This window comes from Streptomyces sp. NPDC059477 (genome assembly GCF_042749375.1).
GTDB lineage: Bacteria > Actinomycetota > Actinomycetes > Streptomycetales > Streptomycetaceae > Streptomyces.
On the sequence record NZ_JBHYUG010000001.1, the window covers coordinates 138914 to 194983 of the forward strand.

Here is a 56070-nt window from a genome sequence, read left to right on the forward strand (position 1 = left end):
CCTGGCGCGGGGGTCTGTGTGGGCGGGGTCGTGAGTGCGCACACAACACACCCGACCCCCCCCCCAGACCCGGGGCATTGCGTGTCCGGGGGCGCGGGCCTCAGGCGTCGGGGCCGGTGGCGGCGGCGATCGCGTCGGACAGCGGCGTGGTCGGGCGGCCCGCCAGCCGGGAGAGGTCGTCGACGCCCCCGGCCAGCTCACCCTTCTCGATGGACACGTCCACCCCGGCGAGGATGGCGGCGAGCGGCTCGGGCAGCCCGGCGCCGGTCAGGATGCCGGTGAGGGCCTCGGCGGAGACATTGGTGAAGCCGATCTCCCGCCCGGTCCGCCGGCTCAGCTCGGCCGCGTACTCGGCCATGCTCCACGCGCTGTCGCCGAACAGCTCGTACGCCGTGTTCTCGTGCCCCTCGCCGGTCAGTACGGCGACCGCGGCGGCGGCGTAGTCGGCGCGCGCGGCGGAGGCGATCCGGCCGTCACCGGTGGCGGCGACCACGGTGTTGTGCGCCAGCACCGGGGCCAGGTTCTCGGTGTAGTTCTCGTGGTACCAGCCGTTGCGCAGGAAGACGTACGGCACGCCCGAGTCCACGATCAGCCGCTCGGTGGCGCGGTGGTCGTCGGCGAGGGCGGCGGTCAGGCTCGCGGGGGCGCTGGTGTACGCGAGCAGCGCGACCCCGGCCGCCTTGGCGGCGTCCACGACGACCTTGTGCTGGGCGACGCGGTCCTTGTCGAACTCGCTGCCGGAGATCAGCAGCACCTTGTCGCCGGGGGCGAAGAGGTTGTCGAAGGTCCGGGGCGCGTTGTAGTCGGCGACGGCGATCCGTACGCCCCGGGCGGCGAGGTCGGCGGCCTTGGCCTCGTCGCGCACGACGGCGGTGAGCTGCCCGGCCGGCACCCGCTCCAGCAACTGTGCGACGACATGGCGGCCGAGGTGACCGGTGGCTCCGGTGACGACGATGCTCATGGGGGACTCTCCCTGTGGTTCCTGTGCCCCTCTGGGGAGGGGGTGGGGGTGGGTGGGGGTGGGGTGATCGAGGTACGAGCTATGTCACTCACCCTAGGGAGGGCACTAGCGAAAGGAAAGTACCCACTTTGAAGTAAGGTACCGGCATGTCGGTAAGTGAGAGCGAGAGTGTGAGCGTGAGCGGCGACGAGGCGATATGCCCGTACCGCCTGGTCCTGGAACATGTCACCAGCCGCTGGGGCGTCCTCGTCCTGATCGCGCTGCTCGAACGCCCGCACCGCTTCAGCGAGCTGCGCCGGGCGATCGACGGGGTCCGGCGGGTCAGCGAGAAGATGCTGACCCAGACCCTCCAGACCCTGGAACGCGACGGCCTCGTCCACCGGGACGCCAAGCCCGTGATCCCGCCCCGGGTCGACTACTCCCTCACCCCCCTGGGCCATGAGGCCGCCGAACAGGTCCGCGCGCTGGCCCTGTGGACGGAACGCCGGATGGGGGCGGTGGCGGAGGCGCGGGAGCGGTACGACGCGGCGCGGGGCGCTTCGCTGGGCTAGCGCCAGTACTGGCATCCAGCCGTCGGCCAGTACTGGAAAGCAGCCGTCGGCCAGTACCGGCAAGCAGCCGGCACCGGCACGGGGAGCACGGGGAGCACGAGGAGCACGGCGAGCACTGAGAAGCACGGGGGCATGAGAAGGGCCCGGGTACTTCCGCTACCCGGGCCCTTCTCACGCTCGTTCGCCGTCGCCGGCCTTCCCCTCGCGGGCGTCGGCTGGTGTCAGCCGACCACCGTCCAGGTGTCCCCGCCCGCGAGCAGCGCGGCGAGGTCGCCCTTGCCGTTCTGCTCGATGGCGGTGTCGAGTTGCTCGGTCATCTGGTCGTCGTAGACGGGCCGGTCGACGGAGCGCAGGACGCCGATGGGGGTGTGGTGCAGGGTGTCCGGGTCGGCGAGGCGGGACAGGGCGAACGCCGTGGTCGGTGAGGTGGCGTGCGCGTCGTGCACCAGCACCTGTGCCTCGTTCTGCGGGGTGACGTCGATGACCTGGAGGTCGCCGGTCCGCGGGTCCCGTACGACTCCCCGCGCGCCGTCGGCGCCGAAGCGGATCGGCTTGCCGTGCTCCAGGCGGATGACGGCTTCCTCGGCGCGCTGCCGGTCCTTGAGGGCGTCGAAGGCGCCGTCGTTGAAGATGTTGCAGTTCTGGTAGATCTCGACCAGGGCGGTGCCGGGGTGGGCGGCGGCCTCGCGCAGGACCTGGGTGAGGTGCTTGCGGTCGGAGTCGATGGTGCGGGCCACGAAGGACGCTTCCGCGCCGATCGCCAGCGACACCGGGTTGAAGGGCGCGTCGAGCGACCCCATCGGCGTCGACTTGGTGATCTTGCCGACCTCGGAGGTGGGCGAGTACTGGCCCTTGGTCAGCCCGTAGATCCGGTTGTTGAAGAGGAGGATCTTGAGGTTGACGTTGCGGCGCAGGGCGTGGATGAGGTGGTTGCCGCCGATGGACAGGGCGTCGCCGTCGCCGGTGACGACCCAGACGGACAGATCACGGCGGGAGGTGGCGAGGCCGGTGGCGATGGCGGGGGCCCGGCCGTGGATGGAGTGCATCCCGTAGGTGTTCATGTAGTACGGGAAGCGGGAGGAGCAGCCGATGCCGGAGACGAAGACGATGTTCTCCCTGGCGAGGCCCAGTTCGGGCATGAAGCCCTGCACGGCGGCGAGGATCGCGTAGTCACCGCAGCCGGGGCACCAGCGCACTTCCTGATCGGACTTGAAGTCCTTCATGGACTGGCGGGCCTCGGCCTTGGGGACGAGTGAAAGTGCCTCGATCGTGCCCGTGCCTTCCGTGGACGTCTCAGCCATCGATGGCCTCCTTGAGCGCCGTGGCGAGCTGTTCGGCCTTGAACGGCATGCCGTTCACCTGGTTGTAGCTGTGCGCGTCGACCAGGTACTTCGCCCGGATCAGGGTGGCGAGCTGGCCGAGGTTCATCTCGGGGATCACGACCTTGTCGTAGCCCTGGAGGACCGTGCCCAGATTCCGCGGGAAGGGGTTCAGGTGGCGCAGATGGGCCTGCGCGATCGGCAGCCCGGCGGTGCGCAGCCGGCGGACGGCGGCGGTGATGGGGCCGTAGGTGGAGCCCCAGCCGAGCACCAGGGTGCGGGCCCGGTCCGGGTCGTCGACGTCGAGGTCGGGCACGGTGATGCCGTCGATCTTCGCCTGCCGGGTGCGGACCATGAAGTCGTGGTTGGCGGGGTCGTACGAGATGTTCCCGGTGCCGTCCTGCTTCTCGATGCCGCCGATGCGGTGTTCGAGACCCGGCGTGCCGGGGACCGCCCACGGGCGGGCGAGGGTGTGCGGGTCGCGCTTGTACGGCCAGAACACCTCGGTGCCGTCGTCGAGTGTGTGGTTGGTGCCCTGCGCGAACTGCACCGCCAGATCGGGCAGCTCCTCCAGCTCCGGGATTCGCCACGGCTCGGAGCCGTTGGCCAGATAGCCGTCGCTCAGCAGCAGCACCGGGGTGCGGTAGGCCAGGGCGATCCGGGCCGCCTCGATCGCGGCGTCGAAGCAGTCGGCCGGGGTGCGCGGGGCGACGATCGGCACCGGCGCCTCGCCGTTGCGCCCGTACATCGCCTGGAGCAGATCGGCCTGCTCGGTCTTGGTGGGCAGGCCTGTGGAGGGGCCGCCGCGCTGGATGTCGATGACGAGCAGCGGCAGCTCCATCGACACCGCGAGCCCGATGGTCTCCGACTTCAGGGCGAGGCCGGGACCGCTGGTGGTGGTGACGGCGAGCGAGCCGCCGAACGCGGCACCGAGAGCGGCGCCGATACCGGAGATCTCGTCCTCGGCCTGGAAGCTGCGCACCCCGAAGTTCTTGTGCCGGCTCAGTTCGTGCAGCACGTCGGAGGCCGGGGTGATCGGGTACGAGCCCAGGAACAGCGGCAGATCCGCCTGCCGCGAGGCCGCGATCAGACCGTACGCGAGAGCCAGATTGCCGGAGATGTTCCGGTACGTCCCGACCGGGAAGGCGGTGGTGGCCGGGGCGACCTCGTAGGAGACCGCGAAGTCCTCGGTCGTCTCGCCGAAGTTCCAGCCCGCGCGGAACGCGGCGATGTTCGCGGCGGCGATCTCCGGCTTGCGCGCGAACTTCGTCGTCAGGAACTGCTCGGTGCCCTCCGTCGGCCGGTGGTACATCCACGACAGCAGGCCCAGCGCAAACATGTTCTTGCTGCGCTCGGCCTCCTTGCGGGACAGGTCGAAGTCCTTCAGCGCCTCCACGGTGAGCGTGGTCAGCGGCACCGGATGCAGGTGATACCCGTCGAGGGACCCGTCCTCCAGCGGATTGCTGTCGTAGCCGACCTTCTGCATGGCCCGCTTGGTGAACTCGTCCGTGTTGACGATGATCTCCGCGCCGCGCGGCACATCGCCGATGTTCGCCTTCAGCGCCGCCGGGTTCATCGCCACCAGGACGTTCGGCGCGTCACCGGGGGTGAGGATGTCATGGTCGGCGAAGTGGAGCTGGAACGACGACACCCCCGGCAGGGTCCCGGCGGGCGCCCGGATCTCGGCGGGGAAGTTCGGCAGGGTCGACAGGTCGTTGCCGAAGGACGCCGTCTCCGAGGTGAACCGGTCACCGGTGAGCTGCATGCCATCACCCGAGTCCCCCGCGAACCTGATGATCACCCGGTCCAGCCGGCGGACGTCCTTCGCTCCCACCGGTTTGCGCTGCTCTCCTATGACGGCTCCGTCGGCCTGTTCCTTCTCGCTACTGACCTGGCTGGTCACTGAACTGGACCTCCTTCGAGGCTGCTGTCGGGGCACGGCCCTCCCGCGGGCGCACCCTGGAGCAACCCTACGTCCGCCGAGGTCGCCCCTTCGGGGCCATTCGCATGATGAACACCCCTTTGAGACGGCCCACCACCCGGACGAGCGCCGCTCCGCCGCCCTGCCGCGCCTGTTCGGGAAGACGCCGCGGGGGTCGCGGGGGTTCTCCGGGCAGGGGTGTCGCACGGGGCCTTTCGGGTCATCCAGGCCCTCCGGGGCGCACGCCGGTGCTCTCGTCGGAGTGGGTCCCTCCGGGGGTCTGGCGAGCAGAAAGGGCTTTCAGGAGCCATCCGGGAGTCATTCAGGAGTTCAGATACGTGAGCACCGCCAGCACCCGCCGGTGGTCCCCCTCGCTCGGCGACAGGCCCAGCTTCAGGAAGATGTTGCTGACGTGCTTCTCCACGGCCCCGTCACTCACCACCAGCTGTTTGGCGATGGCCGAATTCGTACGGCCCTCGGCCATCAGCCCCAGCACCTCCCGCTCCCGCGGGGTCAGGCCCGCGAGCACGTCCTGCTTCCGGGACCGCCCGAGCAGCTGCGCGACCACCTCGGGGTCCAGCGCCGTACCGCCCCGGGCGACCCGCACCACCGCGTCCACGAACTCGCGGACCTCGGCCACCCGGTCCTTCAGCAGATACCCGACCCCCCGGCTCGACCCGGCGAGCAGCTCCGTCGCGTACCGCTCCTCCACGTACTGCGACAGCACCAGCACCCCGAGCCCCGGATACGACTTCCGCAACCGCACGGCCGCCCGGACCCCCTCGTCCGTGTGCGTCGGCGGCATCCGCACGTCCGCCACCACGACGTCCGGCAGCCCGCCCTCCGCGTCCAGCTCGGTCACGGTCTTGATCAACGCCTCCGCGTCACCGACCCCGGCGACCACGTCGTGCCCCCGGTCGGTGAGCAGCCGCGTCAGGCCTTCCCGCAGCAGCACCGAATCCTCGGCGATGACCACCCGCACCTTGTCCTCCACGATCCCGTCCCCCCACCCCGCCCGCCGTTCCCGGCGAACGGCTCCATCCCACAGCGCGAACAGGTCCAGCATTCCAGCATTCAGACCTGCGTGCGTATGGGTGGGGCGGGAGTGGGAGGGGGGTGGGTCTGCGGGGGAGGGGGCGGGGGTGCGTCTGCGGGGGAGGGTTCCGGCGGCAGCAGGGTCACCCCACCCCCGCCTCACCGCACCGGCGCCTCACCTCAGCCCCGCCCCACCCCAACCCCCGCCTCACCTCACCGACGCGCTCACCTCCGCCACGGCAGCTCCGCGGTCACCCGCGTGGGTCCGCCCGGCGGGGAGTCGACGACCAGGATGCCGTCCACCGCGTCCAGGCGGCCCGCGAGGCCGGCGAGGCCCGAACCGGCCTCCGCGTCCGCGCCGCCCACCCCGTCGTCCGTGACCTGGAGCATCAGCCGGTTCTCCACCCGCCACACATCCACCCACGCCGACCGGGCCCGCGCGTGCTTGCTGATGTTCTGGAGCAGCTCGGAGACCGTGAAGTACGCGATCCCCTCGATCGCCGGAGCCGGCCGCTCCACCAGGTCCACATCCACCCGTACCGGCACCGCGCACCGCGAGGCCACCGACGACAGCGCCGCGTCAAGACCCCGGTCCGTCAGCACCGCCGGGTGGATGCCGCGGGCCAGATCCCGCAGCTCCTGCAACGCCGTCTTCACCTCGCCGTGCGCCTCGTCCACCATCCGCGCCGCCGCCTGCGGGTCCTCGCTCAGCTTCTCCTTCGCCAGCCCCAGATCCATCGCCAGATTGACCAGCCGGGCCTGCGCCCCGTCGTGCAGATCCCGTTCGATGCGCCGCAGGTCCGCCGCGGCCGTGTCGACGACGACCCCGCGGTCCGACTCCAGCTCCACCACCCGCGTGGCCAGCTGCGACGCCCCGAGCAGCCCGTGCACCATCAGCCGGTCCACCGTGGTCAGCGCCCGCACGATCCACGGCGCCGACAGCACGAACAGCAGCCCGACCGCCGCGGTCACCCCGATCTCGAAGGGGTTGTCGAGATACATCCGGTGCGTTTCGTCGCCGTACAGCTGGATCCCGTCCTGCCCGCCGTACATCGGCAGCACCCAGAACCACAGCGGGTACGTCATCAGCGTCCACCCCGTGACCCAGACCGTCACCGCCACGCCGAACGAGAAGACCGCCCACGGCAGATGCAGCACCGAGTACAGCAGCGCCCGCCAGGAGGCGCCGCTCTTGAGCACCGCCCACATCCAGCCCATCGCGCCGCCCTTGCCCACCCGCAGCGGCTCCGGCGCGGCCACCTCCAGCCGCAGCAGCCCGCGCGCCCGCGCCCGCTCCACCGCGCCCAGGCCCCGGCAGCCGGCCAGCGCCGCCGCCAGCACCGGAATGCCGAGGAAGGTCACCAGCAGGCCCGCCCCCAGCGAGAACATCGTGACCGCGTAGGTGAACAGCGCGATGCTCAGCGGCAGGCTCAGCAGCACATAGAGGAACTCCCGCCAGGCCCGCCCCTCGAACGGCGCCCGCAGCCCGACCGGCAGCCATCCGCCCCGGTTTCCGTAACCGGCCCCGTACTCGTGCCCGTACTCCGTCGTGGTCATCGGCGTCGTCCCGTCCCGTTCCCTCGCTACCGATCCTGGGTGTGCTCTCGCATCCGTCCTTGCGCCACCAGCGTCCCTTCGCCGCGGGCTCCGGACCATGGAGGACGTCGGCGTCTTGGGAGGGGGGTTTTCCCTACCCCCCGCCTCATACCTTCCGCCGGCGCCACGGCAGCTCGGCGGTGATCGTCGTGGGGCCGCCCTCGGGGGAGTCGACGACGAACAGGCCGTCCACCGCGCCCAGCCGGTCCGACAGACCCCGCATGCCCGTGCCGCCGTCCAGGCTCGCGCCGCCGCGGCCGTCGTCCGCGACCTGGATGAGCAGCCGCTCCTCCGTCCGCCACACATCCACCGCCGCGGACTTCGCCCGGCTGTGCTTGCTCACGTTCTGGAGCAGCTCGGAGACCGTGAAGTACGCGATGCCCTCGATGGCCTCGGCCGGTCGCTCCACCAGGTCGACGGTCACCTTCACCGGCACCGTGCACCGCGAGGCCACCGAGGACAGCGCCGCGTCGAGCCCCCGGTCGGTGAGCACCGCCGGATGGATGCCGCGGGCCAGATCCCGCAGCTCCTGAAGGGCCAGCTTCACCTCGCCGTGCGCCTCCTCGACCATCACCGCGGCCGTGTCCGGGTCCTCCAGCAGCTTCTCCTTGGCCAGCCCCAGCCCCATGGCGAGATTGACCAGCCGGGCCTGCGCCCCGTCGTGCAGATCCCGTTCGATGCGCCGCAGGTCCGCCGCGGCCGTGTCGACCACGACCCCGCGGTCCGACTCCAGCTCCGCGATCCGCCGCTCCAGCTCGTCCGACGGCGAGAGCAGCCCGCGCACCATCGCCCGGTCCACATTGGCCAGGCCCCGCGCGATGAACGGCAGCACCGGCCACAGCACGAACAGCGACACCAGCGTGATCGTGAAGGTGAGGATGCCCCAGGGCAGCCGGATGAAGTCGTACAGGACCGTCCGCCAGCCCACCGGGTCCTTGACCATCATCCATATCCGCGCGAAGAGCCCGTCGTCCCGAGCGCCGCGCCACGGCAGCGGGCTCGGCTCGTCCACCCGCACCCCGAGCAGCGCCCGCGCCCGCGCGCGCTCCAGCCGGCCCAGCCGCCGCGCGCCCATCAGCCCCAGCGCGAGCAGCGGGAAGCCGATCACGGTGACGGTCAGAAAGGCGCCGGTGACCAGCACCGTCGTCGTGTAGACGAAGCCGATCAGCGCCATCGGCAGATTGACCAGGAGATGCGCGATCTCCTTCCAGGTGTGCTGGTCGTAGCCCAGGCGGGGCGGCGGCAGGCGGTCGTCACGGGCGGCGGTCTCGTCACCGTCGCCCGGCCGGGCATCCCGGTCGGCCTGGCCGGTGCCCGCGGACGGGATTCGTTCGGTCATGACAGCCAGCGTGCCCGGCCGCGGTCGCCCGCGCCATGAGGTGGACCGCCCGGTTCCCCTGAGGAAAACCCCACCCCCGTGCCCCGACCCCTGACAGGCTGCTTACCGCGCCTTTAGCAGGGCCTAGACTCCCGTGCGTACAGATCGTCGAACAGTGGCGTACACGGCGTCGTGATCGAGGCCGGGACGGTCGTCCCGGTGCCGGGACCGACGTTCGTCTCAGGTATCGGGACCGACGGTCGTCCCGGTGCCGGGACTGTCGGGACCATCGGGACTACAGGGCGAGGCCAGGGAGCGAGGGACGGACGTGAGGCAACCGACCGTCGAACCGGTGGAGGTCATCGCGACCGAGGCCGTCGCGGCGGACTACTTCCAGTCGTACTCGGTCGTCGGGGTGCTGGCCGTGATCGGCGTGCTCTTCGTCGCCGTGGCCTTCGGCGCCGGGCGGCTGCTGCGCCCCGTCGTCCCGACGCCCGAGAAGCTGCTGACGTACGAGTGCGGCGTCGACCCCGTGGGCGAGGGCTGGGCCCACACCCAGGTCCGCTACTACGTCTACGCCTTCCTCTACGTCATCTTCGCCGTCGACTCGATCTTCCTCTTCCCCTGGGCGACCGTCTTCGCCGACCCCGGCTACGGCGCGACCACGCTGGTCGAGATGTTCATCTTCCTCGGCTTCCTCGCCGTGGGACTGCTCTACGCCTACAAGAAGGGGGTTCTGGAATGGACGTGACCCCGCCGGACGCGGAGCGGCACGAACCGGTGCCGGTTCCGGTGTCGGTTCCGGCCTCGGCACCGGTGCCGCTGCCGGAGCCCAGTCGCCTCGGCGCCCTCGCCCGCCTCGCCCCCGAGCCCATGAAGGTCGTCCTGAACTGGGGCCGCCGCTACTCGCTCTGGGTCTTCAACTTCGGTCTGGCCTGCTGCGCCATCGAGTTCATCGCCGCGTCCATGGCCCGCCACGACTTCATCCGGCTCGGCGTCATCCCCTTCGCGCCGGGCCCCCGCCAGGCCGACCTGATGGTCGTCTCCGGCACGGTCACCGACAAGATGGCCCCCGCCATCAAACGCCTGTACGAGCAGATGCCCGAGCCGAAGTACGTCATCTCCTTCGGCGCCTGCTCCAACTGCGGCGGCCCGTACTGGGACTCCTACTCCGTCACCAAGGGCGTCGACCAGATCATCCCCGTGGACGTCTATGTCCCGGGCTGCCCGCCCCGCCCCGAGGCCCTCCTCCAGGGCATCCTCAAACTCCAGGAGAAGATCGCCCGCGAGTCGCTGGGCGAGCGCTACGGCACCACCGGCTCCGGCCCGTCCGCCGCCGCCCTCCAGAGCGGTCTGGTCCGGCCACCGGCCGCCGAGGGGGACACCCGATGACCGCCGTCGGCTGGCTGCCGGCCACCGCCGAGGAGCTCTTCGGCGCGGCGGCCACGGCCGAGGAGTCCTACTCCCTCCTCACCGTCGACGTACCCCCCACCACCTGGACCGACGCCCTGCGCACCGCCCGCGACACGCTCGGCTGCACCTACTTCGACTGGCTCAGCGCCGTCGACGAACCCGGCACCGGCTTCCGCGTCGCCGCCCATGTCGTGGCGCTGGCGCCGGTCCGGCGGCTGCTCCTGCGCACCACCGTCCCGCACGACGCCCCGGCCCTCGCCTCCGCCGTCGGCGTCTACGCGGGTGCCGCCTGGCACGAGCGCGAGACCCACGAGATGTTCGGCGTCGACTTCGCCGGCCACCCGGGCCTCGACCACCTCCTCCTCCCCGACACCTTCGAGGGCCATCCGCTGCGCAAGGACTTCGTCCTCGCCGCCCGCGTCGCCAAGGCCTGGCCCGGCGCCAAGGAACCCGGCGAGTCGGAACACGGCGGCCCCAAACGCCGCCAGATGCTCCCCCCGGGCGTCCCCGACCCCAACGAATGGGGCCCCCAGAAGGGCCAGCTCCCCCCTGCCCCGACCCGCCCGGCCCGAGGCGCGGGACGTGCGGCGGGGGCGGGCGGGAGAGCGGCGGGCGCGGGCGCGCGGGCCGCGGGTGCCGGGGAACGGGCCGCGGGTGCCGGGGAACGGGCCGCGGGTGCCGGTGAGCGTCCCGTACGGCGCTCCCGTACGGCGTCGGAGGGCTCCGCCAGCCAGACGCCGCCTCCCGGCACCGCAGGCACGCCGGATACGCCGGATACGCCGGGCACTCCGGACACCTCGAACACGCCGGACCAGTCGCCGGGCGCGCCCCCCTCCGGCGCCCCACGCCGGGCCCGTAGCGCTGCCGAAGGCTCGGCCTCCCAACAGCCGTCCGGCCCACGCCGGTCACGCGGCGCGTCCGACGGCTCGGCGTCCCAACGGACGGGGGCGACGGAGTCGGCTGGTACGCCGGACAAGCCCTCGGATGAGCCCTCGAACGGGCCCTCTGCCTCGCCGGACCCCGCCCCCGGCCGCCCCACCACCTCCCCGCGCAGCCCGGACGCGCCCTGGCACCACGCCCGCCCGGCCTTCGAGGAACCGGCCGGGGAGACACCGGCGGACACGGACGCGGACACCGACGACACGGATACGTCCACGGACGCGCCCACCGAAACTCCGCAACCCCCCACCACTCCCACCGACCCCGCTACTCCCCCCGCCCCCGAAGACCCGGAAGGAGGCCGGCAGTGAACGACGCCCTGGACGTCGCCCTGCGACTCCTGATCGTCTTCGTCGTGTTCCTCACCTTCCCCCTGCTCGTCGGCCAGACCGAGCACAAGGTCATGGCCCATATGCAGGGCCGGCTCGGCCCCATGTACGCCGGCGGCTTCCACGGCTGGGCCCAGCTCGTGGCCGACGGCGTGAAGTTCGCGCAGAAGGAAGACATCGTCCCCAGCGGCGCGGACCGCCGTATCTTCCAGCTCGCCCCGGCCGTGGCCCTCCTCCCGTACCTCCTCGTCCTGCTCGCCATCCCGATCGGCCCCGGCGAGGGCGCGGTCGGTGAGGTGATCGACGCGGGCGTGTTCTTCGTGCTCGCCGTCATGGGCGTCGGCGTGCTCGGGTCGCTGATGGCCGGATGGGCCTCCGCCAACAAGTTCTCCCTCCTCGGCGGCCTGCGCACCGCCGCCCAGCTCCTCGCCTACGAACTCCCCATGCTGCTCGCCGCCGCCTCCGTCGCCATGGCGGCCGGCACGGTCTCGCTGCCCGGCATCCTCGACGCCTTCGAGTGGTGGTGGCTGCCCTGGCAGATCGTCGGCGCGATCGTCTTCTTCGTGGCGGGCCTCGCCGAGTTGCAGCGCCCGCCGTTCGACATGCCGGTCGCCGACTCCGAGATCATCTTCGGCGCGTACACCGAGTACACCGGCCTGCGTTTCGCCCTCTTCCTCCTCGCCGAGTACGCCGGGATCGTCGTCCTGTGCGGCCTGACCACCGTCCTCTTCCTGGGCGGCTGGCACGGCCCCTGGGGCGCCGACGGCCTCGGCTGGGTCTGGACCCTGCTGAAGGCGGCCGTCCTCGCGTTCCTCGTGATCTGGCTGCGCGTCACCTACCCCCGGCTGCGCGAGGACCAGCTCCAGAAGTTCTCCTGGACCCTCCTCGTCCCCCTCTCCCTCGCCCAGATCGCCCTCACCGGCGTCGTCAAGGTGGTGATCCAGTAGCCATGGCCGAGTCCACCCCGGAGTCCACCCCGTCCCCCCGGTCCCGCTTCCCCGGCAGCGGCCTCGCCAAGGGCCTGGCCGTCACCCTGCGCACGATGACCCGCAGGTCCGTCACCCAGCAGTACCCCGACGTCCAGCCCGATCTCCCGCCCCGCAGCCGGGGCGTCATCGGTCTCTTCGAGGAGAACTGCACGGTCTGCATGCTCTGCGCCCGTGAGTGCCCGGACTGGTGCATCTACATCGACTCCCACAAGGAGACGATCCCGGCGGCGGCCCCCGGTGGCCGCGAGCGCAGCCGCAACGTCCTCGACCGCTTCGCCATCGACTTCTCCCTGTGCATGTACTGCGGTATCTGCATCGAGGTCTGTCCTTTCGACGCCCTCTTCTGGTCACCGGAGTTCGAGTACGCCGAGACCGACATCCTCGACCTCACCCACGAGCGCGACAAACTCCGCGAGTGGATGTGGACGGTCCCGGCCCCACCGGCCCTCGACCCGGGCGCGGAGGAACCGAAGGAGATCGCCGCAGCCCACAAGACCGCCGAGAAACTCGCGGCCACGCAGGCCCCGCAGCCGGCCCCCGGGACCGAGCGGACGACCGGCGGCGCCGAGGGAGACGACTCATGACCCTCGCCGCCACCGCCGCAGCCGCCGCGACGGCAGCGCACACCACGCTGACCACGGCCGCCGCTTCCGCCACCGCCTCCGGCGCGACCGCCGACACCCGCGGCTTCCTCTCCCCGACCGGCGTCGAGATCGCCTTCCTCCTCGTCGGCCTCGTCACCTTCGGCGCCGCGATCGTCACCGTCACCACCCGGCAACTGGTCCACGCCGCCCTCTGGCTCGTCGTCGCCCTCGGCGGCCTCGCCGTCGAATACCTCCTCCTCACCGCCGAGTTCATCGCCTGGGTCCAGGTGCTGATCTACGTCGGTTCCGTCGTCGTCCTCCTGCTGTTCGGTCTGATGCTCACCAAGGCCCCCATCGGCCGCAGCCCCGACGCCGACTCCGGCAACCGCTGGGTCGCCCTCGGTGTGGCCGTCGTCGCCGCGGCCCTGCTGATCTGGGTGGTCGTGGACGCCTTCCGGGCCACCTGGATCAACCTCGAAGGCGCCGCCGCCGGCTCCACCCGCGTCACCGGCGAGAGCCTCTTCCAGAACTGGGTCCTCCCCTTCGAGGCCCTCTCCGTCCTCCTCCTGTCCGCCCTGGTCGGCGCGATCGTCCTGTCCCGCAAGGCAAAGCCGAACGCGTCACCGGCGAAGAAAACGACACCGGGCACCACGCCCACGGGCACCAACGCCGGTCCCCCCGGCACCGGTCCCGCTCCCGGCCCCGGCACAGGCCCCGACCTCGGCACCGCTCCCGGCACTGAGTCGGCCCCCGGCACCGGACCCGATCTCGCCATGGGCTCTGGCCCCGGCACCGAACCCGACCTCAGCACCGGCACCGCGCCCGGCATCGAGCCCGGTACCGCCCCCGGCACCAGCACCACGCCCACGGGCACCAACGCCGGTCCCCCCGGCACCGGTCCCGCCCCCGGCACCGCCCCCGACCTCAGCACCGGCACCGCCCCCGGTATCGAGCCCGGTACCGCCCCCGGCACCGGCACCGCCCCCAGCATCGAGCCCGCCCCCACCCCCGCCCCGCAGGCGCCCACGGACCAGGAAGGCGCCCGCTGATGCATCTCGCCTATCCCGTCGTGCTGTCGGCCCTCCTCTTCTGCACCGGCCTGTACGGCGTCCTCGCCCGCCGCAACGCGATCCTGGTGCTGATGTCCGTCGAGCTGATGCTCAACGCCGTCAACCTCAACCTCGTCGCCTTCGACGTCTGGCTCAGCAAGGCCGCCGAAGAAACCCTGCACTCCGGCCAGGCCCTGACCCTGTTCACCATCGCCATCGCCGCCGCCGAGATCGGCATCGGCCTGGCGATCGTCCTCGCCGTCCACCGCAACCGCGGCACCTCCGACATCGACAAGCTCCGCGACACCGCCGAGGGCCCCGACGACGACGCCCCCGACGACGACGCCCCCGACGACGCCGGCCCCGACGGCGACCTCCCCCCGACCGACCGGGCCGCCGAGAAGGCCGAGGCCACCGCGTGACGACCACCACCCTCGCCGTTCTCGTCCCCCTCCTGCCCTTCCTGGGAGCCGCCGCCGGCCTCTCCGTCGGCCGCACGAGCCCCGGCTTCGTCCGCCCGCTGGCGGTCCTGCCCGCCCTCGCCTCCCTCGTCCTCACCGTCCTGGTCGCCGTGCGCCAGGGCGGCGACGCCCCGATCGACGCGGCCACCGAGCTGACGCCCACCGGCTCCGTGCCGGTCTACCTCGCCCTGCACATCGACGGCTTCGCCGCGCTCGTCGCCGTACTGGTCGCCTTCATCGCGTGCTGCGTGCAGATCTACTCGATGGGCTATCTGCGCGACGACCCCCGCTACCCGTCCTACGCCGCCCTCGTCTCGCTGTTCACCTCCGCGATGCTCCTGGTCGTCTACTCCGGCGATCTGATGGTGCTGCTCGTCGGCTGGGAAGTCATGGGCATCTGCTCCTACTTCCTGGTCGGCCACTACTGGGAGACCCCCGAGGCCCGCGCCGCCTCCCTCAAGGCCTTCCTTGTCACCAAGCTCGGCGACGTCCCCTTCCTCATCGGTCTGTTCGCCCTCGCCACCGACGCGGGCTCCTTCCGGATCACCGAGATCCTGCGCACCGTCGCAGACGGCGGCCTGGACCACCCGACCCCGATCGCCCTCCTGCTGCTCGCCGGAGTCGCGGGCAAGTCGGCCCAGTTCCCGCTGCACACCTGGCTCCCGGACGCGATGGCGGGCCCCACGCCCGTCTCCGCGCTGATCCACGCCGCGACGATGGTCGCCGCCGGTGTCTACTTCGTCGCCCGGCTCCTCCCCGTCTTCCAGGCGTCCGCCGCCGCGATGGTCGTCCTCGCCGTGATGGCCGCCGTCACCATGGCCGGCTCGGGCCTCGCCGCGATCGCCCAGGACGACATCAAACGCGTCCTCGCCTACTCGACCATCGGCCAGCTCGGCTACATGACCGGCGCCCTCGCCGTCGGCGACCGTGGTGCCGCCGTCTTCCACCTCCTGTCCCACGGCGCCTTCAAGGCGCTGCTGTTCCTCGCCGCCGGCGTGATCATCCACGCCGCCGGCACCAACTCGCTCGCCGCCATGTCCCGCATGCGCGACCTGCGCGAACGCGTCCCCGACGCCTATTGGACGATGACCGTGGCCCTGCTCGCGCTGGCCGCGATCCCGCCGTTCAGCGGCTTCTTCTCCAAGGAGTCCGTGCTCGGCGCCGCCGAGCAGGTCATCGTCGGCCACGGCGCCCCCGCCCCCGGTGCCGCGGGCTGGATCGTCCTGGTCGCCGGACTCGTCACCGCCGTGCTCACCGCCGCCTACGCGATGCGCCTGTGGCTGCTCGCCTTCCGCGGTCACGGCGAGGAAGCCCCCGACCACGGCCGTCAGCCGCTGACCATGACCCTCGTGCTCTGGGTCCTCGCGGCCCCCTCCCTCGCCTTCGGCGGGTTCGCCTACCGCGGACTCCAGGGCTGGTTCGACGGCGGCGACCTCGCCCCGACCCTGCTGACCTCGGTCCTGGGCACCGGCGCCGCCCTAGTCGGCGGCATCGCCACCTACGCCGCCTGGCGCCACACCCGCGCCCGCGCCGACCTCGCCCCCCTGGGCGCCGTCGCCGCCCACCCCGAGGCCGACGCCGGAGCGGTCGAGGCCGAGGTCATCGCCACCCACACACCCGCCTACGGGGACATCGCCGACGCGCCCGACCCGGCGGACCCCGGACGGCTGCTGCTCGGCCCGCTGCACCGCCCCGCCGCCGCGGGCTTCCACCTCGACGCCCTGTACGCGGCGCTGTTCGTCCGCCCGGTGCAGGCCGCGGCGAGTCTCGTCCGGTTCCTCGACCGCGAGGTCGTCGACACCTACGTCCAGGGAGCCGGGGCGCTACCGCGCTGGCTGGGGGCCGCCGTGCGCCGCGCCCAGACCGGCAATGTGCAGACCTATGTGAGCGCGCTGCTCGCCGGCACCGTCGTTCTCGCGGTCGCCGCCGTCCTCGTCGCCACGGGAGCGTGAGCAGGCGTGATCGATATCAACGAGTCCGTGATGCAGTTCCTTCTGGCGTTCATCGTCGTCGGGCCGCTTCTCGGCGCCGCCGCGGCTCTGCTGCCGGCCCCGCCCGGACTGAAGGGGAAGTCGCCCGAACAGGCCGTGCTGCGCCATGGTGTGACCGTGACCGGCGCGGTCCTCGCCGCCGCGATCGTCCTGGTCCTCGGCTTCGACCACGACCAGCCGTCGAAGATGCAGGCCAGCACGGACATCAGCTGGATCCCCGCGCTCGATGTGCGCATCCACCTCGGCATCGACGGCATTTCCCTCCCCCTTCTGGTGATGACCGCGCTGCTGACCTTCCTCTGCGCGCTCTACTCCTACTTCAAGATGCCTTCGGGCCCGACCCCGAAGGCGTTCGTCGCCCTGCTGCTCGTCCTGGAGTCCGGCACCCTCGCCACCTTCGCCGTCCTCGATCTGCTGCTGTTCTTCCTCGCCTTCGAGATGGTCCTGATCCCGATGTACTTCCTCATCGCCCGCTGGGGCGGTGAGGGCCGGGCCCGTGCCTCGATGAGGTTCATCCTCTACACGCTGCTCGGCTCCGTGGTCATGCTGCTCGGCCTGCTGCTGATCGGAATCAACGCGGGCACCTTCGACATGATGGCACTCGCCACTGACAACGGCCGGTCGCTGACCACATCCGTGCAGGTCATCGCCGTATTGGCGATCGGTCTCGGGCTCGCGGTGAAGACCCCGATGTGGCCGCTGCACAGCTGGCTGCCGGACGCCCACACCGCCGCCCCGACCGTCGGCTCGGTCCTGCTCGCCGGCGTCCTGCTGAAGATGGGTACGTACGGGTTCGTCCGGATTCTGCTGCCGGTGGCGCCCGACGGCATGCGGACCTTCGCGCCCTACCTCGCCGCCTTCGCCGTCGTCGGGATCATCTACGGGTCCCTGGCCTGTCTGGCCCTCGCCAAACAGGGGGCGAAGGGCGATCTGAAGCGGCTCATCGCCTACTCCTCCGTCGGCCACATGGGCTTCGTGCTGCTCGGCATCGCCTCGATGACCCCGACCGGCGTGAACGGCGCCCTCTTCGCCAACATCGCCCACGGCCTGATCACCGGCCTGCTGTTCTTCCTGGTCGGCGCGCTGAAGGACCGTACCGGCAGCACCGACCTCGACGCGCTCGCCGAACAGACCGGCGCCGCGCTGTACGGCAGGGCCCCGCGCTTCGGCGGACTGCTCGCGTTCGCGGCGGTCGCCTCGCTCGGGCTGCCCGGTCTCGCCGGGTTCTGGGGCGAGATGCTCGCCCTGTTCGGCGCGTTCGATCCGGCGGCCGGACTCAGCCGCCCCGCATTCCTGACCTTCATGTCCATCGCCGCGTTCGGCACCCTGCTCACCGCCGCGTACATGCTGATCGTGGTCCGTCGCGTCTGCATGGGCGCCGTCCCGCAGGACGCCCCCCGGCTCGCCGACGTACAGACGTACGAATATGCGGCCTGGGCCCCGCTCGTCGCCCTCACCGTCGTCGCCGGACTCTGGCCGAAGACCCTCCTGGGCCTGACCGACCCGGCCGTGCAGCAGCTCCTCTCAGGAGGCACCCGATGAGCGCCCTCGCCCAGCCCGGGGCCGCGTCCCTGGTCCAGTCCGTCGACTGGCTCGCCATCGCCCCGCCCACCATCGCCGCCGTGGTCGGCCTCGCCGTCCTCGTCGCCGACCTCTTCGTGGGCGAGCGCAGGAAGGCGCTGCTCGGCTGGGTGTCCGTCGCGGGCCTCGCCGCCGCGGCCCTGATGCTGCTGCCGCTCCTGGACGGCGACCGCTCCACGTTCTGCCTCACCGGCGACCCGGACGTGTGCAGCTACACCGCGGACCGCTTCACCCTCGTCATCCAGTTCCTGGTCCTCGGCGGCGCCCTGCTGACCGCTCTGCTGTCGGTCACCGCCCTCAAGGACGCGCGCGAGGGCCTCCCCGACGGCGAGTACTGGTTCCTGCTGCTGTGCTCCGCCGCCGGCGCCGCCCTGCTGCCCGCCTCCCGCGACCTGGCCACCCTGATCGTCGCCCTGGAGGTCGCCTCCCTGCCCGCCTTCGCGCTGGTGGGCCTCAAGTACGGCGACCGCAGGTCCTCGGAAGCCGCCCTGAAGTTCTTCCTCTCCTCGGTCACCGCCACCGCCGTCACCCTCCTGGGCGTCAGCTTCCTGTACGCCTCCACCGGCACCCTCTACCTCACGGAGATCGCCGCGCGGATCCAGGACGTGGACGGGCAGTTGGGCACCCTCGTCCAGACCGGCGTGGTCCTGACCCTCGTCGGCTTCGCCTTCAAGACGGCCGCCGTGCCCTTCCACTTCTGGGTGCCCGACACCTACGTGGGCGCCCCGCTCCCGATCGCCGCCTATCTGTCGGTCGTCGGCAAGGCGGTCGGCTTCTCCGGCCTGATCCTGGTCACGGTCATCGCCCTGCCGTCGTACGCCGACGTCTGGGGCCCCGCCCTGGCCGCGCTCGCCGCCCTCACCATGACCGTCGGCAACGTCGGCGCCCTCCGGCAGCGCGGCACGCGCGCGTACAGCGCGGTACGCCTGCTCGCCTGGTCCTCCGTCGGTCAGGCCGGCTACCTCCTCGTCCCGATCGCCGCCGCCGCGTACTCCGGCGACCCCGAACGCTCCGTCGGCTCCACCCTCGCCTACGCCCTCATGTACGCCGCCGTGAACCTGGGCGCCTTCGCCGTGGCCGCCCTCGTGGCCCGTACGAAGCCCCGCAACCGCCTCACCGACTACCGGGGCCTGTACGCCACGAACCCCCTCACGGCCCTCCTCCTGGCGTTCTTCCTGCTCTGCCTGGCCGGACTGCCCCCCGGCATCATCGGCCTGTTCGCCAAGGTCACGGTGTTCTCCGCCGCCGTGGACGCGGGCCTCGGCTGGCTCGCCGTCGTCATGGCCGCCAACGTCGTGATCGCCCTGTACTACTACCTCCAGTGGACGGCCCTGCTCTTCCGCGCCCCCGAGGGCGAGCCCACCGCGTACCGCGCCCCCCCGCCCGTCACCGCCGCCATCGCCCTGACGGCCGTCATCGGCATCGCCCTGTCGGGCGCCCCCCAGCTGGTCCTGCGCTTCGCGGACACGACCCTCTTCTGACCCGGCCGTCCGGCAGGGCACGCCCCTGCGGCGGGCCCCCACCGTCCCCCTCACCTCCCCCGTGACCCGGACGGCCCACCCGGCGCGCGCGAACAAAAGGGAACTAGCGGCCCTCGCCTGGCGTTGACCAGAGCGGGAGGGTCCACTGGACGTGACACCACGGCACACCAGTGGCCATCGGACATCAGACAGCAAAGGGTTCCCCTGCCGCACCACTTGGAGGGCGTACCGTGCACCGCCGGCACAACGGGCTCAGGACCGCAGTACTCCTCGGGGGACTGTCCGCACTCATCATCGTCATCGGCGGCCTCTTCGGCCGCACGGGCCTGATCATCGCAGTCCTGATCGCCCTGGGGACGAACGCGTACGCGTACTGGAACAGCGACAAGCTGGCGCTGCGCGCGATGCGGGCCCGCCCGGTGAGCGAGTTCGAGGCCCCGGCGCTGTACCGCATGGTGCGTGAGCTGTCCACGCAGGCCCGCCAGCCCATGCCGCGTCTGTACATCTCCCCGACGGAGGCGCCGAACGCCTTCGCGACCGGCCGCAACCCGCGCAACGCGGCGGTGTGCTGCACGGAAGGCATCCTGCGCCTGCTGGACGAGCGCGAGCTGCGCGGTGTGATCGGCCATGAGCTGAGCCATGTCTACAACCGGGACATCCTGATCTCGTCGGTCGCCGGAGCCCTCGCCTCCGTGATCATGTTCCTGGTCAACTTCGCCTGGCTCATCCCCATCGGCCGCTCCGATGACGACGACGGCCCCGGCCTGCTCGGCATGCTGCTGATCATGATCCTGGGCCCGCTCGCGGCCACGGTCATCCAACTGGCCATCAGCCGGTCCCGCGAGTACGAGGCCGACGCCTCCGGCGCCCAGCTCACCGGCGACCCGCTGGCCCTCGCCAGCGCCCTGCGCAAGCTGGAGGCGGGCACCAAGCAGCTTCCGCTGCCCCCCGAGCCCCGGATCGAGACCGCGAGCCACATGATGATCGCGAACCCGTTCCGCCCCGGCCAGGGCCTGTCCAAGATGTTCTCCACGCACCCGCCGATGGCGGAGCGCATCGCCCGTCTGGAGCAGCTGGCGGGCCGCCAGCGGTGACCCGCGCGGGGGGCCTCACCAGCCGGCGAACCGCCGGTCCGTCGAGACGACCTCCTGCCCCAGCGGCATCAGGGAGAGCGGGATCATCTTGAGGTTGGCCCAGCCGAAGGGGATCCCGATGATCGACAGGAAGAGCGGGATGCTGGTGATGATGTGCCCGAGGGCGAGCCACCAGCCCGCGAAGATGATCCAGATGACATTGCCGATCAGCGAGCCCACCCCGGCCCCTGGTTTGACCTGGGTCGTCCGGCCGAACGGCCACAGCACATACCCGGCGATCCGCAGCGAGGCGACGCCGAACGGAATGGTGATGATCAGGATGAAACAGATGATCGCCGCCAGCGTGTAGGCCAGCGCCAGCCAGATCCCGCTGAAGATCAGCCAGAGGATGTTGAGGATCAGATTGATGATTTTCACAGTCACTGCCCCTTTGCGGATTCCGCTCGGGCCCGGTCCCACCTGCCAGTATCCAGCGTGCGCGCGGACAAGGGAAAACGCAGCGACTCCGCGCGGGGCCACGGCGACCCACGGGACGCGCAACCACGCGACGTGACCGACCCTGTACGGACGACGGGCGGGACATCGCGCCGATCCGGGGCGTGACCGGGGACGGGGGCGCCGATGGCGGGACCGACGACGCCGCCAAGTACGCGCTGCTGTCGTACCCCGGCACGGGAGACGTACGAACTGCTGGGCTGCGCGCCCCAGGGCGCTCTGCGCACGGCGGTGGCACGCGCGCGTGCCGAGGGTTCGGCACCGCTCGGGTCCCTGCCCCTGGAGATCCTCGACCGCCAAGGAACCGCCGTCGGCGAGTGGTACCTGGAGGAGGTCCGCGTCTCGGGCGCCCGCCCATGCGCCCGGGACCTGTCCCTGCTCGACGTCACGGTCGAAGGCTGGACCCCCGAGGACAACCCCCGTGACCACCCGCGGTACCCACCCCTGTCCCCGGGCTACCGGACCCTGTCCGCATCGGGCGAGCCGTACGGAACCTGCCGGGACCTGGCCCACGTACGACCGGCAACACCCCAGCCGCCCGAACCAGCACCCGTACGCCTGGCGCCCTGCGCGCCGCCCTGGACGCGGGAGAGCGGACGCCGGGCGAGGCCAAGCTGATCCGCGTGGACACGTCGGGCCGCCCGGTACAGCCGGCGGCGGAGGGACGGCTGCTGTCCTGGACACCGTCGGCGCACGGCCCCGGCCTCGTCGACCTCACCCTCGCGCCCTGGTCGGAGCGGCCCCCGCTCGCGGCCGAGCAGGTCTGGCGGCTGTGGAGCGAGGGACGTCCGGTGCCCGGCCACTGGGCCCGGTGCGACGCGGCGGGCCGCGAGTTCTGGCTGAGCACCGCGCTGGACAACCACCCGCACGGCTGCCCGGACCGCCCCGCTGACACCACCTACCACCTCGACGGCCGCCACATCACCGACCACCCGGGGTTCTTCTGCGCCCTCCGCGAGGCGGTCAACGGTCCCGGCGGCTACTTCGGCTGGGGTCCCGATGCCCTGACCGACTGCCTCCGGGGCCGCTGGGGCGCGGCCCCGGGCTTCACCCTCGTCTGGCACCGGACCGCAGTCACCCGGAGTTATCCACAGCGAGGTTGTCCACATTCTCGCGGTTGTCCACAGGTCTCCCCGATTGTCGGTGCCGCACGGCACCATGAAGTCATGACCGAGAACGAGCAGTTGCTGAGGCTGGTGCGGGACAAGGCCCACAACGACCACCCGTGGGGCCGGACTTCCCTCCCCGCACCGGTGGACCCGGCCACGGTGGCCCGCGCCGAGGCCACCCTGGGCTTCCGGCTGCCCCCACTGCTCACGGAGCTGTACGTACGGATAGGCGACGGCGGATTCGGCCCGGAGTACGGCCTGCTGCCCCTGCTCGACAGCTCTCCCTCCGAGGAGTCGTCCTCGGTCGCCGAATACCTCACCCGGCGTGGCTGGAAGGGGGACGACGCCGACTGGCTCTGGCCCGAGGCCGTCCTGCCGATATCCCACTGGGGCTGCGGGATGTTCGCCTGCGTGGACTGCCTCGCCCCACAGGCTCCCGTCCTGCTCTTCGAACCGAACACGGACGACGCGGAGCACGCCTGGTACCGGGACGCCCCGAGCCTCGACGCCTGGCTGCGCACATGGATAGACGGCACAGGCTGGTACGAGGAGACGAACGAAGGCATGGACCTGACGCCCTGGGAGTCCTTCCACACAAGGACACCGGAAAGACCCACGAGCTAGCTCTTCCCGCCCGCCTGCCCGCCCCCTGTCTCACGCCCAGTGTCCTGCTCTCCCCGTGGCCGCCCGCCCACGTCGCCCTACCGCGCGGCCACCCACCGCCCGCGCACCCCGTACGCCACCACGCCCACCACCAGCACCCCCACTCCCGCCACCACGGACCCCACCGGCAGGGCGAACGCCAGCACCGCGCACCCGAGGAGGCCCGCCGCCGGTACCAGGCGATGCCTCGGTGCCGGATCGAGGGTCCAGGCCGACGCGTTGGCGATCGCGTAGTACGCCAGCACACCGAAGGAGGAGAAACCGATGGCACCGCGCACGTCGACCGTCGCCGCGAGGACCGCGACCACCGCGCCGACGGCCAGCTCCGCCCGGTGCGGAACCTGGAAGCGGGGATGTACGGCGGCCAGGGCGCCGGGGAGATGGCGGTCGCGGGCCATGGCCAGCGTGGTCCGGGAGACGCCCAGGATCAGGGCGAGCAGGGAGCCCAGCGCGGCCACGGCGGCGCCGACCCGCACCACCGGTGCCAGCTCCGGCATCCCGGCCGCACGCACGGCGTCCGCGAGCGGCGCGCTCGCCCGGGCGAGACCGTCCGGGCCCAGCACGGAGAGGACGGCGACCGCGACGCACACATACACCGCGAGCGTGATGCCGAGGGCCAGTGGGATCGCGCGGGGGATGGTCCGCGCGGGGTCGCGCACCTCCTCGCCGAGGGTCGCGATCCGCGCGTACCCGGCGAACGCGAAGAACAGCAGCCCGGCCGCCTGAAGCACCCCGCCGACGCCACCGGACGCCCCGATGTCCAGCCGCCCCGCATCGGACCCGCCCGACCCCAGACACACGACCACCACGAGAGCGAGGACCGCCAGCACGACCGCCACGATCGCCCGGGTCAGCCAGGCGGACTTCTGGACGCCGCCGTAGTTCACCGCGGTGAGCGCGACCACGGCCGCCACCGCCACGGCATGCGCCTGCCCCGGCCACACATACGCGCCCACGGTGAGCGCCATCGCGGCACAGGAGGCCGTCTTGCCGACCACGAACGCCCAGCCGGCCAGATAACCCCAGAAGGGACCGAGCCGTTCGCGACCGTACACATAGGTACCGCCCGACTGCGGATACCGGGCGGCCAGCCGCGCCGACGAGGCGGCGTTGCAGTACGCGACCGCGGCGGCGACCGCGAGCCCGAGCAGCAGACCCGTCCCCGCCGTGCGCGCGGCGGGGGCCAGCGCGGCGAAGACCCCGGCGCCGATCATCGAGCCGAGCCCGATGACCACGGCGTCACCGACGCCGAGAGTGCGCCGCAGTTCCGGCCCGGAGGACTGTGTCATGCGCCGCACCCTACTGATCGCTGCAACCGCCACCTACCGGGACGACGTCCTCTTCACCAACGTGACGCGAACAGATGACCGACGCGCGCGACGGGCACGACCGGGCGGCAACCGCATGACGTACGACGGCGCCCCGCGCGGCCCGCGTGCCGCTCGGCGGGACGAAGATCACAGGGTGTGAACGGCACGGGCACGGTACGGAAGGGCAGGTTCACGGCATGGGCATCATCAGCTGGATCATTCTGGGACTGTTGGCCGGAGCCATCGCCAAGTTCCTGCTGCCGGGTCGTGACCCCGGTGGCTTCATCGGGACGACCCTCATCGGCATCGTGGGCGCGTTCCTCGGCGGCTGGATCTCCGCCCGCTGGCTGGACCACCCGATCAGCAAGGACTTCTACGACGGTGCCACCTGGGCCTCGGCGATAGGCGGCTCGCTGGTCCTGCTGATCATCTACCGCCTGCTGTTCGGCAACTCGCGCAGGTGACCGACCGCGGGCCGGGCAGGGGAAAGGGCGGGCGCCGTGCGGGCGCCCGCCCGTTAGGCCCGCGGCGGGGTGGCCGGCCGTGGTCCCCCCCCGGCGCGCGGCGGGCCCGGGCCGCCGCGGGCCCGCCCCGCCCCCCCCCCTTCCCGTACGTCCGGGCCCGCGTTCCCCTTCGTACCCGCCGGTGAAGGCGATGTGCACCTGACGGCAGGGGCCCGGCCCGTGGGGCACTAGGCTCGTCCCATGTCACGAATCGACGGCCGCACCCCCCGACAGCTCCGCCCGGTCAGCATCGAACGCGGCTGGAGCAAGCATGCCGAGGGCTCCGTCCTCGTCTCCTTCGGCGACACCCGGGTCCTCTGCACCGCCTCCGTCACCGAGGGCGTCCCGCGCTGGCGCAAGGGCAGCGGCGAGGGCTGGGTCACCGCCGAGTACGCGATGCTGCCCCGAGCCACCAACACCCGCGGCGACCGGGAGTCCGTCCGGGGCCGGATCGGCGGCCGTACGCACGAGATCTCCCGGCTGATCGGCCGCTCCCTGCGCGCGGTCGTCGACTACAAGGCGCTCGGCGAGAACACCGTCGTCCTGGACTGCGACGTCCTCCAGGCCGACGGCGGCACCCGCACCGCGGCCATCACCGGCGCGTACGTGGCGCTGGCCGACGCCGTCAGCTGGGCGCGCGAGAAGAAACTGATCCGCGCCAGCCGCCAGCCGCTGACCGGCACCGTCGCCGCCGTCTCGGTCGGCATCGTCGACGGCGTCCCGCTGCTCGACCTCTGCTACGAGGAGGATGTGCGCGCCGAGACCGACATGAACGTCGTCTGCACCGGCGACGGGCGGTTCGTGGAGGTCCAGGGCACCGCGGAGGCCGAGCCGTTCGCCCGCGAGGAACTCGACGCCCTGCTCGACCTCGCCGTGGCCGGCTCCGCCGAACTGGCCGCCGCGCAGCGCGCCGCGCTCGACATCGCGACGGGGCAGTAGGCGGTACGCGGCGAGCCGGAAGCGGGACCGGGCCCGAGCCGGACGTCGCTCAGGGCCTGAGCCCGACACTGTTCGGGGCCCGAGCCGGACACCAACCGCGCCCGCACAGGGCGTCGATCTCGTCCGAGCCGGACACCAACGGCTCCCGAGCCGGACGCCAACGGCTCCCGAGCCGGACGCCAACGGCTCCCGAGCCGGACGCCAACGGCTCCCGAGCCGGACGCCAACGGCTCCCGAGCCGGACGCCAACCGCGTCCGAGCCGGACGCCAACCGAGTCCGAGCCGGACGCCAACCGAGTCCGAGCCGGACGCCAACCGCGTCCGAACCGGGCGTCAACCGCGCCCGAACCGGGCGTCAACCGCGCCCGAACCGGGCGTCAACCGGGCACAAAGCCCGGAAGTAACACCGGGAAGCAATCCGGGCACCGAACCGGAACGCGAGCCCGAAAGTAAAGGGCGTACCAAATCAGCCGGTGGGCGGTGGCAACCGTTGCCGCCCGCGCGGGCGTCACTACGGGTACGGGCGCATGGCTCATACCTGTGCGCCCGGCCAGCAGTTCAGGGCACAGGGGGCGGCAGTGGGCCGTGTCCGGGCCCGCATCCGAGGGAGGGACCGTTCCATGGCCGCGAGCCGCCGTCGCCGCACCGCAGCCGTCGCCGCCACCCTGGCGGCCGTCGCGCTCACCGCCGGGCTGACCACGGGCTGCGAGGCCGTCAGCAAGGCGCTGGACTGCGTCCAGACCGCCGACGCGATCGCCGACAGCGTCACCGATCTCCAGCAGGCCGTCGACGCCGCGGCGAACGACCCGACCCAGCTCAACGAGTCCCTCCAGTCCATCGAGGACAACCTCGCGGAGATCGGCGACAAGACAGACAACACGGACGTCAACAAGGCGGTCGACGACCTCCAGCAGGCCGTGGACAACGTCCACACCTCGGTGGAGAACGGCGACGCCACCCCGGACATCAGCCCGGTGACGGACGCGGCGGGCGAACTGACGAAGGTGTGCACGCCGTAGCACCACGGACGCCCGGGTCGGGCCTCCTGCCCCCACGGGCCGGGGCACGCCCCCCGTACGAGCCGGCCGGGGCGCACTTCCGCCCCGGCCGACGAGGGACCCACCGCCCCGGCCGGTCCGGAGCGCGCGCCCCGACCCTGGCCCACCACCATCCCCATCCCCCCGCGATACTGACCCCATGACCCGTCTGATCCTCGCCACCCGCAACGCCGGGAAGATCATCGAACTGAAGGCCATCCTCGTCGACGCAGGGCTCCCGCATGAGCTGGTCGGGGCGGAGGCGTATCCGGGGATTCCGGATGTGAAGGAGACCGGTGTCACCTTCGCCGAGAACGCGTTGCTGAAGGCGCACGCGCTGGCGCGGGAGACCGGACTGCCGGCCGTCGCCGATGACTCGGGGCTGTGCGTGGACGTGCTGAACGGGGCGCCGGGGATCTTCTCCGCCCGCTGGGCCGGGCGGCACGGCGACGACCGGGCCAATCTGGAGCTGCTGCTCGCCCAGCTCGCCGACATCGGGGAGGAGCACCGGGGCGCCCACTTCGCCTGCGCCGCCGCCCTCGCCCTGCCGGACGGCACCGAACGGGTGGTGGAAGGACAGCTGCGGGGGACTCTGAGACACGTACCCGCCGGGACCAACGGGTTCGGGTACGACCCGGTCCTCCAGCCCGACGGGTACACCCGGACCTGCGCCGAGCTGAGCCCCGAGGAGAAGAACGCCATCAGCCACCGGGGCAAGGCGTTCCGCGCGCTGGTCCCCGTCGTACGGGAACTCGTCGGAGGCTGAGGGCGAGGGCGAGAGGGCGAGCGGATGAGCGTACGGGAATGAACTGGTGCGGCCGGAGGGACTCGAACCCTCACGGGAGTTACCCCACTGGGACCTAAACCCAGCGTGACTGCCAATTCCACCACGGCCGCCCGGTGCTGCCCGGCCATGCTACTGGCCGGGCAGGGGCGTCAGATGCCCAGATCCTTGATGATCTTCGCCACGTGGCCGGTCGCCCGGACGTTGTACAGCGCCCGCTCGACCTTGCCCTCCTCGTCCACGACCACCGTGGAGCGGATGACGCCCAGGTAGGTCTTGCCGTAGTTCTTCTTCTCGCCGTACGCGCCGTACGCCTCGATCACCGTCTTGTCCGGGTCGCCGGCCAGCGTGATCGTGAGGTGCTCCTTCTCGCGGAACTTGGCGAGCTTCTCCGGGGCGTCCGGGGAGATGCCGATCACGTCGTACCCGGCGCCGGTCAGCAGCTCCAGGTTGTCGGTGAAGTCGCAGGCCTGCTTGGTGCAGCCGGGTGTCAGCGCGGCGGGGTAGAAGTACACGATGACCTTGCGGCCCTTGTGGTCGGCCAGGGACACGTCCTTGCCGTCGGCGTCGGGCAGGGTGAAGGCGGGGGCCACGTCCCCGGGCTGGAGTCGCTCACTCATGGATCGAGCGTAACCGGGGGTGCTGACAGTGCGCCGCGCCGGGAAGCTGACAGACTGTCCGCAACAGCGCGACAGCCAGCGCGACAGCAGAGTTCGGACAACTTCGGAGGCCGTACGGTGGCGGACACGTCGGACACCAGAACCCCGGCGCAGATCGAGGCGGACATCAGGGCCCGCCGCGAGGTGCTGGCCGAGACCCTCGACGAAATCGGCGTACGGGTGCACCCCAGGACGATCGTGGGGGACGCCAAGGCCCAGGTTGCCGCCAACGTCGACCGGACCCTCGGTAAGGCGTACGTCCAGGTCAACAAGGCCGTGAGCGAGGTCAGAGGGCGCTTTGTGAACGAGGAGGGCGCGCCTCGGCTGGAGCGGATCGTGCCGGTCGCCCTCGTCGCCGTCGGCGTGGTGGGCCTGCTGGCCCTGTCCGCCCGACGCCGCAAGGGCTGAGCCGGTCCCCACGGGCCGACCTCACGGGCCGACCCCACGCGTACGGATGTGCTGAGGACAGGTAGGTTCGAGCCGTGAGCGCCAACACGAACGACTCCAGTACCCACCCGGACAAGCTGCCCATCCGCATGCTGCACGACCGTGTCCTGGTCCGGCAGGACGCCGGCGAGGGCGAGCGGCGGTCCGGTGGCGGCATCCTGATCCCCGCCACCGCCGCCGTGGGCCGCCGGCTGGCCTGGGCCGACGTGGTCGCCGTCGGGCAGAACGTACGGACCGTGGAGCCGGGCGACCGGGTGCTGTACGACCCCGAGGACCGCGCCGAGGTCGAGGTGCGGGGCATCGCCTACGTCCTGATGCGTGAGCGCGATCTGCACGCCGTCGCCGCCGACCGCTTCGAGGGCTCGGAGGATTCGACGGGGCTGTACCTGTGAAGTGAGGGTTCCTGGGGCTGGTGACCATCGTCACCAGCCTTTTTGGCTGCCCTTTGCTATGTTTATAAGGCACCCGACGAGACGCGCCGTACCGGGCTGAAGCAAAGACGACGCACCCCGTTCAGTGACACTCGTCTCGGAGGTGCTCGTCATGGCGTGGATTCTGCTGCTCATCGCCGGTCTGCTCGAAGTCGGCTGGTCGATCGGCATGAAGTACACCGAAGGATTCACCCGGCTGTGGCCCAGCGTGTTCACCGGCGCCGGAATCGTCGCCAGCATGTTCCTGCTCGCCCAGGCCGCCAAGACCCTGCCGATCGGCACCGCCTACGGCGTCTGGGTCGGTATCGGCGCGGCCGGTGCGGCGATTCTCGGCATGGCCATCCTGGGTGAGCCGGTCACCGCCGCCCGGATCTTCTTCATCTCGCTGCTGCTGGTCGCCGTCGTGGGCCTGAAGGCGACCTCCGGCCACTGACCGGAAGCCGTCGACACGATCGACCCCGTCGACCCCGTCGACCCCGTCGACCCCGTCGACCCCGTCGACCCTGGGGGCCGTCCGCCGTACCGGCGAGCGGCCCCCAGGTCACGTCCGCGTCACTCTCAGGGAGTCGTCGGCGAGCCGCTCGTCCCCGTCGTCAGACCGCCGCCCTCCGTCCCGCCGTCGGCGCCACCGTCCGTGCCGCCGCCCGGGGACTCGCCGGTGGTGGCGCCGGTCGTGTCGCCCCCCGTCGTCCCCCCGTCGGCCGTACCGCCCCCGGTGCTCTCGCCGGTCGTGCCGCCGGTCGTCGTGGTGCCCGTGTCGCCGCCGGTGGCCGTGCCACCCTCCGCCGGGTCGGTGGACGGACCGTTGTCCGGCGTCTGCGTGCCGCCGTCGCCGTTGCCCGCCTCCTCGCTGGGCGCGCCGGTGACGTCGCCCGGGTTCCCGGCGTCCGGCTGCCCGGTGCTGGGCGGCACCGACGGGTCCACCCATTCGTCGGCGCCGTCCTGCACCTGGAGGTCGAAGTCCGTCACCGGGGTGCCCTCCAGGGCGTCCTTCGTGTACTGCGCGAAGATCTCGGCCGGCGGACCGCCACCGTTGATCCGGGCCAGGCCCAGCGCGCCGTACAGCGGCTCCTGCTTGGCCGTCTCCGGGTTCTGGCCCATCACCGCGATCACCGTCGCCAGGTCGGGGGTGTAGCCCGCGAACCAGGCGGCCTTGTCCTCCTCCGCCGTGCCCGTCTTGCCCGCGACCGGGCGGCCGGCGGCCTGCGCGGCGGTGGCGGTGCCGTTGTCGACGACGCTCTGGAGGACCGACGTCGTGGTGTCGGCGGCCTCGCGGCTCACCGCCTGGGTGGTCTTGCGGTCGGGCAGCGGGATCTCCTGCGCGCCCTCCTTGGTGATCTTCTTCACCAAGGTGTACGTGCCGTGCTCACCGTGGTTGGCGAGGGTGGCGTAGGCCTCCGCCATGTCGAGGACGCTGGCGTTGGCCACGCCCAGCGCGATCGAGGGGCCCGGTTCCAGCGACGGGGTGTCCGGCGGCAGCCCGAGGTCGACCGCCGTCTCCACCACGTTCTCCGGCCCGACGTCCACCGCGAGCTGCGCGTACACCGAGTTCACCGACTTGTCGGTGGCCTCGCGCACGGTGATGTTGCCGTAGTTGACGTCGTCCTCGTTCTCCGGGGCGTACAGGCCGCCGCTCCAGCCCTCCACGGGGCGCTCGCTGGTGCCGTCGTAGACCGCGTTCGGGGTGATCGTGCGCCCGCTCTGGGTGCTGGAGTCGTGGTCGACGGCCGCGGTGAACACGAACGGCTTGAAGATGGAGCCGACCTGGTAGTCCCGTCGGGTGGCGCCGTTGGTGTACTGCTCCACGTAGTCGATGCCGCCGTACATCGCGACGACCTCGCCCGTCTTCGGGTCGACGGAGGCGCCGCCCGCGCGGACGAAGTTGTCCACCTCGCGGCCCTCCTTGTCCAGCTCGGACATCAGCTGGTCGTCCACGGCCTTGACCAGGGCGTCCTGCTTGGGCTTCTGGAGCGTGGTGGTGATCCGGTAGCCGCCGACCTCCAGCTGCTCCGCGGTGAGGATGTCGTGCTCGGTCAGATACTGCTTGACCGCCTCCACGAGGTAACCGCGCTGCCCGGACATACCGGTAGACAGCGTCGCCTCGCGCGGCACCGGGAACTTCAGCGTCGCCCGCTTCTCCTCGGTCAGCCAGCCCTCGGTGACCATGCCGTCCAGCACGTAGTTCCAGCGCGCCTCGGCGGCGCCCCGGTTCTCCGGGTGGGCGATCACGTCGAACTCGCTCGGCGCGTTCAGCAGCGACGCCAGATACGCGCCCTGCGCGGCGTCCAGGTCGGCGGCGTCGATGCCGAAGTACGCCTGGGCCGCGGACTGCATGCCATAGGCGTTGCGGCCGAAGAAGCTGGTGTTGAGATAGCCCTCCAGGATCTGGTCCTTGCTCTTCTCCTGGTCCAGCTTGATCGAGATGAAGAACTCCTTCACCTTGCGCGTGACGGTCTGCTCCTGCGCCAGGTAGTAGTTCTTCACGTACTGCTGGGTGATCGTGGACCCGGACTGCTTGCCCTCACCCATCGCGGTCTTGTAGGCGGCCCGCACCATCGCCTTCGGGTCGATGGCCGACTCGGTGTAGAACTCGCGGTCCTCGGCCGCCAGCACCGCGTGCTGGGCGTCCTTGGAGATCCCGGACAGCGGCACGTTCTCCCGGTTGACCTCGCCGTCGCGGGCCAGCTGGCTGCCGTCGGCGTACAGATACACATTGCTCTGCTTGGTCGCCAGCGCGTTCGCCGGCGGGATCTTCACCAGCGAGTAGCCGAGGAAGAACAGCCCGCCGAGCAGCAGCAGGCCGATCACGCAGGTGGCCAGTGTCATCCGCCAGGTCGGGATCAGCCGCCGCCAGCCCGTGCGTTTCGGCCGGCCCTTCTTTCCTCCCTCTGGCGGTGGCTGCGGTGCCGAGCCCTCGGTCGGCTGCTGCGGCTGCGGCTGGTCGCTCATCTCGTGCACGGACTCCTGTTTCGCGGCGTACGGTCCCCGTACGCCCTCTGTAACGCTTCACGCCCCCCTGTGAAGACTCTCGCACCCGCCGAACCGTTCCCGGTTCACGGCACACGACCGGACCGAAAAAGCAGTGGCATGCGTCACCGCGCGCTCACTAGGCTCCTGCGCTTGGGTTTCTTTCGCGGGTCCGCGAGGTGCGGGGAGGGTGGTGGGAGTGGGCGCAGGACGGTTGTACCTGGCCGTCGCTGCGGGGGGAGTGCGACGGTACGCCACGTACCGGGTGGCCACCGCCGCCGGGGTGTTCACCAACACCGTCTTCGGGATCATCCTCGTCCACACCTATCTGGCCCTGTGGGACCAGCGTCCGCAGCTCGGCGGCTACGACCAGGCGGAGGCCGTCACCTATGTGTGGCTCGGTCAGGCCCTGCTGTCGAGCCTGGCGATCGGGGGCGGCGGCTTCGAGGACGAGCTGATGGACCGTATCCGCACCGGCGATGTGGCCATCGACCTCTACCGGCCCGCCGACCTCCAACTGTTCTGGCTCGCCGGCGACTTGGGGCGGGCGGTGTTCCAGCTGGTGGCGCGCGGGGTGCTGCCGTTCCTCTTCGGCGCGCTGGTGTTCGAGGCCGCGCTGCCCTCGGACGCGGGGACCTGGGCCGCTTTCGCGGTCGCGGTGGCACTGGGCATGCTGGTCAGCTTCGGGATCCGCTATCTGGTCGCGCTGACCGCGTTCTGGCTGATGGACGGCTCGGGAGTGGCGCAGTTGTCCTGGCTGCTCTGCTTCTTCTGCTCGGGCATGCTGCTTCCGCTGAACGTCTTCCCGGGCGCGCTCGGCGAGATCGTCCGGGCCCTGCCCTGGTCGTCACTCCTCCAGGCCCCGGCGGACGTGCTGCTGGGCCAGGGGGACATCTGGCAGACGTTCGCCTTCCAGGCCACCTGGGCGGTGGTGCTGCTGGCGGTGGGCCGGCTGGTGCAGTCGGCGGCGACGCGGCGGGTGGTGGTGCAGGGTGGCTGACGCCGACGCCGGGACGGAGGCGCGGGAGGGCGCCGCGCGGGAGTCCTCGTACAGCCATGGCCATGGCCATGGCAATGACCATGGCTTTGGTCATGGCTACGGGTACGTCGGGCGGCTGCGGGAAGGGCTGCGCGCGTACCGCCTGATCGTCGCGATGTGGATCCGCTCCACGATGGCCTACCGCACCTCCTTCGCGCTGACCACGCTCGGCAGCTTCCTGGCGACCGGGCTGGACTTCGTGGCGATCCTGCTGATGTTCTCCCGGGTGGATGCCCTCGGCGGCTTCGCGCTGCCGGAGATCGCCTTCCTCTACGGCCTGTCCAGCGTCTCCTTCGGCCTGGCGGACCTGGCGATCGGCTCCATGGACCGGCTCGGGCGCCGGGTGCGGGACGGCACCCTGGACACCCTGCTGGTGCGCCCGGCGCCGGTCCTCGCGCAGGTCGCCGCCGACCGCTTCGCACTGCGCCGGGTGGGCCGGGTGGCGCAGGGCACCCTGGTGCTGGGCTACGCGCTCACCCACCTGGACCTCGACTGGACACTGGCCAAGCTGCTGCTGATGCCGGTGATGATCCTCAGCGGCGGGCTGATCTTCTGCGCGGTGTTCGTCGGCGGCGCCGCCTTCCAGTTCGTGGCCCAGGACGCCTCCGAGGTGCAGAACGCGTTCACCTATGGCGGCACCACCCTGCTCCAGTATCCGCCGGCCGTCTTCGGCCAGGAACTGGTGCGCGGGGTGACCTTCGTACTGCCGCTGGCCTTCGTCAACTGGGTGCCCGCGAGCTACATCCTGGGCCGGCCCTACCCGCTGGACCTGCCGGAATGGGTGGCGTTCACCTCGCCGCTGGTGGCCGCGGGGTGCTGTGCGCTGGCCGGGCTGGCGTGGCGGGCGGGGCTGAGGACCTATCGCAGTACGGGCAGTTGACGACGTGAGGGAGACGGCCATGGCCATGACGGACACGGAGCCGGGGACGGAGACCGGCGGCTTCATCGAACTCGACCGGGTGGAGAAGGTCTTCGACGTCCGCAAGCGGACCGGCTTCCTCAAGCGGGAGCGGCGGGAGGTACGGGCGGTCGACGCGCTCTCGTTCCGGGTGGCGCGCGGCGAGATGGTCGGCTACATCGGGCCGAACGGCGCCGGGAAGTCCACCACCATCAAGATGCTGACCGGCATCCTCACCCCGAGCGGCGGACGGCTGCGGGTGGCCGGTATCGACCCCTCGCGCGAACGCGGTCGGCTCGCCCATCGCATCGGGGTCGTCTTCGGCCAGCGCACGACCTTGTGGTGGGACCTCCCGCTGATCGACTCCTACCGGCTGATGCACCGCATGTACCGCATCCCCGACGCCCGTTACCGCGCCAACCTCGACCGCTGCGTCGAACTCCTCGAACTGGGCGAGCTGCTGGACGTCCCCGTCCGCCAGCTCTCGCTCGGCCAGCGGATGCGCGGCGACATCGCCGCGGCGCTGCTGCACGACCCCGAGGTGCTCTACCTCGACGAGCCGACGATCGGACTGGACGTCATCTCCAAGGCCAAGGTCCGCGGCTTCCTGCGCGACCTCAACACCGAGCGGGGCACGACGGTCCTGCTCACCACCCACGATCTCCAGGACATCGAGCAACTGTGCTCCCGGGTGATGGTCATCGACCACGGGCGCCTCATGTACGACGGTCCGCTCACCGGCCTGCACGAGGCGGGCGAGAGCGAGCGGACCCTCGTCGTGGACCTGGAGCGCGAACTGCCCCCCATCGACGTGCCGCCCGCCCGGGTCGTGCGCGTCGAGGGGCCCCGGCAGTGGCTGGCCTTCCCGGCGGCGCAGTCGGCGGCGCCGCTGGTGGCGCGGGTAGCGGCGGAGTATCCGCTGGTGGATCTGTCGGTACGGGAGCCGGACATCGAGGCCGTGATCGCGCGGATGTACGCGGGGCGGGCGAGCGTGTAGCCGGTGTGCTCCCCTCGGGGCGCCGGGAGTGGTGCCGCAAGCCGCGTAGTGCCCGGCGCGCGGAACTCGTAGGCTGCTGGTATGACCGACGATGCCCCGGAGCTGCGCGCCTCCGACGCCGATCGAGAGCGAGTCGCCGAGGTCCTGCGGGACGCCCTCGCGGAGGGCCGGCTGGACATGACGGAGTTCGAGGAACGGCTGGATCAGACGTACCGGGCGCGGACGTACGGCGAGCTGGCCCCGATCACCCGTGATCTGCCCGGCGCGGGGGTGGCCGCGCCGCCCGCCGTGTCCCTGGTCAAGGGGCCGGAGGGGAGCGGGGGTTGGGCGGGGCGGCTGACCGGCGCCGACGGGACGTCCGCGTGGGGTGTGGCCGTGCTGGCGGGGTTTCAGCGCAAGGGGCACTGGACGATGCCCAAGCGGTTCACCAGCGTGGCCTTCTGGGGCGGCGGGGAGATCGACCTGCGTGAGGCGAACTTCGCGGAGCGCGAGGTGGTGATCAACTGCGTCGCGATCATGGGCGGGGTGAACATCATCGTGCCGCCGGGGGTCGAGGTCGTGGTGCGCGGCATCGGCGTCATGGGGGGATTCGACCACCGTGAGGACGGGGTGCCGGGGGATCCCGGGGCCCCTCGGGTGATCGTCACCGGGTTCGCCTTCTGGGGCGGGGTGGGGGTCGAGCGGAAGGTCACGCGGGCCGAGCGGCAGCGGTTGAAGGCGGAGCGGCGGCAGGAGCGGGTGGAACGCCGGGCGGCGCGGCGTGAGCTTCAGCAGGATCATCGGGACGAGGCGTACGAGGCGCATCGGCGGATGCTGGACGGGCACCGGGAGCGGCGGGAGCGGGGGGAGTAGGCGGGGGGTTGGTGTGGGCGTCGGGTTGGGGGCTCACCGGGGGTGGGGTGGTTTGGCTCACCCGGCGCTGAAGCTGAGGCCGGGGCGTGTCGCGAACCGGCGCTTGCCGGGTGCCGCTGCGCCCACCCGTGCCGCCCCAGCGGCACGACTGCCCGCAGCTGGGGCGGCGGTTTGCTGCTAGGGCCGCGTCATAGCTCTGCCGGAGCCGACCCGCTCAGGGACGTCAGGTCGAAGGAGTCCGCCATCCGGGCGTAGCCCCTGTCGCTCGGGTGGAGGTGGTCGCCCGAGTCGTAGTCGGGGCGGAAGCGCCGGGGGTCGTACGGGTCGCGTACCGCCCGGTCGAAGTCGGTGACCGCGTCGAAGACCCGCCCCGCGCGGATCTCGGCGTTGATCTGCCGCCGTACCTCCTCGCGCGCGTCCGTGTACCCCCCGTGGCCGTGGAACGGCATGAGCGTGGCGCCGATGACCCTGACGCCCCGGGCGTGGGCCTGGTCCACGAGGGTGCGCAGGCCGGTGAGGATGCGGTCGGGGTCGGCGGTGCCGGGATGCCGGAGGATGTCGTTGACACCGAGGTCGATGACGACGACCTCGACGTCCGTGCGGCCCAGGACGTCACGGGCGAACCGGCCCAGCCCGCTGGGGTTGTCGGCGGGGCGCCCCAGGCCGTCGGAGAGGAGCCGGTTCCCGCTGATGCCCTGGTTGACGACGCTGTGCCGCGGCACATCCGCCGTACCCGCGGCGACGGCCTCGCGGATACGGTCGGACAGCACATCGGGCCAGCGCCGGTTCGCGCCGACCGTGGACATCGCCCCGTCGGTCAGCGAGTCGCCGAACACCACGACCGTGCCGTCGGACTCGTCGCTGAGCACGTCCAGCGCGGTCAGATACCGCCACGCCTCCACCTGCTCGGTGTACGCCGCGCCGGTCGTGCCCGCCGCGTGGTCGCCGACGGCGGCGTACGAGATCTGGCGGGCGCGCGGGTGATGGGTGACCGGCCCGGCGCCGGTGGGGGAGTACGTGGTGACCAGGACGTCACTGTCGTGCGGGACACGCAGCTCCACCGGGTCGCTGATCAGCTGCTGCCCGGCCGGTACGACGGCCCGCCCCGCGCCCCCGAAGGTCACCCGGCGCATGCTCTCGGGCACCGCCGCGGCCTCGCCCGAGCCCGCCGCCAGGGCGATCGTCGCGTGGGTGATCGTGAGCGGCTGCTGTCCGTAGAGGTTGGAGAGGGTGATCCGCGCCTGGGTGCCGCCCGCGCTGGTGTGCACCACATTGCGCAGCGACCGGCCCGCGAGGCCACCCCTGCCGGTGCCGGGCGCGGTGCCGGGCTCGGCCGCCGCCGGGGACGCGGACCAGGAACTCACCCAGGTGCCCGCGGAGACGGGCGCGGCCGACCGCGGGGCCGACCGTCCGGCGTGCGGGCGCTCGGTGTGCCCCTCGTCGGCGGCGACCCCGAGGTATATCCCGCCCGACACCGCGACGGCCAGGGCGAGCAGCGCGGCGAGCAGGGCGTGGTCGTGGCGCCTGGACATGGGGTGATGGGTCTCCTCGGGCGGCGGAGCCCCGGACCGGCTCCGGTGTGATCACCTCATGATGGGTCATGAGATGAAGGCGTGTGCGTCTCCGACCGGACAGACGCCGGGAACTCCTGTTCCGTTCCGGGAGTCGGTCAGGCAGGGACAATGGTGCTGTGGAGGATCGTGAACGGGTGGAGCGGATGGATCGTACGAAAATCGACGAAGAGCCGGGGAATCGGGAAGATCTCCTGAAAAAGGAGATAGCGGGCGGTGGGTCCGGAAGGGACAGCGCCCGCGCCGGCACCCCCGGCACCCGCCCCGGCGTGCGCGCGATGACCACCTTCAGCGCCGCCGACGAGGAGAAGCAGCGCGGCGTACGGCGGATGAAGCTCACCGCGGCCGGGCTGCTGCTGCTGGTCGCCGTGATCTACGTGCTGGCGAAGTGGGCCGGCAACGCGGGCGCGGGCCCCTGGACGGGCTATGTGGCCGCCGCCGCGGAGGCGGGCATGGTCGGCGCGCTCGCCGACTGGTTCGCGGTCACCGCGCTGTTCCGCCACCCGCTCGGCATCCCCATCCCGCACACCGCGATCATCCCCCGGAAGAAGGACCAGCTCGGCGCCGCGCTCGGCGGCTTCGTCGGGGAGAACTTCCTGTCCGAGACGGTCGTCCGGCAGCGGCTGCGCGCCGTCGGCATCGGCAGCAGGCTGGGCACCTGGCTCAGCCAGCCGGCCAACGCCGACCGGGTGACCGCCGAGCTGGCGACCGCGCTGCGCGGCGCGCTGACCGTGCTGCGCGACTCCGATGTGCAGGCGGTGGTGGGGGAGGCGATCACCCGGCGGGCCGAGGCCCAGGAGATCGCGCCCGGCATGGGCAAGATGCTGGAGAAGGTCGTCGCCGACGGCGGCCACAACCGGGTCGTGGACCTGGTGGTGACCCGGGCGCACGACTGGCTGGTGGAGCACGGCGACTCCGTGATGGACGCGGTGCAGGGCGGGGCCCCCGGCTGGACCCCGCGGTTCGTGGACCGCAAGATCGGCGACCGGGTCTACAGGGAGCTGCTGCGGTTCTGCGCCGAGATGCGGGACATGCCGTCCCATCCCGCGCGCGGCGCACTCGACCGGTTCCTCGCCGACTTCGCCTCCGACCTCCAGTCCGACACCGAGACCCGTACGAAGGTGGAGCGGCTCAAGAGCGAGGTGCTGGGCCGTGGCGAGGTCCAGGATCTGATCGCGTCCGCCTGGACGGCCGTACGCACCATGATCGTTTCTGCGGCCGATGACGAGCGCAGTGAACTGCGGCTGCGGGTGCGTGCCTCGCTGCTGTCGCTGGGCGCCCGGATGGCCACCGAGCCCAACCTCCAGGAGAAGGTCGACAGCTGGGTGGAGGACGCGGCGGTGCATGTCGTGACCACCTACCGGGGTGAGATCACCTCCCTGATCACCGACACGGTGGCGAGCTGGGACCCCGAGCACACCACCCGCAAGATCGAGGCCCATATCGGCCGTGACCTCCAGTTCATCCGGATCAACGGCACCATCGTCGGCTCGCTGGCCGGGCTGCTGATCTACACGGTCTCGCGCATGCTGGGGGCATAGCCCCCGGGCCGCGGGTGTCCGCTCCCGCTCCGGTTCCCGACCCCCGGGGAACGGCCCCCGGGGAAGGGGTCGCCTCGGACGGAGAGGGAGCCACTCCATGAGCGCAGCACAGCCCTCGTCGCCCGATGCCGTGCCCGCCGAGACCGGGACCGTCACCACGGCCGTCCCGGCCCGTCTCGACCGGCTGCCGTGGTCGCGCTGGCACTGGATGATCGTCATCGGCCTGGGCACCGTCTGGATCCTGGACGGGCTGGAAGTGACCATCGTCGGCAATGTGGCCGGCCGGCTCGCCGAGCAGGGCAGCGGGCTGGACATCACCTCCGCCCAGGTGACCGGCACCGCCGCCGCGCTCTATGTGGCCGGCGCCTGCTCGGGCGCGCTGTTCTTCGGCTGGCTCACCGACCGCCACGGCCGCCGGAAACTGTTCATGGTCACTCTGGTGGTCTATCTGAGCGCCACCGCGCTGACCGCGCTGTCCTTCGAGTCCTGGTGGTTCTTCCTCTTCCGGTTTCTGACCGGCTTCGGCATCGGCGGCGAGTACGCGGCCATCAACTCCGCCATCGACGAACTGATCCCGTCCCTCTACCGGGGCCGGGTGGACCTGATCATCAACGGCAGCTACTGGCTCGGCGCGATCGGTGGCGCGCTGCTGTCGATCGTGATGCTGGACACCGCGATCTTCCCGAAGGACCTCGGCTGGCGGCTCAGCTTCGCCCTCGGGGTGGTCCTGGGCCTGGTGATCCTGCTGGTCAGACGGCATGTCCCGGAGAGTCCACGATGGCAGTTCATCCATGGCAAGAGCACGGAGGCCGAGGCGCTCGTCTCGTCCGTGGAGCGCGAGATCGAGCGGGAGAGAGGCGAGCCGCTGCCGCCGCCGGCCGGTGAGATCACCATCCACCAGCGCAAGAGCATCGGTTTCGGCCTGGTCGCCAGGACGGTCTTCCACAGCTATCCCCGGCGGGCCGTCCTCGGCCTGTCGCTCTTCATCGGCCAGGCGTTCCTCTACAACGCGATCACCTTCGGCTTCGGCACCATCCTGATCACGTTCTTCGACGTGCCGACCGGCGGCACCGGCTACTATTTCGCCGTCATCGCCGCGGGCAACTTCCTCGGCCCGCTGCTGCTCGGCAGGCTCTTCGACACCGTCGGCCGCCGGATCATGATCTCCTCCACCTACATCGTCTCCGGCCTGCTGCTGTTCGGTACGGCCTGGCTCTTCGACCGCGGCTCGCTGTCGGCGGTGACGATGACGGCCTGCTGGTGCGTGGTGCTGTTCTTCGCCTCGGCGGGCGCGTCCAGCGCGTATCTCACGGTCTCCGAGATCTTCCCCATGGAGACCCGCGCCATGGCCATCGCCTTCTTCTACGCCCTCGGCACCGCCGCGGGCGGCATCAGCGGACCGCTTCTGTTCGCCGACCTCACCGCGTCCGGCGTGGTCGGCGACACCGCGCTCGCCTTCCGGATCGGCGCGGGCCTGATGTGCGCGGCGGGCCTGGTGGCGGCGTTCCTGGCGGTGAACGCGGAGCGCAGGTCGCTGGAGGACATCGCGACGCCGCTGTCGGTGGTGCCGGCGCCGATGGCGGGGCCGAAGGACGCGGTGCCGTGAGGGGTGGGTGGGTGGTGGTTGGTCAGGAGGCGTGATTGTCCGGACGCGGGGTGGGCCGGGTGCGCGGCTGTCCAGATGCGCGGTTGTCCGGATGCACGGTTGTCCGGATGCGGACGAAGGGGCTGGTCTTGATGAGCGTGCGCAGGGTCGTGCCGAATGTCCGGGTGGAGTCCGAGGAGGCGATGCGGGCCCACCGTGACTTCTACGGCCTGCTCGGCCTGGCGGAGGTCATGAACATGGGCTGGGTGACGACCCTGGCGTCCCCCACCTGGCCCACCGCCCAGATCAGTTTCTTCACGGAGGAACGCACCGCGCCCGTCGTCCCCGACCTGAGCGTGGAGGTCGAGGACATCGACGCGGTGTACGCACAGGTGCGGGCGGCGGGCGCGGAGGTCGTACGGGGGATACGGGACGAGGAGTGGGGCGTGCGGCGCTTCTTCGTGCGGGCGCCCAATGGGTGGGTGGTGAATGTGCTCAGCCATCGGGCGGAGGGCGCGGCCGGGGCGGAGGGCTGAGCGCCCCCTGGTCCCGTCGGGGGCGTCAGCGCAGGTGGGTGCGGAAGAAGGACGCCAGTGTGGTGAAGCTCAGGGGTGGCTCGGTGCCGGTACGGGTCGTGCCGCAGCCGCGTGAGGTCTGCACGGTCCGCTCGGGGTAGGGCTCGGACAGCGCGCCGGAGAACGGGAAGAAGTGGTCCTGGCCGTGCAGGGTGAAGAAGCCGACCTTGCCGCAGGACGCCTTCAGCGCGGAGAAGAGCAGCTGGCTCTGGGCGAGCGGGATGAGCGTGTCGGCGTCGCCGTGGCCGAGGAGGAACGCCGGGGGACGGCGGCTGGACGCCAGATGGGTGATCGGGTTGGCCTGCTCCAGCACCTCGGGGGCGCAGGACGCCAGCCCGGCCGGGCAGCCGAGGTAGCCGGCCGCCGCCGGGTCGAGGGCCGGGTTGCCGATCAGCGCGGTGAGGTCATGGGGCCCGGAGAGGTCCACCACGGCGTCGACGCAGCTGGAGGGTCCCGTCGTACCGATGGAGCCTTCGAGCGCGGGGACGCCGCAGCTGGTGCCGACCAGGGCGGCGATCTGGCCGCCCGCCGATCCGCCCCACAGGCCGACCTCGCCGCTCAGCCGGTAGCCGGAGGCGTGGGCGCGCAGATAGCGGATGGCGGCCTTGACCTCGTGGATCTGCTGGGGGAAGCGAGCGCCGGGGACGAGGGTGTAGTTGACGGACGCGACGGCGAAACCCTGTTTCACCAGCGAGTCCCACCCCGGAATCCGCTGCAACTCGCTCTTGTCCCCGCCGAACCAGCCGCCCCCGTGGACATACACGACCAGCGGCAGCTTCTTGCGGGCGCCGTCGGGGACGTAGAGGTCGAGGGTCTGGCCCGGGGCGGCGGCGTAGGGCAGGTCGGCGTGGGTGGTGTAGGTGGCGGGGCCCGTGGGGCCGGCGGGGGCGGTGCGCTCGGCGCCGCTCGCGTCCGTCGCGGTGACGAGCGCGCCGAGGCAGGCGGCTGCGGCGGCGACCAGGGCGACCAGCTGTCGGGTACGGCGTCCGGGCCTCGGGCGGGACGGGAGAGCGACGGCGTGCATGGGTGACTCCTCAGCCTGGGGGGAGGGCAGCCTCGGGGGATTCGGGAGATTCCGGGATTCCCCTCGCGGGAGTCGAAGGTAAAGTGGAGAAGATATCTCCACAAGGGTGTGCGCAGGGATTCGTCCGGTCGTCGTCCGCTCGTTGCCCCTTCGGGCAGATGCCCGCCAGGCGCGATCCGGCGCCCGGCACCGGCCGTCCGGCGCCGGCTACGCGCCCGTGGTCGACCCCGGTCGCACGATCATCAGCACCGTCACCGTGGCCCACAGCAGATTGAAGATCCCGGTGAACATGGCCAGCCGTACGGTCGTCCCGCGCGTCCCCTGCCCCTCCACCAGCGCTTCCTGCCGGGGCAGGACAAGGGCCAGCAGGACGGCGGCGGCCAGCCCCGTCAGCACGATCGACGTGATCAGCCAGGCGTCCCCGAGCACTCCCATGGCCAGGCCCGTGGCCAGCCCGAAGACCGGGACGACGATGCCGAGGGCGCCGTACGCCCGGCAGATCCGGTGCAGCAGCGCCACCGTCCCGGTCGCCCCGGGGTCGTCCGGCGCCTCCAGGGCGCGGCGCGCGGCGGGCGGGAACATGCTGGCCGCGACGGTGACGGGCCCGATGGCGATGATCGCGGCGAGGACGTGGACGGAGAGCAGGAACTTGGTCACGGGCACCGAGGCTAGGCAGCTCCGGGACGGGGGAGAAGTGGCGAGGGTGCCATGCGTCAACGGATTCTCGCCAGACTCCTGCTCCCTGCCCCTACCCTCGGGCCATGCACACCGTGGCGGTACTCGCACTGGACGGGGTCGTCCCCTTCGACCTCTCGGCACCGATCGACGTGTTCGGCTGGGCGCGGCTGCCGGACGGGCGGGAGGCGTACCGGGTGCGGGTCTGCTCGGTGCGCGAGGAGGTGCGGGCGGGCCCGTTCACGATCCGGGCGCCGTACGGGCTCGAACTGCTCGCCGAGGCCGACACGATCGTGCTGCCGGGCGTCGAGGACCCGCCGGAGGTGCTGCCGCCCGGCGTCACCGAGGCGCTGTGCGCGGCGGCGGCGAACGGCACGCGCATCGCGTCGGTGTGCGTGGGGGCGTTCCTGTTCGCGGCGACGGGACTGCTGGACGGGCTGCGGGCGACGACCCACTGGTTCGCGGCGCCGGACCTCGCGGCGCGCTATCCGAGGGTGACCGTCGACCCCCAGGTGCTGTACGTCGACAACGGCCAGTTCCTGACGTCGGCGGGCGCGGCGGCGGCCCTGGACATGTGCCTGCACCTGGTGCGCAGGGACCATGGCTCGGCGGTGGCCGCGCAGGCGGCGCGGATGGCGGTGATGCCGCTGGAACGGGAGGGCGGGCAGGCCCAGTTCATCGTGCACGACCTGCCCCCGGCCCCGGCGGGCGCCACGATGGAACCGCTGCTGCGCTGGATGGAGGAGCACTGCGACCGTGACCTCGCCCTGGAGGAGATCGCGGCGCGGGCGGGCATGAGCACCCGCACCCTCAACCGCCGGTTCCGGGAACAGACCGGGACGACGCCGGTGCGGTGGCTGCACCGGGCGCGGGTGCGGCGGGCGCAGCATCTGCTGGAGACGACGTCGTACTCCGTGGAGCGGATCGCCGGGCAGGCGGGGTTCGGGTCACCGACGGCGTTCCGGGAGCGGTTCCGCCGGGTGGTGGGGACGAGCCCGCAGGCGTACCGGAGGGCGTTCCGGGCGGGGTGAGGGCGACCGGGGACGGGGTGGTGCAGGCGCGTGGGTCGGCGACCCGCCGGGGTGAGTGGGCGGGGCCCGGCCCGGTTTCAGGCGCGTGGGTCGGTGACCGCCGGGGGTGAGTGGCCCCGGGCCCGGCCCGGTTTCAGGCGCGTCGGTCGGCGACCGCCCAGGAGGCGAGGGCGACGGCTCCGGCGACACCGAACACGGCGGGCCAGGCGCCGACCTTCTTGGCGAGCGGGTGGGACGCCCCGAACGCGACGACGTACCCGGCGGTCAGCCCGCCCGCGGCCGTCCCGCCGGCCCGCGCCCGCCACTGGGCGGCGGCTGCGGCGCCCGCGACGGCCAGCACGACCCCGCCCAGCTCGCGCTTCTTGGTCCAGCGGGCGACCCCGTACCCGCCGACGAGTCCGCTCGCGGCGACGAGCGCGCTGGGGACCTTGGCCATCGGTGCCTCCTGAGGACGAGGGTGTGTGGCTTCGAGGCTAACGCGCGGGTGGCGGCGGCCCCTCGGGCGCCCCCGCGCTCACCCCGACGGACCTTGACCTGCCCAGTCCCTGCGCACGATCACCGGCACGACGGACGCCGACCGAGCCCCGAGCGGGGGCATGTCTCCGGTCCCGTATGTCACAGCGGCGAGGCCTGTCTCGTCACAGCGGCGGAGGCCGGAGACATCCGGAGACACCAGAGAGACCAGAGACATCCGGAGACCTTCCAGGACCTGGGAGCTGATGTGAATCTCGCGCTGTGGAACTGTGGATCGCCGCCGGACTGCTCGCCACCGTCGCTCTGACCGGCGGTGCCGGCAAGTCGTTCGTGCCCAGGGAGAAGCCGGCCGCTGGAGCCTGCTGATGATCGGCGCGATGATCAGCCACGGCCGACGCGGGGAGTCGGCGTTCGTATTCCTGAATGTCGGCTACTTCGCCCTGGCGGTGTTCATCGCGTGGGGCCGCATGGGACCGGAACCCTTCACCGGCTGGAGGAGCCCGGAGGAGCCCGGAGGAGAGCAGCATCGTCGGCTTCGGCTAGAGAAAGTCCGACCAGACGGCGACCGTGGGCAGCGGATCCCACGGCCCCCCGTCGTCCAGCCCCCCGAACTCCCGCTCGACGTAGTCCACCAGGTGATCGCTGTGACAGCGGATCCCGGTGCCCCACATCGACAGCACGGGATGCTCGTACGATCCGGCCCCGGCCGGCAGGAAACGGTGACCGTAGAGGGGGACCATGACGGGGGCCTGGGCCAGTTTGCGCCGGGCCATGTCGACGGCGGCCCGCGCACCGCGAGGGCGTGCCCCGAACGCCCCCGTGTGCCAGCCGCCCAGCTCCACCTCCCGCAGTACCTCCCGTACCGGCCACTCCAGCCGGTACCGCAGATCCTCGGGGTCGCCGTCGCGCCAGTCGGGCCAGGGCAGCTCCCAGGCGGCACCGCGCTTCAGCGGCGCGGCGAGCGGCAGCCCCTCGGCGAGGAAAGCCCGGTGATCGTCGGCGAACTCGAAACCGTAGGCGCTCTCGATCCTCCGGAACTCGGCCTCGCTCAGTCCGGCCGCGATCTCGCACCCGGGAATCGCCGCGAGCCGCCGAGCGGCTTCCTTCCCCAGCCGGGCACCATCCGTATCAGCGTCAGCCATTCGGGCAACGTACACAGGGAACGGCGGGACGACCTCTTGAATCGGCCAGCGCGCCGGAACGCGGGAACCCCGCCCGGTATGAGACCGGACGGGGTTCCACGAGTTCGGAGAGACTCAGCCGACGTCGGCGTTGCGGGCGAACGCCACCAGTCCGGCGAACGCTCCGGCCGAGAGCATCAGGACCGGACCGTCAGCGCGCTTGCTGTCCCGGACGGGGACGACGCCGGTGGCGGAGGCGTTCGACGGGGCCCATTCGACGCAGGAACCGCCGTTGCCGCTGTACGAGGATTTGACCCAACGGAGAGAGCGAGAGTCGGTCGTCACGGGGTGCCCTTTCGTGCCTGAGTGATCATGTCTACAGACGCCGCTTGGGAGAGCGCGTGTGCCTGCATCTGATGGTAGGCCCTCAACAGGGGAACCACGGCTGTGGTTTCGCGGTCCATGTAACCGTGCGTCTGCGACTCGACGTAGGAGATCACGGAGCGATCAGACAGGGTCAGTAGATTGACCAGTCTGTTGAACGGCCGGGCCTCGCCAATGGCATAGGGCGCGATTTGGAGCACGGTGTTCGACTCCTCCGCGAACTCGACCAAGTGCGCCAACTGCCGATCCATCACCTCAAGCCCCCCGATAGGCCGACGGATACAGCTCTCGTCCAGCACCGCGAACAACAGCGGGGTCAGAGGCCGAGCCAAGGCGGCTTGCCGCTCTATCAGGAACGTGACCCGTTCCTCGGCCTGCTCGGCCGTGATGGAGCCTCGCTTTACGTTGCTCGCCTCAAGGGCCGTCGCGTACTCCTGTGTCTGGAGCAATCCAGGGATCAACCCGGAATCGAACAGCCGAATCTCTGTGGCCCTCGCCTCGTGCTTCACATACTCCGGGAAGCCTTCCAGATGCGCGCCGTGCCGGATCTCGTCCGCCGCGCGCTCGAACGTGTCCGTGGTCCCTTCGAGGCCGAAGGCGATATCCGTACTCCGCGAAAAGCGCCGGGTCGGAGGCTTGCGACCAGTTTCCACCGCTGAAATGTGCTGACTGGAATATCCCGTCAGGGCGGCAAGCTCCTCCTGGGTCCAGCCGCGCGCCTCTCGTGAGCTGCGTAAACGGGCGCCGTACGCAGCTTCGGGGCTGCTCTCTGGGTTCAACTCCTTGCGATTCAAAGCGCGATGACCAACCCTTCCTTCTCCCCTGCCAACTTGATTGGTCCGCCACTCTAGCCCACGCTGACTCCACCCGGTAGTGGAACCGCTACGGAGAGGAGTGGTCCGCGTGGACATCAGCGACGTGGGCGAAGTGGGCACCCTGCCAAGGGTGTTGGGCTCGTGGGTTCGGAGCGCGATGGCGGGGGGTGCGGTGTGGTCTCGCTGATCAAACAAGCCCGGCCCCGGCCTCGGGTGTGTGGTGCCACCGCGTTGATGCCGGTCGGTCTGATCGCGGAGATGTTCGCGTCGGTCCACGATTCCAGCACCCCGTGCAACGTGCGGCCGGTGCTGCGCTGCCTGCTCCAGGAGCATTCCGGGGGCCGTCACCACGACCTGGCGTGGGAGCTGGAAGACGCGACCGCGGGCGAGGTGTGGGCCCAGTGGGCGGACGGCCGGCGCCCCGACACGTTCCAGGTCGTCCCCGACTGCAACACCCTGTCCGGGCCGACCCCGAAGGACGAGGCGTGCATCCTGTACGCCGGGCATCCGGGGTGCCACACCTGGCAGTACACCGACCCCGAACACGAAGCCATCGAGAACAGCCCCGAGTTCCAGCGGGCCCTCTCCACCCTCCTCAAGGCCACCCGGTGAACGCCGGGACCCCGCCCGCTCCGGGCGCCTCCCGCATGACCATCGAGACGTATCGGGTCCGGCCGGACGGCGAGCGCGTGGACCGTACCCGGACACGCGTCTACCGGCCCGGACCCGGCCCCCTCACCCTCGCCGACACCCTCCGCTGGCCCCCCTGCCACTGCCCCCACTGCCGCACCGGCGACGGACCACCCGGCACCCGGTAGCCGTCCGTCAGCCGTCCAGCAGCGCCGCGAAGTAGCCCAGCTCCCGGTCCTCCGGGGTCCCGACGAGCAGCGCGCGGTCGAGCAGGATGTTGTTGTGCTCGCAGCTCGTCTCGGGGAGCATCACGCAGGCGTGGCACGCGGCGAGGTTGGTGCCGCCCGCTCCGGACGCCTCGGACTCGACACAGAGCGGGTCGGAGGAGCACCACTCGGCGCGACGCACGGCGGAGCGGATCGAACGGTCGAGGCGGTCCGGTTCGCCCTGGGCGACGAGACCGCCGAGACTGCCCGCCGAGTCGCTCGTCGCCGTGTAGACGAGCACCCCGGCCATGTCCTCGGCCGCGTACAGCCGCTCTCGCAGGGCCGCCGACGGGTAACCGGCCTCCAGGCTCCACTCGGTGATCAGGACGTGGGCCAGCGTGTGCAGCAGCACCATGCGTGGGGTGGCCGGGGAGGGGACGACCACGCTCGGGTCGCCGGCCCGCTGCTCCAGCACCCGTTGGTGGGCGGTGCGCATCCGCTCGATCCGGGCCGCCACGACTGTCGCCCTTTCCCAGGCGTCGAGTCGGTCCTCGTCCAGCCGCAGGAAGACCCCCTCGCCGCGCACCTCCATGGCCGGGAGCCACCGCAGCGGGGATTCGGAGAGCGGCATCTCCTTCGACCCGGTGGTCGAGTCGGGATCGGAGAGCCGGGTGAACGCCTTCAGGGCGCGTACCTCACGGAGCTTCTTGACCAGCATCGGGCCGGTGATCCCGAGCGGAGCGAGCACGCTACCGTCGCCCAGCGGGGTCTCGCAGACGAACTGCTCGTCGTGGGAGTGCTCGCGCTCGTCGTTGCCCGAGCGCAGACGCTCGTACTCCTTCTCCCGCAAGGCGCGGTAACGGTGGTCGAAGGTGGCGTCGGCACCGTCGGCCGGGTCCTCCTCGCGCTCCGCGTCGAGCAGGGCCATCACCTCGTCGAGCGGTACGGGGCATTGTCCCTGGAAGGCGCCCTGGAGATAGATCTCGATGTGCTCCCGCCGGTCGTACGAGCGGAGCGCGTCCCAGTGCTCCGCCAGCGGATCCGCGCGGCCGTCGCTCCACGGGGGGATGGAGAGCGCCGACTTCAGCACCGGCTGCCACACCGCCGACGAACCGCGCTGGAGCGTACGCAGGGCGGATCCGCAACCCTGGGTGGCGGACGTGCCGAGCCACGGGCGGGAGCCTCGGCACGTGAGGCCCAGATCCCTGAGCGCGGTCCTGCGGAACGAGCCCTCCATCGAGACCTCGGGGGCCCGCCCGCAGGAGCAGGAGACGAGGATCGAGCGGAGCGAGGACGTGCGTCCGGACGTGCGCAGCCGGAGCGTCCCCCCGCACCTGCCCGCCGTGCCGGCACCGCGCTCCGCGGAGCGGTGCACCCACTCCCAGTACGGGAACTCGTCGAGGTGTCCGGCCTCGCAGGCGACGACGAAACGTGAGGGGACGAGTTCGACCTCGCACACGCCGCAGACGCTCTTGCCGACGGGCGGGTTGAAGTCCCGGTGCCGCCGCAGTTCGGTGCACTCGGGGCAGGAGTGCATGAGGGGGAAGCGCCGGACGCGCAGCCCGTCCCTGCTGCTGTCGTCGGACGCGGGAGGAAGTCGGAAGTGGGCGACGCCGAGCACCCGGGCCAGCCGGCGTTCGTGGATCCGCGGGGACTCGTCCTTGCTCCAGTTCTCCCCGGCCCCTTCCAGCCCGGAGACGACGAAGGACTCGTGGTCGACGGCGATCAGCGATCCCATGCCGTACGTGGTGATCGCCTGGGCCCGGCGGACGGTGCCGCGGCGCGGGAGATTCTGGGCGGGTGCGGCGCCCTTCGCGCCGGTCCGCCGACGGGGGGCGGGGGGCGGGGTCATCGGGTTCCCTCCATGAACAGGGCGGACTCGGCGTCGACGTCGCGCAGGCTCCAGAGCGTGGACCACGCCTCGGCGCGCTCCGACTCGTCGTCGTACGCCCTCAGCAGCGACGGGGCACGACTGCCCCGGCGGGGTTCGAAGACCAGGCCGTTGTGGATGTCCGCCGCTTCGAGCCACCAGGCGACGAACTCGTCGAAGGCGAGGGACACGGCGTCGGTCTCCTCCGGGGTGACCTCGCGGACCCGGTCCAGGAGCAGCGGCTTGATGGAGTCGCGGAGGAGATCCTCGTAGGACTCGACCGCGCCGGCGTCTTCGTTCTCGCGGGCCGCCGGGATCATGATGCGGGCGAGGGCGACGATCACCGCGTGCAGGCCCCGTTCGCGGGCGCGGGCGGAGAACGGGGTGACGGATGTGGACTCGACCTCGCGATAGAGGGCCGAGTGGTAGTGCTGGAAGCTCTCGTAGTGGGAACGATCCCTGGCCCGGCTTGAGTTGAGCATGACCACGACCAGTCCGGGGTGGGCGCGGCCGACGCGGCTGGTGGCCTGGATGTACTCGGCGGTCGTCTGCGGCTGCCCCATCACGGCCATGAGACCGAGACGGTCCACGTCCACCCCCACGGCGATCATGTTGGTCGCGAGCAGGACGTCCACGGTGTCCTCGTCCGGAAGCCGCTTCTCGATGCCCTTGAGCCGGGTGGGGATCTCGCTGGCGTCGATCCGGCTGGTCAGCTCGGAGTAGTTGACGACGGAGCGCCCCGCCACGCCCTCGCGCTCGGCGAGCAGCTCCAGATAGGCCACCACGTCGTCGTGCACCTGGAGTTCGGCCGCCGAGAGCAGCCGGAGGCTGTTGAAGTACCCGACGAGACTCCAGTACGCGTCGCGCACCTCGTCCTTGGTGTCCGCCTGCGCGGCGCGGTGCAGCAGGGTGGCGTACGTGCGGATCAGCAGGGTGGACTGGCTGGTGCCGGGGGCCAGGAGACCGACGTAGCGGCGGGTCGCCTTCTCCTCGCGCGGTGTCTCCACGGCGAACCACGAGTCGCGGGCGTCCAGACCGGCGGGCGGGAACTGCCGCACCTCGCGGGCGAAGAGATGACGGCCCTGGTCGGCCGCGCGACGGATGGTCGCCGTGGAGGCGATCACCTTGGGGCGGCCGGCGAGGGCGTCGACCGCCGTCTCGTAGAGGCCGGTGAGCGTGCCCAGCGGGCCGGAGATCAGATGCAGCTCGTCCTGGACGATCAGTTCCGGGGGAGGGGTGGCGTCGGTCGGGTCGTCGCGGTTGAAGAGCGCGGCCGTCGCCGGGCGCCACGGCATCGAGGCGAACTTGTCGACGGTGGCGATCACCAGCGTCGGTCGCGCGGCGTAGATCGCCTCGTCGATCAGGTGGACGGGCAGGCCCTCGGCGAAGGCGCAGTCCTCGCCGGGGCACCGGACGCGCATCCGCACGGCGTTCATGTCGACCTGGTAGTCGCGGGCGTCGAGGCGGGTCCCGCACCAGGGACAGGCGTGCAGTTGGACGGGGTTCTCGGTGGCGAGGCGCTTGTCGAGGCTCCTGCGCAGCTCGTCCAGCTTCAGGCCGGCGTCGGCGAGCGTGTTCGGGGTGGCCGAACGCCCCACCCACATGCCGACGGAGAACTCCTCCCGTCCCAGCTCCGGTGTGCCGCGCCGCATGTTCTCCATGGCGCAGAGCAGGATCGCCGCGCGCTCGAACTGCTGAAGGGTGAGCAGCCGAAGCGTGTAGCGCATGAGGACGGTGACCCCGCCGCCGTCGGCACCCCTGCGGATGCGGCGCAGGAACGACGTGAGGGCGATCAGCCCGAGATACGCCTCCGTCTTGCCGCCACCGGTGGGGAACCACAGCAGGTCCGAGACCCGCCGGTCCTGGTGCTCCGGGTCGTCGATGCCGGCCAGACAGAGCAGCACGAACGCGATCTGGAATGGCCGCCAGCGCCCGGCGCCCGGATCGAGGGATCCGACGCGTCCGCCCTTCACCCAGGCACTGCGGGCCCGCTGGTCGGCCATCGCGCGGTTGGCCAGTCGGAACGCCCTCATCAGATCGGAGCGGGTCCCCAGCAGCCCGATCCCCTCACGGATCCTGTCGAGCGCCTCGCGGCAGGCCGCCACCTGTTCCCGCGCGGGCTTCTCGTGGGTGTCGCCCGTCAGGGCCTCCGCCTCGGCCTCCTTGCGGTCGATCCAGCGCTCGTAGCCCGTGGCCAGCTCCGCCAGGGCGGCCAGGATCTCGGCGTCGGACCGCTCCGCCAGCCCCAGCATGGACAGCGCCGAGCTGTCGATGTCCGGGTTGGAGTCGGTGAGCAACACCTCCACGGTGGGCACGAAGGTACTGCGCACCTCGGGGACGGCGGCCCGGACGGTGTCGGTCACGCCGATCGGCGGTGGGCTCCAGTCCCACGCGGCGGCGCAGCCGTGACCGACGGCGAAGGTCGGGGCGTGCCGGTGCAACAGCCGGCTCGTGCCGATCTCCGGATCGTGGGCCGCGGCGGGGGCGGGGCGCTCCACGAACACGGTGGAGCCGTCGGCGGCGCGTACCGTCAGACCGCACTGGAACAGGGAGAACGCGTCCTGGAGATCCCACTCGCCGACCCGCTGCGTGTTGATCAGCGTCACCGTGATCGTGACCGTGCCGGTGGTCGGATGGGGGCGCCGGACGGTCACGCGCAGTGTGGCTTCCGGGGAGAGTTGGATCGGTTCGGCCGACGCCGTCACGACGATCGACCGGTCCGGGAGGTCGAGTTCCCGGCGCCGCCACCGTTCCCGCTGGTCGGCCGTGGTGCGGGCCTCGGCGCGACGGGCCTCGGTCGGGCTGCCGTCGGCGTCGATGGGCTCGTAGACGGCGGCCCGCGCCGAGACCACGATCGTGTCGCACACGGCCGGGTCGACCGCGAAGGTCAGACCCATCGAGGAAGGACGACGGTCCGTCGCGGCGCCGGTGTCCTGCGCGGTGCCGGAATCCTCGACGTCGTCGCGGGTGAGCAGCGGGGTGGCGTCCAGACCGTCCAGTTGGGCGTGCTCCTCGCCCTTCCGCCGCCGCGCGGCCCGGTCCGCCGCGCGCGGGTACAGGACGCCGGTGAGATAGCGGTCGATCGGCGCGTCCTGGGTGAGCACCTCGTCCCGGTCGGCCGGATCGGCGTCCACCGCGGGGCCCAGCAGCTCCCGACCGAGCCCCACCAGGAGATCCTCGTCCCGGACCCGGTAGTGCTCGGCGTGTCGTCCCGCCCCGTGCGTCATGCGCGCTGCTCCTTGTCGTCGTCGGCCCGTCGGTACCGCCCGATCCCGGTGATCCGGGGGGCGATCCACACACCTCGGTCACCGAGGCCCGCGTTGGCACCGGCGGCGGTGCTGCCCGTCACCGTCTCCAGCGTGTCGATCCGCAGGCCGTGGATCTCGTCGGGCCACCAGGGGTCCCACGTCCGGTTCACCTTCTGCACCTGGAACAGCTCCTCCCGGAACCGCTCCGACGCCTCACCGATCTCCCGCCCCTCGTGGACCAGGGCGTACGGCGGGCTCTGCCGCTCGCCCAACGGCAGGTCGTGGCGCTTGCGCCACACCACGGCCGTCCCCGGGCCGACCCGCTCCAGGAGGTGTGCCTGTGTCGCCACGGCGTCGGTCCCGTGACCGGGCGGGTTGTCATGACAGACGTCCCCGGCCTCCGCGACGACCCCGAAACGGTCGTACGACCGCCATCCCCCCACGTACCGGCGGCCGTTCCTCCTGTCCCCCGCCCTCTTGAGCATCGGCGACTCGGGCGGGATCGCGTGGTGGAGATCCTGGCGGGCGCGCGTCATCGCCACGTAGAGGGCGCGGGCCTCGGCGGGGAGGTCCGCCGCGTCCTTGTACCGCTTGCGCAGCTCGCCGACCGTCGGCGGGGTCAGGACGATCACCCGGTCGAACTCCAGGCCCTTGGCCCGGTGCACGGTGGAGACCACGATCCGGCCGGTCTCCGGATCGGCCGCCTCGTCGGGGAACCCGCCCTCGGCGACCACGCGACGCAGCCGGTCCGGGGCGAGCGTGTCGCGCCCGCCGCCCCGAGCGACGCGACGCAGCACCGTCCACAACGCGGACGCGTTCGGCTCGTACGGCAGCGGGATCTCCGCGAGAAGGGAACGGAACCGGTCCTCGGTAAGGCCGCTCGCCCCGGTGCGGCGCAGCAACTCGGCCACCCAGCACGGCACCGGCCGCTCCTCCAGGGGGCGGCGCAACCAGTGCTCCAGCCCGTGCTCGTGGAGCAGGTCGGAGACCACCAGGGCCTCGCGGTTGTCGCGGGTGAGGATCGCACAGGTCTCGGAGAGGTTGCGCAGGCCGTCCAGGGTGAACGGGTCGGTGAGTTCGCCCATCCCGTTCGTCGGGTCCAGGAGCAGGTCGCGCAGTTCCTCGTAGCGTGTCGCCGCCTCGTCCGCGTCGGTGACGCGCTGGAGCCGGGGACCGTGCGCGAGCGCGATCCGGGCCTCGGGGGTGGCGGCCCGGAAGTTCCGGGTGAGGCGGAGTTCCACCAGGTCGTCGGGGTACGACAGGCGCAGCCAGTCGAAGAACCGTCCGGTCTCGTCGGCGCGCTCGGCCACGTCCTCGATCTGGAATCCGTAGACGGACTGGGCGGCGTCGCCGACGACCGTGAAACCGCTGCTGTCCTGGTACCGGTCGAGAAGTGTCTCCACGAGTTCCCGGCGCCCGCCCAGCAGATCCTGCACCTCGTCGATCACCACATGGGCGGGCGGGACGGCGTCGCCGGCCTCCAGCGCCCCCTTCTCCACCGCCCGGGTCGCCGCAGCGATCCGCTCGTCGAAGCCGACCGCGCCCCACTCGCCGTCCGGACGCGCCTGGAGCAGCACTCCGTAGGCCCATGCGTCGAACGTCTGCGCCCGCACCCGTCGGGCCCGCTCCCCGTGCCGGGCGATCCGCTCCCGCAACTCCCGCGCGGCGGCACGGGAGAAGGTGAGCACCAGGATCTCGGCCGCCTCCAGCGCCTGCTCGGGATCCTCGTGCCCGCACAGCGCGTCGAGGCGGCGCACCAGGGTGTGCGTCTTGCCGGCCCCGGCTCCGGCGGTGACCAGGACCCGGGCGTTCCAGGGCTGGTCGACGACGGCCCGCTGCTCCTCGGTGAGCGCGGGGCTGTCGAGGTAGGCGTCGGTCATGTCCGGCTCCACAGATGTTCGAACTGGGTGAACGCCAGTCGGGTGTCGAAGTTCGCGATGTTGTCACTGACGTTGAGGATCAGGCAGGTGTCCTTGCCGCCGTTCCTGGGCCCCCGCAGGCCGCGTCCGATCATCTGCTGGTAGACGTTGGTGCTGTAGACCGGGCGGGCCACCACCACGACCCGGGTGGCGGGTGCGTCGAAACCCTGGGTGAGGACACCGTAGTTGGTGAGCACCCGGACGCGTCCGTTTCGGAAGTTCTCGACGCGCCTGCGCCGGTCCTGCGTACTGGTCGTCGAGTCCACGGCGGCGGCCGGCACACCCCGGTCGTTGAGCAGCGCCGCCAGATACTTGGCGTGGTCGACCGAGGTGGCGAAGAGCAACGTCGGCCAGTCGTCCGGCAGACCGGTCACCGAGTCCACGATGCGCCCGCTGCGCGCGTGGTCGTCGGCGAGGCGCTGCTCGGCGGAGCGGGAGAGCATCGCCATGCGATCGGCGTGCGTCTTCTCGTCCCGGGTCAGCTCGATCCGGCCGCCTTCGAGGGTGCGGTGCTCGACCTGGGCGAGCATGCCCAGGTCCTGGAGGTCGCGGTACGGGTCGCCCGACGGGAAGACCCCCTGGTCGAGCCGCTTGTTGCCGAAGCGAACGGCCAGGCGTCGGGTCTCGTCCTCGTTGGTGTTGCGGAACGGGGTGGCGGTCAGACCGAGCAGATGCCGGCCGGTCTCGTACTGGGTGAGTCCCAAGCGGCCCAGGATCTCCGTGTACCGCTTCGAGATGGCGGTGTGCGCCTCGTCCACGATCACCAGCGCGGCCCGCCGCAGCCAGGCGTACTGGTCGGTGCCCAGGCACCGCTCCAGCTTGGCGTCGGTGGCGATCACCAGATGGGGGTGCTCGACGACGTCCCCGACCTCGTTGCCGCTCCACAGTCGGCTGATGGTGAGCGGACGCTCGGCGCCGACCTTGCTCCAGACGAACTTCCAGCTCTGTACGGCCTGCTCGCACAGCTCCTCGGTCTGCGCGATCCACAGCAGCGGACCGTCGAGGTCGCCGACCCGCTTGACCCAACGGATCACGGCCTCGGCGGTGATCCGGGTCTTGCCGGCGCCGGTGGGCAGGGACAGCATGCCCCGCTGGGGGGCCAGCCGGTCCAACATGGTGGAGATGTTCCGGACCAGGTCCTCCTGGTAGCCGTGCAGGCTCGGGAAGTCCCGAGGGCCCTCGACGGTCTCGGACGAGGGCGGGGACGGAGTCCTCGAACCGGCGAACGCGACGGGCAGCCTCAGGTCCGAGACGAACGCGACGGCCGCCGACGAACCCCCGTACCCGACAGGCGCGTTGGGGAAGCGCCCCTGGATGTCCCGGGCGTGCTGCTGGAGCACACCGTCGCCGTGCGCGTTGAACGCCATCTGGGCGATCCGACGCCCCGACGGCTCCACCCCGTCCGTCGCCTGTAGCTCGGCCTCCATCAGTCCCTCGGGGAGCCCGGCCCGGAGCGCGTCCGCGCCCACGAGCAGCTCGATCTTGGCCACCACGTCCTCGGCCTCGCGCACGGCCCGCTGCGCCGCCTTCAGCTCGCCGTCCCGGGCCATCCGCTCCTGGTGCTCCAGCACGGCGCGGCAGCCGGCCGCGCCGAGCCCGAGCACCAGCTCGCGGTCGATCAACCGCAGCATCGCCTCGGGCTCCAGCGGCACCCGGACC

51 protein-coding genes, 1 tRNA gene, 2 pseudogenes and 1 riboswitch (1 of these 55 running past the window's edge) are annotated in these 56070 nt (G+C 71.7%); of the genes and pseudogenes, 32 read left to right on the forward strand and 22 right to left on the reverse strand.

Annotated elements, in window-relative coordinates; translation table 11 throughout:
* Window positions 1-100: 100 nt before the first annotated feature.
* Window positions 101-961, reverse strand: coding sequence for an SDR family oxidoreductase (locus ACFXAZ_RS00680; RefSeq protein ID WP_384582851.1), 861 nt, complete (start codon window positions 959-961; stop codon window positions 101-103).
* A 146-nt stretch (window positions 962-1107) separates the two neighbouring features.
* Here ACFXAZ_RS00680 and ACFXAZ_RS00685 point away from each other — a divergent pair, with 146 nt between their 5' ends.
* Window positions 1108-1512 carry a winged helix-turn-helix transcriptional regulator gene (locus tag ACFXAZ_RS00685; RefSeq protein WP_384582854.1) on the forward strand — a complete coding sequence of 135 codons (405 nt, stop codon included), beginning with the start codon at window positions 1108-1110 and terminating at the stop codon, window positions 1510-1512.
* Window positions 1513-1733: 221 nt separating this feature from the next.
* On the opposite strand, the gene ACFXAZ_RS00690 is transcribed toward ACFXAZ_RS00685, so the two are convergent.
* From ACFXAZ_RS00690 to ACFXAZ_RS00710, 5 genes are all read right to left on the reverse strand, one after another.
* The gene (locus ACFXAZ_RS00690) at window positions 1734-2813 is read right to left on the reverse strand and encodes a 2-oxoacid:ferredoxin oxidoreductase subunit beta (RefSeq protein ID WP_384582856.1); all 1080 of its coding nucleotides are present in this window, start codon (window positions 2811-2813) and stop codon (window positions 1734-1736) included.
* Entirely contained in the window at window positions 2806-4734 is a 1929-nt protein-coding gene (locus ACFXAZ_RS00695) for a 2-oxoacid:acceptor oxidoreductase subunit alpha (protein ID WP_384582859.1), read from the reverse strand. Before ACFXAZ_RS00695 ends, ACFXAZ_RS00690 begins: the two co-directional genes overlap by 8 nt.
* A gap of 340 nt (window positions 4735-5074) precedes the next feature.
* On the reverse strand, window positions 5075-5734 hold the full coding sequence (locus tag ACFXAZ_RS00700; protein WP_382680608.1) for a LuxR C-terminal-related transcriptional regulator: 660 nt from the start codon (window positions 5732-5734) through the stop codon (window positions 5075-5077).
* A 278-nt stretch (window positions 5735-6012) separates the two neighbouring features.
* Entirely contained in the window at window positions 6013-7344 is a 1332-nt protein-coding gene (locus ACFXAZ_RS00705; protein ID WP_384582861.1) for a sensor histidine kinase, read from the reverse strand.
* Between the two features lie 145 nt (window positions 7345-7489).
* A complete protein-coding gene (locus ACFXAZ_RS00710) occupies window positions 7490-8722 on the reverse strand; it encodes a sensor histidine kinase (protein ID WP_384582864.1) in 1233 nt (410 codons plus the stop codon).
* A 307-nt stretch (window positions 8723-9029) separates the two neighbouring features.
* Between ACFXAZ_RS00710 and ACFXAZ_RS00715 the strand changes: the two genes are divergently transcribed.
* The 11 genes and pseudogenes from ACFXAZ_RS00715 to htpX all read left to right on the forward strand — a co-directional run bounded on the left by ACFXAZ_RS00715 (window position 9030) and on the right by htpX (window position 20612).
* Window positions 9030-9452, forward strand: coding sequence for an NADH-quinone oxidoreductase subunit A (locus ACFXAZ_RS00715; RefSeq protein ID WP_382680308.1), 423 nt, complete (start codon window positions 9030-9032; stop codon window positions 9450-9452).
* Entirely contained in the window at window positions 9443-10093 is a 651-nt protein-coding gene (locus ACFXAZ_RS00720; RefSeq protein WP_384582867.1) for an NADH-quinone oxidoreductase subunit B, read from the forward strand. Before ACFXAZ_RS00715 ends, ACFXAZ_RS00720 begins: the two co-directional genes overlap by 10 nt.
* Window positions 10090-11364: an NADH-quinone oxidoreductase subunit C gene (locus tag ACFXAZ_RS00725; RefSeq protein WP_384582870.1), complete on the forward strand. Its 1275-nt coding sequence runs from the start codon at window positions 10090-10092 to the stop codon at window positions 11362-11364. The genes ACFXAZ_RS00720 and ACFXAZ_RS00725 overlap by 4 nt, the downstream gene beginning before the upstream one ends.
* Window positions 11361-12329, forward strand: coding sequence for an NADH-quinone oxidoreductase subunit H (locus ACFXAZ_RS00730; protein WP_384582873.1), 969 nt, complete (start codon window positions 11361-11363; stop codon window positions 12327-12329). Before ACFXAZ_RS00725 ends, ACFXAZ_RS00730 begins: the two co-directional genes overlap by 4 nt.
* Before the next feature lie 2 nt (window positions 12330-12331).
* Window positions 12332-12955 (forward strand): NuoI/complex I 23 kDa subunit family protein, encoded by a 624-nt coding sequence (locus tag ACFXAZ_RS00735; RefSeq protein ID WP_384582876.1) that lies wholly within the window; start codon window positions 12332-12334, stop codon window positions 12953-12955.
* Window positions 12952-13573, forward strand: a pseudogene (locus ACFXAZ_RS00740) (NADH-quinone oxidoreductase subunit J); the annotation flags it as partial. The gene ACFXAZ_RS00735 and the pseudogene ACFXAZ_RS00740, both read left to right, overlap by 4 nt.
* Window positions 13574-14003: 430 nt before the next feature.
* Window positions 14004-14426 carry an NADH-quinone oxidoreductase subunit NuoK gene (gene nuoK / locus ACFXAZ_RS00745; protein WP_384582879.1) on the forward strand — a complete coding sequence of 141 codons (423 nt, stop codon included), beginning with the start codon at window positions 14004-14006 and terminating at the stop codon, window positions 14424-14426.
* Window positions 14423-16417 (forward strand): NADH-quinone oxidoreductase subunit L, encoded by a 1995-nt coding sequence (locus ACFXAZ_RS00750; protein WP_384582882.1) that lies wholly within the window; start codon window positions 14423-14425, stop codon window positions 16415-16417. Before nuoK ends, ACFXAZ_RS00750 begins: the two co-directional genes overlap by 4 nt.
* A 6-nt stretch (window positions 16418-16423) precedes the next feature.
* The gene (locus ACFXAZ_RS00755; RefSeq protein WP_384582885.1) at window positions 16424-17998 is read left to right on the forward strand and encodes a NuoM family protein; all 1575 of its coding nucleotides are present in this window, start codon (window positions 16424-16426) and stop codon (window positions 17996-17998) included.
* Window positions 17995-19518 (forward strand): NADH-quinone oxidoreductase subunit N, encoded by a 1524-nt coding sequence (locus ACFXAZ_RS00760; protein ID WP_384582888.1) that lies wholly within the window; start codon window positions 17995-17997, stop codon window positions 19516-19518. The genes ACFXAZ_RS00755 and ACFXAZ_RS00760 overlap by 4 nt, the downstream gene beginning before the upstream one ends.
* A gap of 230 nt (window positions 19519-19748) precedes the next feature.
* Window positions 19749-20612 carry a zinc metalloprotease HtpX gene (gene htpX / locus ACFXAZ_RS00765; protein ID WP_384582891.1) on the forward strand — a complete coding sequence of 288 codons (864 nt, stop codon included), beginning with the start codon at window positions 19749-19751 and terminating at the stop codon, window positions 20610-20612.
* 15 nt (window positions 20613-20627) lie between these two features.
* On the opposite strand, the gene ACFXAZ_RS00770 is transcribed toward htpX, so the two are convergent.
* Window positions 20628-21029 (reverse strand): YccF domain-containing protein, encoded by a 402-nt coding sequence (locus ACFXAZ_RS00770; protein WP_384582894.1) that lies wholly within the window; start codon window positions 21027-21029, stop codon window positions 20628-20630.
* A gap of 204 nt (window positions 21030-21233) precedes the next feature.
* Between ACFXAZ_RS00770 and ACFXAZ_RS00775 the strand changes: the two genes are divergently transcribed.
* The 3 genes and pseudogenes from ACFXAZ_RS00775 (at window position 21234) to ACFXAZ_RS00785 (ending at window position 22840) form a co-directional block, all read left to right on the forward strand.
* Window positions 21234-21725 carry a hypothetical protein gene (locus tag ACFXAZ_RS00775; RefSeq protein ID WP_384582897.1) on the forward strand — a complete coding sequence of 164 codons (492 nt, stop codon included), beginning with the start codon at window positions 21234-21236 and terminating at the stop codon, window positions 21723-21725.
* Between the two features lie 173 nt (window positions 21726-21898).
* Window positions 21899-22132 (forward strand): annotated as a pseudogene (locus ACFXAZ_RS00780) (barstar family protein); the annotation flags it as partial.
* A 141-nt stretch (window positions 22133-22273) separates the two neighbouring features.
* Window positions 22274-22840: an SMI1/KNR4 family protein gene (locus ACFXAZ_RS00785; RefSeq protein ID WP_384583109.1), complete on the forward strand. Its 567-nt coding sequence runs from the start codon at window positions 22274-22276 to the stop codon at window positions 22838-22840.
* A 77-nt stretch (window positions 22841-22917) separates the two neighbouring features.
* On the opposite strand, the gene ACFXAZ_RS00790 is transcribed toward ACFXAZ_RS00785, so the two are convergent.
* On the reverse strand, window positions 22918-24168 hold the full coding sequence (locus tag ACFXAZ_RS00790; protein WP_384582900.1) for an APC family permease: 1251 nt from the start codon (window positions 24166-24168) through the stop codon (window positions 22918-22920).
* A 218-nt stretch (window positions 24169-24386) separates the two neighbouring features.
* On the opposite strand from ACFXAZ_RS00790, the gene ACFXAZ_RS00795 reads away from it, so the two are divergent.
* The 4 genes from ACFXAZ_RS00795 (at window position 24387) to rdgB (ending at window position 27434) form a co-directional block, all read left to right on the forward strand.
* Complete coding sequence (locus ACFXAZ_RS00795; RefSeq protein ID WP_384582903.1) at window positions 24387-24653, forward strand: GlsB/YeaQ/YmgE family stress response membrane protein; 267 nt, start codon at window positions 24387-24389, stop codon at window positions 24651-24653.
* 240 nt (window positions 24654-24893) lie between these two features.
* Window positions 24894-25631: a ribonuclease PH gene (gene rph, locus ACFXAZ_RS00800; RefSeq protein ID WP_384582906.1), complete on the forward strand. Its 738-nt coding sequence runs from the start codon at window positions 24894-24896 to the stop codon at window positions 25629-25631.
* A gap of 620 nt (window positions 25632-26251) precedes the next feature.
* Window positions 26252-26650 (forward strand): hypothetical protein, encoded by a 399-nt coding sequence (locus ACFXAZ_RS00805; protein WP_384582909.1) that lies wholly within the window; start codon window positions 26252-26254, stop codon window positions 26648-26650.
* 178 nt (window positions 26651-26828) lie between these two features.
* Complete coding sequence (gene rdgB, locus ACFXAZ_RS00810) at window positions 26829-27434, forward strand: RdgB/HAM1 family non-canonical purine NTP pyrophosphatase (RefSeq protein ID WP_384582912.1); 606 nt, start codon at window positions 26829-26831, stop codon at window positions 27432-27434.
* Between the two features lie 44 nt (window positions 27435-27478).
* Here rdgB and ACFXAZ_RS00815 read toward each other — a convergent pair.
* Both ACFXAZ_RS00815 and bcp read right to left on the reverse strand, forming a co-directional pair.
* Window positions 27479-27565 (reverse strand) — tRNA-Leu (locus tag ACFXAZ_RS00815).
* Window positions 27566-27604: 39 nt separating this feature from the next.
* Complete coding sequence (gene bcp, locus ACFXAZ_RS00820; RefSeq protein WP_384582915.1) at window positions 27605-28072, reverse strand: thioredoxin-dependent thiol peroxidase; 468 nt, start codon at window positions 28070-28072, stop codon at window positions 27605-27607.
* 117 nt (window positions 28073-28189) lie between these two features.
* Between bcp and ACFXAZ_RS00825 the strand changes: the two genes are divergently transcribed.
* The 3 genes from ACFXAZ_RS00825 (at window position 28190) to ACFXAZ_RS00835 (ending at window position 29422) form a co-directional block, all read left to right on the forward strand.
* A complete protein-coding gene (locus tag ACFXAZ_RS00825; protein WP_384582918.1) occupies window positions 28190-28519 on the forward strand; it encodes a DUF3618 domain-containing protein in 330 nt (109 codons plus the stop codon).
* Window positions 28520-28647: 128 nt separating this feature from the next.
* On the forward strand, window positions 28648-28950 hold the full coding sequence (locus tag ACFXAZ_RS00830; protein WP_382682058.1) for a GroES family chaperonin: 303 nt from the start codon (window positions 28648-28650) through the stop codon (window positions 28948-28950).
* Window positions 28951-28995: 45 nt separating this feature from the next.
* Window positions 28996-29067, forward strand: a riboswitch (guanidine-III (ykkC-III) riboswitch).
* 34 nt (window positions 29068-29101) lie between these two features.
* Window positions 29102-29422 (forward strand): DMT family transporter, encoded by a 321-nt coding sequence (locus tag ACFXAZ_RS00835; RefSeq protein WP_384582921.1) that lies wholly within the window; start codon window positions 29102-29104, stop codon window positions 29420-29422.
* Between the two features lie 125 nt (window positions 29423-29547).
* On the opposite strand, the gene ACFXAZ_RS00840 is transcribed toward ACFXAZ_RS00835, so the two are convergent.
* A complete protein-coding gene (locus ACFXAZ_RS00840; protein ID WP_384582924.1) occupies window positions 29548-31938 on the reverse strand; it encodes a transglycosylase domain-containing protein in 2391 nt (796 codons plus the stop codon).
* 211 nt (window positions 31939-32149) lie between these two features.
* Here ACFXAZ_RS00840 and ACFXAZ_RS00845 point away from each other — a divergent pair, with 211 nt between their 5' ends.
* The 4 genes from ACFXAZ_RS00845 (at window position 32150) to ACFXAZ_RS00860 (ending at window position 35742) form a co-directional block, all read left to right on the forward strand.
* Window positions 32150-32956: an ABC transporter permease gene (locus ACFXAZ_RS00845; protein WP_384582927.1), complete on the forward strand. Its 807-nt coding sequence runs from the start codon at window positions 32150-32152 to the stop codon at window positions 32954-32956.
* Between the two features lie 115 nt (window positions 32957-33071).
* On the forward strand, window positions 33072-33875 hold the full coding sequence (locus ACFXAZ_RS00850; protein WP_384583112.1) for an ABC transporter permease: 804 nt from the start codon (window positions 33072-33074) through the stop codon (window positions 33873-33875).
* Between the two features lie 19 nt (window positions 33876-33894).
* Window positions 33895-34890: an ATP-binding cassette domain-containing protein gene (locus ACFXAZ_RS00855; RefSeq protein WP_384582930.1), complete on the forward strand. Its 996-nt coding sequence runs from the start codon at window positions 33895-33897 to the stop codon at window positions 34888-34890.
* Window positions 34891-34971: 81 nt separating this feature from the next.
* Window positions 34972-35742, forward strand: a complete 771-nt coding sequence (locus ACFXAZ_RS00860; protein WP_384582932.1) for a DUF1707 domain-containing protein — start codon at window positions 34972-34974, stop codon at window positions 35740-35742.
* 188 nt (window positions 35743-35930) lie between these two features.
* Here the strand turns inward: ACFXAZ_RS00860 and ACFXAZ_RS00865 are convergent, their stop codons facing one another.
* On the reverse strand, window positions 35931-37274 hold the full coding sequence (locus tag ACFXAZ_RS00865) for an SGNH/GDSL hydrolase family protein (RefSeq protein ID WP_384582935.1): 1344 nt from the start codon (window positions 37272-37274) through the stop codon (window positions 35931-35933).
* A gap of 185 nt (window positions 37275-37459) precedes the next feature.
* On the opposite strand from ACFXAZ_RS00865, the gene ACFXAZ_RS00870 reads away from it, so the two are divergent.
* The 3 genes from ACFXAZ_RS00870 to ACFXAZ_RS00880 all read left to right on the forward strand — a co-directional run bounded on the left by ACFXAZ_RS00870 (window position 37460) and on the right by ACFXAZ_RS00880 (window position 40975).
* Window positions 37460-38854, forward strand: coding sequence for a DUF445 domain-containing protein (locus ACFXAZ_RS00870; RefSeq protein ID WP_384582938.1), 1395 nt, complete (start codon window positions 37460-37462; stop codon window positions 38852-38854).
* Window positions 38855-38951: 97 nt separating this feature from the next.
* Complete coding sequence (locus tag ACFXAZ_RS00875) at window positions 38952-40460, forward strand: MFS transporter (protein ID WP_384582941.1); 1509 nt, start codon at window positions 38952-38954, stop codon at window positions 40458-40460.
* A 131-nt stretch (window positions 40461-40591) separates the two neighbouring features.
* Window positions 40592-40975 (forward strand): VOC family protein, encoded by a 384-nt coding sequence (locus ACFXAZ_RS00880; protein ID WP_384582944.1) that lies wholly within the window; start codon window positions 40592-40594, stop codon window positions 40973-40975.
* 25 nt (window positions 40976-41000) lie between these two features.
* On the opposite strand, the gene ACFXAZ_RS00885 is transcribed toward ACFXAZ_RS00880, so the two are convergent.
* Both ACFXAZ_RS00885 and ACFXAZ_RS00890 read right to left on the reverse strand, forming a co-directional pair.
* Window positions 41001-42038 carry an alpha/beta hydrolase fold domain-containing protein gene (locus tag ACFXAZ_RS00885; protein ID WP_384582947.1) on the reverse strand — a complete coding sequence of 346 codons (1038 nt, stop codon included), beginning with the start codon at window positions 42036-42038 and terminating at the stop codon, window positions 41001-41003.
* 207 nt (window positions 42039-42245) lie between these two features.
* Window positions 42246-42695, reverse strand: coding sequence for a hypothetical protein (locus ACFXAZ_RS00890; protein WP_384582950.1), 450 nt, complete (start codon window positions 42693-42695; stop codon window positions 42246-42248).
* A gap of 104 nt (window positions 42696-42799) precedes the next feature.
* Between ACFXAZ_RS00890 and ACFXAZ_RS00895 the strand changes: the two genes are divergently transcribed.
* Window positions 42800-43744 carry a GlxA family transcriptional regulator gene (locus ACFXAZ_RS00895; protein WP_384582953.1) on the forward strand — a complete coding sequence of 315 codons (945 nt, stop codon included), beginning with the start codon at window positions 42800-42802 and terminating at the stop codon, window positions 43742-43744.
* A 133-nt stretch (window positions 43745-43877) separates the two neighbouring features.
* On the opposite strand, the gene ACFXAZ_RS00900 is transcribed toward ACFXAZ_RS00895, so the two are convergent.
* The 4 genes from ACFXAZ_RS00900 to ACFXAZ_RS00915 all read right to left on the reverse strand — a co-directional run bounded on the left by ACFXAZ_RS00900 (window position 43878) and on the right by ACFXAZ_RS00915 (window position 46517).
* Window positions 43878-44180, reverse strand: coding sequence for a hypothetical protein (locus ACFXAZ_RS00900; RefSeq protein ID WP_384582956.1), 303 nt, complete (start codon window positions 44178-44180; stop codon window positions 43878-43880).
* Window positions 44181-44757: 577 nt separating this feature from the next.
* Window positions 44758-45360, reverse strand: a complete 603-nt coding sequence (locus tag ACFXAZ_RS00905) for a hypothetical protein (protein WP_384582959.1) — start codon at window positions 45358-45360, stop codon at window positions 44758-44760.
* A 114-nt stretch (window positions 45361-45474) separates the two neighbouring features.
* Window positions 45475-45684: a DUF397 domain-containing protein gene (locus tag ACFXAZ_RS00910; protein WP_384582962.1), complete on the reverse strand. Its 210-nt coding sequence runs from the start codon at window positions 45682-45684 to the stop codon at window positions 45475-45477.
* Window positions 45681-46517 carry a helix-turn-helix domain-containing protein gene (locus ACFXAZ_RS00915; RefSeq protein WP_382681428.1) on the reverse strand — a complete coding sequence of 279 codons (837 nt, stop codon included), beginning with the start codon at window positions 46515-46517 and terminating at the stop codon, window positions 45681-45683. Before ACFXAZ_RS00915 ends, ACFXAZ_RS00910 begins: the two co-directional genes overlap by 4 nt.
* Before the next feature lie 255 nt (window positions 46518-46772).
* Between ACFXAZ_RS00915 and ACFXAZ_RS00920 the strand changes: the two genes are divergently transcribed.
* The gene (locus ACFXAZ_RS00920; protein ID WP_384582966.1) at window positions 46773-47150 is read left to right on the forward strand and encodes a hypothetical protein; all 378 of its coding nucleotides are present in this window, start codon (window positions 46773-46775) and stop codon (window positions 47148-47150) included.
* A gap of 35 nt (window positions 47151-47185) precedes the next feature.
* A complete protein-coding gene (locus ACFXAZ_RS00925; protein ID WP_384582969.1) occupies window positions 47186-47356 on the forward strand; it encodes a hypothetical protein in 171 nt (56 codons plus the stop codon).
* 7 nt (window positions 47357-47363) lie between these two features.
* Here ACFXAZ_RS00925 and drmB read toward each other — a convergent pair whose 3' ends face one another.
* The 4 genes in view from drmB to ACFXAZ_RS00945 are tightly spaced (each overlapping or abutting the next) and all read right to left on the reverse strand, a layout consistent with a single transcriptional unit that may run on beyond the window.
* Window positions 47364-49226 carry a DrmB family protein gene (drmB, locus tag ACFXAZ_RS00930; protein ID WP_384582972.1) on the reverse strand — a complete coding sequence of 621 codons (1863 nt, stop codon included), beginning with the start codon at window positions 49224-49226 and terminating at the stop codon, window positions 47364-47366.
* Complete coding sequence (locus ACFXAZ_RS00935; protein ID WP_384582975.1) at window positions 49223-52471, reverse strand: helicase-related protein; 3249 nt, start codon at window positions 52469-52471, stop codon at window positions 49223-49225. Before ACFXAZ_RS00935 ends, drmB begins: the two co-directional genes overlap by 4 nt.
* Window positions 52468-54372 carry a UvrD-helicase domain-containing protein gene (locus ACFXAZ_RS00940; RefSeq protein ID WP_384582978.1) on the reverse strand — a complete coding sequence of 635 codons (1905 nt, stop codon included), beginning with the start codon at window positions 54370-54372 and terminating at the stop codon, window positions 52468-52470. The genes ACFXAZ_RS00935 and ACFXAZ_RS00940 overlap by 4 nt, the downstream gene beginning before the upstream one ends.
* Window positions 54369-56070 carry the final stretch of a DEAD/DEAH box helicase gene (locus ACFXAZ_RS00945; RefSeq protein ID WP_384582982.1) on the reverse strand. It continues 3062 nt past the right edge of the window, so 1702 of the gene's 4764 nt are visible here — the last part of the coding sequence; the start codon falls outside the window, past its right edge — the gene reads right to left on this strand; its stop codon occupies window positions 54369-54371. The genes ACFXAZ_RS00940 and ACFXAZ_RS00945 overlap by 4 nt, the downstream gene beginning before the upstream one ends.

Coding starts and splice junctions, on each gene's coding strand:
- ACFXAZ_RS00795 (WP_384582903.1), top strand. CDS start 24,387: ATGGGCATCATCAGCTGGATCATTCTGGGACTGTTGGCCGGAGCCATC.
- ACFXAZ_RS00735 (WP_384582876.1), top strand. CDS start 12,332: ATGGCCGAGTCCACCCCGGAGTCCACCCCGTCCCCCCGGTCCCGCTTC.
- ACFXAZ_RS00830 (WP_382682058.1), top strand. CDS start 28,648: ATGCTGCACGACCGTGTCCTGGTCCGGCAGGACGCCGGCGAGGGCGAG.
- ACFXAZ_RS00885 (WP_384582947.1), bottom strand. CDS start 42,038: ATGCACGCCGTCGCTCTCCCGTCCCGCCCGAGGCCCGGACGCCGTACC.
- ACFXAZ_RS00720 (WP_384582867.1), top strand. CDS start 9,443: ATGGACGTGACCCCGCCGGACGCGGAGCGGCACGAACCGGTGCCGGTT.
- bcp (WP_384582915.1), bottom strand. CDS start 28,072: ATGAGTGAGCGACTCCAGCCCGGGGACGTGGCCCCCGCCTTCACCCTG.
- ACFXAZ_RS00710 (WP_384582864.1), bottom strand. CDS start 8,722: ATGACCGAACGAATCCCGTCCGCGGGCACCGGCCAGGCCGACCGGGAT.
- ACFXAZ_RS00895 (WP_384582953.1), top strand. CDS start 42,800: ATGCACACCGTGGCGGTACTCGCACTGGACGGGGTCGTCCCCTTCGAC.
- rdgB (WP_384582912.1), top strand. CDS start 26,829: ATGACCCGTCTGATCCTCGCCACCCGCAACGCCGGGAAGATCATCGAA.
- drmB (WP_384582972.1), bottom strand. CDS start 49,226: ATGACCCCGCCCCCCGCCCCCCGTCGGCGGACCGGCGCGAAGGGCGCC.
- ACFXAZ_RS00725 (WP_384582870.1), top strand. CDS start 10,090: ATGACCGCCGTCGGCTGGCTGCCGGCCACCGCCGAGGAGCTCTTCGGC.
- ACFXAZ_RS00880 (WP_384582944.1), top strand. CDS start 40,592: ATGAGCGTGCGCAGGGTCGTGCCGAATGTCCGGGTGGAGTCCGAGGAG.
- ACFXAZ_RS00935 (WP_384582975.1), bottom strand. CDS start 52,471: ATGACGCACGGGGCGGGACGACACGCCGAGCACTACCGGGTCCGGGAC.
- ACFXAZ_RS00840 (WP_384582924.1), bottom strand. CDS start 31,938: ATGAGCGACCAGCCGCAGCCGCAGCAGCCGACCGAGGGCTCGGCACCG.
- ACFXAZ_RS00870 (WP_384582938.1), top strand. CDS start 37,460: ATGGATCGTACGAAAATCGACGAAGAGCCGGGGAATCGGGAAGATCTC.
- ACFXAZ_RS00705 (WP_384582861.1), bottom strand. CDS start 7,344: ATGACCACGACGGAGTACGGGCACGAGTACGGGGCCGGTTACGGAAAC.
- ACFXAZ_RS00860 (WP_384582932.1), top strand. CDS start 34,972: ATGACCGACGATGCCCCGGAGCTGCGCGCCTCCGACGCCGATCGAGAG.
- rph (WP_384582906.1), top strand. CDS start 24,894: ATGTCACGAATCGACGGCCGCACCCCCCGACAGCTCCGCCCGGTCAGC.
- ACFXAZ_RS00835 (WP_384582921.1), top strand. CDS start 29,102: ATGGCGTGGATTCTGCTGCTCATCGCCGGTCTGCTCGAAGTCGGCTGG.
- ACFXAZ_RS00920 (WP_384582966.1), top strand. CDS start 46,773: ATGCCGGTCGGTCTGATCGCGGAGATGTTCGCGTCGGTCCACGATTCC.
- ACFXAZ_RS00680 (WP_384582851.1), bottom strand. CDS start 961: ATGAGCATCGTCGTCACCGGAGCCACCGGTCACCTCGGCCGCCATGTC.
- ACFXAZ_RS00925 (WP_384582969.1), top strand. CDS start 47,186: ATGACCATCGAGACGTATCGGGTCCGGCCGGACGGCGAGCGCGTGGAC.
- nuoK (WP_384582879.1), top strand. CDS start 14,004: ATGCATCTCGCCTATCCCGTCGTGCTGTCGGCCCTCCTCTTCTGCACC.
- ACFXAZ_RS00690 (WP_384582856.1), bottom strand. CDS start 2,813: ATGGCTGAGACGTCCACGGAAGGCACGGGCACGATCGAGGCACTTTCA.
- ACFXAZ_RS00775 (WP_384582897.1), top strand. CDS start 21,234: ATGGCGGGACCGACGACGCCGCCAAGTACGCGCTGCTGTCGTACCCCG.
- ACFXAZ_RS00790 (WP_384582900.1), bottom strand. CDS start 24,168: ATGACACAGTCCTCCGGGCCGGAACTGCGGCGCACTCTCGGCGTCGGT.
- ACFXAZ_RS00855 (WP_384582930.1), top strand. CDS start 33,895: ATGGCCATGACGGACACGGAGCCGGGGACGGAGACCGGCGGCTTCATC.
- ACFXAZ_RS00785 (WP_384583109.1), top strand. CDS start 22,274: ATGACCGAGAACGAGCAGTTGCTGAGGCTGGTGCGGGACAAGGCCCAC.
- ACFXAZ_RS00685 (WP_384582854.1), top strand. CDS start 1,108: ATGTCGGTAAGTGAGAGCGAGAGTGTGAGCGTGAGCGGCGACGAGGCG.
- ACFXAZ_RS00905 (WP_384582959.1), bottom strand. CDS start 45,360: ATGGCTGACGCTGATACGGATGGTGCCCGGCTGGGGAAGGAAGCCGCT.
- ACFXAZ_RS00940 (WP_384582978.1), bottom strand. CDS start 54,372: ATGACCGACGCCTACCTCGACAGCCCCGCGCTCACCGAGGAGCAGCGG.
- ACFXAZ_RS00875 (WP_384582941.1), top strand. CDS start 38,952: ATGAGCGCAGCACAGCCCTCGTCGCCCGATGCCGTGCCCGCCGAGACC.
- ACFXAZ_RS00805 (WP_384582909.1), top strand. CDS start 26,252: ATGGCCGCGAGCCGCCGTCGCCGCACCGCAGCCGTCGCCGCCACCCTG.
- ACFXAZ_RS00865 (WP_384582935.1), bottom strand. CDS start 37,274: ATGTCCAGGCGCCACGACCACGCCCTGCTCGCCGCGCTGCTCGCCCTG.
- ACFXAZ_RS00760 (WP_384582888.1), top strand. CDS start 17,995: ATGAGCGCCCTCGCCCAGCCCGGGGCCGCGTCCCTGGTCCAGTCCGTC.
- ACFXAZ_RS00900 (WP_384582956.1), bottom strand. CDS start 44,180: ATGGCCAAGGTCCCCAGCGCGCTCGTCGCCGCGAGCGGACTCGTCGGC.